Origin of the sequence: Streptococcus caballi DSM 19004, assembly GCF_000379985.1 — a bacterium.
In the GTDB taxonomy this organism is placed as follows: domain Bacteria; phylum Bacillota; class Bacilli; order Lactobacillales; family Streptococcaceae; genus Streptococcus; species Streptococcus caballi.
Genome location: NZ_KB904062.1, coordinates 57,672 through 100,699, shown reverse-complemented (window position 1 = coordinate 100,699; position 43,028 = coordinate 57,672). Strand labels below are relative to the sequence as shown.

General features: G+C 41.9%; 37 protein-coding genes and 2 pseudogenes (1 of these 39 only partly in view). 33 read left to right on the top strand and 6 right to left on the bottom strand.

Annotated features, from left to right (window positions below; genetic code table 11):
• The first annotated feature begins 274 nt into the window (after positions 1-274).
• The 9 genes and pseudogenes from A3GS_RS13155 (at position 275) to A3GS_RS0100415 (ending at position 14,415) form a co-directional block, all read left to right on the top strand.
• Entirely contained in the window at positions 275-409 is a 135-nt protein-coding gene (locus tag A3GS_RS13155; RefSeq protein WP_018363464.1) for a hypothetical protein, read from the top strand.
• A 288-nt stretch (positions 410-697) separates the two neighbouring features.
• Positions 698-2,617, top strand: coding sequence for an ABC-F family ATP-binding cassette domain-containing protein (locus tag A3GS_RS0100450; RefSeq protein ID WP_018363463.1), 1,920 nt, complete (start codon positions 698-700; stop codon positions 2,615-2,617).
• A complete protein-coding gene (locus A3GS_RS0100445) occupies positions 2,617-3,471 on the top strand; it encodes an Rgg family transcriptional regulator (RefSeq protein WP_156808851.1) in 855 nt (284 codons plus the stop codon). Before A3GS_RS0100450 ends, A3GS_RS0100445 begins: the two co-directional genes overlap by 1 nt.
• Before the next feature lie 93 nt (positions 3,472-3,564).
• Positions 3,565-4,764, top strand: coding sequence for an MFS transporter (locus A3GS_RS0100440; RefSeq protein WP_018363461.1), 1,200 nt, complete (start codon positions 3,565-3,567; stop codon positions 4,762-4,764).
• A gap of 146 nt (positions 4,765-4,910) precedes the next feature.
• Positions 4,911-8,177, top strand: a complete 3,267-nt coding sequence (gene rexB / locus A3GS_RS0100435) for an ATP-dependent nuclease subunit B (protein ID WP_018363460.1) — start codon at positions 4,911-4,913, stop codon at positions 8,175-8,177.
• Entirely contained in the window at positions 8,167-11,814 is a 3,648-nt protein-coding gene (gene addA, locus A3GS_RS0100430; RefSeq protein WP_018363459.1) for a helicase-exonuclease AddAB subunit AddA, read from the top strand. Before rexB ends, addA begins: the two co-directional genes overlap by 11 nt.
• Before the next feature lie 390 nt (positions 11,815-12,204).
• Positions 12,205-12,939 (top strand): PHP domain-containing protein, encoded by a 735-nt coding sequence (locus A3GS_RS0100425; RefSeq protein ID WP_018363458.1) that lies wholly within the window; start codon positions 12,205-12,207, stop codon positions 12,937-12,939.
• Positions 12,940-13,165: 226 nt separating this feature from the next.
• Positions 13,166-13,420, top strand: a pseudogene (locus A3GS_RS0100420) (glutamate dehydrogenase); the annotation flags it as partial.
• Positions 13,421-13,491: 71 nt separating this feature from the next.
• Entirely contained in the window at positions 13,492-14,415 is a 924-nt protein-coding gene (locus tag A3GS_RS0100415; RefSeq protein ID WP_018363456.1) for a TDT family transporter, read from the top strand.
• A gap of 41 nt (positions 14,416-14,456) precedes the next feature.
• On the opposite strand, the gene A3GS_RS12110 is transcribed toward A3GS_RS0100415, so the two are convergent.
• Positions 14,457-14,633, bottom strand: coding sequence for a DUF3042 family protein (locus tag A3GS_RS12110; protein ID WP_018363455.1), 177 nt, complete (start codon positions 14,631-14,633; stop codon positions 14,457-14,459).
• Between the two features lie 160 nt (positions 14,634-14,793).
• Between A3GS_RS12110 and miaA the strand changes: the two genes are divergently transcribed.
• The 15 genes from miaA (at position 14,794) to rfbB (ending at position 29,528) form a co-directional block, all read left to right on the top strand.
• Entirely contained in the window at positions 14,794-15,684 is an 891-nt protein-coding gene (gene miaA, locus A3GS_RS0100405; protein WP_018363454.1) for a tRNA (adenosine(37)-N6)-dimethylallyltransferase MiaA, read from the top strand.
• A 285-nt stretch (positions 15,685-15,969) separates the two neighbouring features.
• Positions 15,970-17,208: a GTPase HflX gene (gene hflX, locus A3GS_RS0100400; protein ID WP_026216203.1), complete on the top strand. Its 1,239-nt coding sequence runs from the start codon at positions 15,970-15,972 to the stop codon at positions 17,206-17,208.
• Positions 17,201-17,836 carry a hypothetical protein gene (locus A3GS_RS0100395; protein WP_018363452.1) on the top strand — a complete coding sequence of 212 codons (636 nt, stop codon included), beginning with the start codon at positions 17,201-17,203 and terminating at the stop codon, positions 17,834-17,836. The genes hflX and A3GS_RS0100395 overlap by 8 nt, the downstream gene beginning before the upstream one ends.
• Before the next feature lie 34 nt (positions 17,837-17,870).
• Positions 17,871-18,800 (top strand): ribonuclease Z, encoded by a 930-nt coding sequence (gene rnz, locus A3GS_RS0100390; RefSeq protein WP_018363451.1) that lies wholly within the window; start codon positions 17,871-17,873, stop codon positions 18,798-18,800.
• Complete coding sequence (locus A3GS_RS0100385) at positions 18,797-19,555, top strand: SDR family NAD(P)-dependent oxidoreductase (protein WP_018363450.1); 759 nt, start codon at positions 18,797-18,799, stop codon at positions 19,553-19,555. Before rnz ends, A3GS_RS0100385 begins: the two co-directional genes overlap by 4 nt.
• Complete coding sequence (recJ, locus tag A3GS_RS0100380) at positions 19,552-21,780, top strand: single-stranded-DNA-specific exonuclease RecJ (protein WP_026216202.1); 2,229 nt, start codon at positions 19,552-19,554, stop codon at positions 21,778-21,780. Before A3GS_RS0100385 ends, recJ begins: the two co-directional genes overlap by 4 nt.
• A 523-nt stretch (positions 21,781-22,303) precedes the next feature.
• Positions 22,304-22,642: a hypothetical protein gene (locus A3GS_RS11955; RefSeq protein WP_018363448.1), complete on the top strand. Its 339-nt coding sequence runs from the start codon at positions 22,304-22,306 to the stop codon at positions 22,640-22,642.
• 124 nt (positions 22,643-22,766) lie between these two features.
• Positions 22,767-23,285 (top strand): adenine phosphoribosyltransferase, encoded by a 519-nt coding sequence (locus A3GS_RS0100370; RefSeq protein WP_018363447.1) that lies wholly within the window; start codon positions 22,767-22,769, stop codon positions 23,283-23,285.
• 106 nt (positions 23,286-23,391) lie between these two features.
• Positions 23,392-24,336 carry a homoserine O-acetyltransferase MetA gene (gene metA, locus A3GS_RS0100365; RefSeq protein ID WP_018363446.1) on the top strand — a complete coding sequence of 315 codons (945 nt, stop codon included), beginning with the start codon at positions 23,392-23,394 and terminating at the stop codon, positions 24,334-24,336.
• 9 nt (positions 24,337-24,345) lie between these two features.
• Positions 24,346-25,023, top strand: coding sequence for a DnaD domain-containing protein (locus A3GS_RS0100360; protein ID WP_018363445.1), 678 nt, complete (start codon positions 24,346-24,348; stop codon positions 25,021-25,023).
• 395 nt (positions 25,024-25,418) lie between these two features.
• Positions 25,419-26,102, top strand: coding sequence for a tRNA (adenine(22)-N(1))-methyltransferase (locus A3GS_RS0100355; RefSeq protein ID WP_018363444.1), 684 nt, complete (start codon positions 25,419-25,421; stop codon positions 26,100-26,102).
• Entirely contained in the window at positions 26,092-26,880 is a 789-nt protein-coding gene (locus tag A3GS_RS0100350; protein ID WP_018363443.1) for a Nif3-like dinuclear metal center hexameric protein, read from the top strand. The genes A3GS_RS0100355 and A3GS_RS0100350 overlap by 11 nt, the downstream gene beginning before the upstream one ends.
• A gap of 110 nt (positions 26,881-26,990) precedes the next feature.
• Positions 26,991-27,860, top strand: coding sequence for a glucose-1-phosphate thymidylyltransferase RfbA (gene rfbA, locus A3GS_RS0100345; RefSeq protein WP_018363442.1), 870 nt, complete (start codon positions 26,991-26,993; stop codon positions 27,858-27,860).
• Positions 27,860-28,453 (top strand): dTDP-4-dehydrorhamnose 3,5-epimerase family protein, encoded by a 594-nt coding sequence (locus tag A3GS_RS0100340; protein WP_018363441.1) that lies wholly within the window; start codon positions 27,860-27,862, stop codon positions 28,451-28,453. The genes rfbA and A3GS_RS0100340 overlap by 1 nt, the downstream gene beginning before the upstream one ends.
• A 28-nt stretch (positions 28,454-28,481) precedes the next feature.
• Positions 28,482-29,528: a dTDP-glucose 4,6-dehydratase gene (gene rfbB, locus A3GS_RS0100335; RefSeq protein WP_018363440.1), complete on the top strand. Its 1,047-nt coding sequence runs from the start codon at positions 28,482-28,484 to the stop codon at positions 29,526-29,528.
• A gap of 264 nt (positions 29,529-29,792) precedes the next feature.
• Here rfbB and A3GS_RS0100330 read toward each other — a convergent pair whose 3' ends face one another.
• The 3 genes from A3GS_RS0100330 to A3GS_RS0100320 are packed head-to-tail and all read right to left on the bottom strand — an operon-like array spanning position 29,793 to position 31,881.
• Positions 29,793-29,984, bottom strand: a complete 192-nt coding sequence (locus A3GS_RS0100330) for a hypothetical protein (RefSeq protein WP_018363439.1) — start codon at positions 29,982-29,984, stop codon at positions 29,793-29,795.
• Between the two features lie 48 nt (positions 29,985-30,032).
• Complete coding sequence (locus A3GS_RS0100325; protein WP_018363438.1) at positions 30,033-30,863, bottom strand: sugar phosphate isomerase/epimerase; 831 nt, start codon at positions 30,861-30,863, stop codon at positions 30,033-30,035.
• On the bottom strand, positions 30,853-31,881 hold the full coding sequence (locus tag A3GS_RS0100320) for a lactonase family protein (protein WP_018363437.1): 1,029 nt from the start codon (positions 31,879-31,881) through the stop codon (positions 30,853-30,855). The genes A3GS_RS0100325 and A3GS_RS0100320 overlap by 11 nt, the downstream gene beginning before the upstream one ends.
• Before the next feature lie 89 nt (positions 31,882-31,970).
• Between A3GS_RS0100320 and A3GS_RS0100315 the strand changes: the two genes are divergently transcribed.
• From A3GS_RS0100315 to A3GS_RS12595, 8 genes and pseudogenes are all read left to right on the top strand, one after another.
• Positions 31,971-32,453, top strand: a complete 483-nt coding sequence (locus A3GS_RS0100315; RefSeq protein ID WP_018363436.1) for an NUDIX hydrolase — start codon at positions 31,971-31,973, stop codon at positions 32,451-32,453.
• Between the two features lie 483 nt (positions 32,454-32,936).
• Positions 32,937-34,130 carry an AI-2E family transporter gene (locus tag A3GS_RS0100305; protein WP_018363434.1) on the top strand — a complete coding sequence of 398 codons (1,194 nt, stop codon included), beginning with the start codon at positions 32,937-32,939 and terminating at the stop codon, positions 34,128-34,130.
• The gene (locus A3GS_RS0100300) at positions 34,120-35,349 is read left to right on the top strand and encodes a tetratricopeptide repeat protein (protein ID WP_018363433.1); all 1,230 of its coding nucleotides are present in this window, start codon (positions 34,120-34,122) and stop codon (positions 35,347-35,349) included. The genes A3GS_RS0100305 and A3GS_RS0100300 overlap by 11 nt, the downstream gene beginning before the upstream one ends.
• On the top strand, positions 35,339-35,524 hold the full coding sequence (locus tag A3GS_RS0100295; RefSeq protein WP_018363432.1) for a hypothetical protein: 186 nt from the start codon (positions 35,339-35,341) through the stop codon (positions 35,522-35,524). The genes A3GS_RS0100300 and A3GS_RS0100295 overlap by 11 nt, the downstream gene beginning before the upstream one ends.
• Before the next feature lie 117 nt (positions 35,525-35,641).
• Positions 35,642-37,315 (top strand): acetolactate synthase AlsS, encoded by a 1,674-nt coding sequence (gene alsS / locus A3GS_RS0100290; protein WP_018363431.1) that lies wholly within the window; start codon positions 35,642-35,644, stop codon positions 37,313-37,315.
• A 12-nt stretch (positions 37,316-37,327) separates the two neighbouring features.
• On the top strand, positions 37,328-38,047 hold the full coding sequence (budA, locus tag A3GS_RS0100285) for an acetolactate decarboxylase (protein WP_018363430.1): 720 nt from the start codon (positions 37,328-37,330) through the stop codon (positions 38,045-38,047).
• Between the two features lie 225 nt (positions 38,048-38,272).
• A pseudogene (locus tag A3GS_RS11210) lies at positions 38,273-39,136 on the top strand (helix-turn-helix domain-containing protein).
• A gap of 444 nt (positions 39,137-39,580) precedes the next feature.
• Positions 39,581-39,778: a hypothetical protein gene (locus A3GS_RS12595; RefSeq protein ID WP_156808847.1), complete on the top strand. Its 198-nt coding sequence runs from the start codon at positions 39,581-39,583 to the stop codon at positions 39,776-39,778.
• Between the two features lie 231 nt (positions 39,779-40,009).
• Here the strand turns inward: A3GS_RS12595 and A3GS_RS0100270 are convergent, their stop codons facing one another.
• A complete protein-coding gene (locus tag A3GS_RS0100270) occupies positions 40,010-41,290 on the bottom strand; it encodes a bifunctional folylpolyglutamate synthase/dihydrofolate synthase (RefSeq protein WP_026216201.1) in 1,281 nt (426 codons plus the stop codon).
• Between the two features lie 89 nt (positions 41,291-41,379).
• A complete protein-coding gene (locus A3GS_RS0100265) occupies positions 41,380-41,829 on the bottom strand; it encodes a DUF6556 family protein (RefSeq protein WP_018363425.1) in 450 nt (149 codons plus the stop codon).
• Positions 41,830-41,977: 148 nt separating this feature from the next.
• Between A3GS_RS0100265 and A3GS_RS0100260 the strand changes: the two genes are divergently transcribed.
• A protein-coding gene (locus A3GS_RS0100260) for a cysteine desulfurase family protein (protein ID WP_018363424.1) crosses the window boundary here: on the top strand, positions 41,978-43,028 show its 5' portion. The gene runs 95 nt beyond the window's last position; only the first 1,051 of its 1,146 coding nucleotides appear in the window; its start codon is at positions 41,978-41,980; the stop codon falls past the right edge of the window.

The following is a 43,028-nucleotide window of genomic DNA, read 5'->3' as shown; positions in this document are numbered from 1 at the left end:
GCGTGGTTTTAGAGCTGTGCTGTTTCGAATGGTTCCAAAACTTTCGTTGCGATAGGGTGCGTTGTTGAAATGTTTTAGAGCTGTGCTGTTTCGCATGGTTCCAAAACAGAATGATGTAACATAACGAACACGTTGTAAGGAGCTACCAAAATGATTGAAGCTATAGTATATTTTCTAGCAGTGCTTTTCTTTGTTATCTATCCTATATTTACTATAATAATGCTCATTGTGTTGCCTGTGCTTATCATTATCAAAATAGTAAAAGGAGAATAAAATGAACAAAAAAGAAGAATTAATAACCCAGCTTTTAAGTTTTAGAGCTGTGCTGCTTCAAATGGTTCCAAAATTTATTGTTGTTATCAACGGTAATCTTGAGACAAAACGGGTCATTGTCAACTATAGTGTGTGACTATGACTAAGTGCGAGAGTATCAGCTGATATCTCTTTTCTACCATTTGTCAAGCCTATCAAAGCTGTGGAATAAAAATATTGGTAGAGTAAAATAAGTTGTGTAAATACAAAAGGAATGAATTTATAGTAGTAACTGATTAAAACTAGAATAGTTACAGAAAGATTCATTCTTACGTCTTAACTGTTTCATTTTATATGGGGTGGGACTGGTATTGTCTCATACTCTTTCTTTTGTTTATTAAGAATTCTTCTAGTGAAAAAGCCAAGCTTTTGATACAATAGTAGCATGATTATACTTAGCGGAAATAAAATTGAGCGCTCATTTTCTGGTGATGTGCTCTTTGATAACATTAATATTCAGGTGGGGGAGCGCGACCGCATTGCTTTGGTTGGCCGAAATGGTGCAGGCAAGTCGACTCTTCTCAAGATTTTGGTTGGTGAAGAAGCGCCGACGACTGGTGAAGTTAATACCAAGCGCGATCTGGTCCTGTCTTACCTAGCTCAAGATGGCCGTTTTGAGTCTGATAATACCATCTTTGACGAAATGCTACATGTTTTTGATGACCTGCGAGCTACTGAAAAGCGCCTACGTGACATGGAGCTACAGATGGCAGAGCTATCAGGTAGTGATTTTGACAAACTCATGGCTGACTACGATCGTCTGTCGGAGGAGTTTCGTTCCCAAGGTGGTTTTACCTACGAATCTGATATTAAAGCTATTCTCAACGGTTTTAAATTTGATAAATCCATGTGGGACATGAAAATAGCAGAGCTGTCAGGTGGGCAAAATACCCGCCTGGCCTTAGCCAAGATGTTACTAGAAAAGCCTGAACTGCTGGTTCTGGATGAGCCTACCAATCACTTGGATATTGAAACTATTGCTTGGCTGGAAAATTATCTGATTAATTATCAAGGCGCTCTCATCATTGTCAGTCACGACCGTTATTTCCTAGATAAAGTGGCAACAGTCACATTAGATTTAACAAGGCATTCCTTAGACCGCTACGTGGGCAATTATTCTAAATTTATTGATCTCAAAGCAGAAAGATTAGCAACTGAAGAAAAGAATTTTGATAAGCAGCAGAAGGAGATTGCTAAACTAGAAGACTTTGTCAATCGCAATCTTGTCCGTGCATCAACAACCAAGCGTGCCCAAGCTCGCCGTAAACAGTTGGAGAAAATGGAACGTTTGGATAAACCGCAGGCGGCGCAGAAATCAGCCAATATGACCTTCCACGCCGACAAAGTCTCAGGCAATGTGGTTTTAACTGTGCTGGATGCAGCCATTGGCTACGATGGTGAGATTCTAGCGCAGCCTATTAGCCTGGATGTCAAAAAATTTGATGCTATTGCTATTGTGGGGCCAAATGGGATTGGGAAGACAACTTTTATCAAGTCTGTCGTGGGACTCATCCCCTTTATCAAGGGGAGTTCGGCCTACGGTGCCAATGTTGAGGTTGGCTACTATGACCAAACACAGACTAATCTGACCCGAACCAATACTGTCTTGGACGAACTCTGGAATGACTTTCCAACCACTCCTGAAGTTGAGATTCGCAACCGATTAGGGGCCTTTCTCTTCTCGGGTGACGATGTCAAGAAGTCTGTTGGCATGCTATCTGGTGGGGAACGCGCCCGTCTTTTGCTTGCTAAACTCTCTATGCAAAACGATAACTTCCTCATTTTAGACGAGCCCACCAACCACTTGGACATCGACAGCAAGGAAGTGCTAGAGAATGCCCTCATTGACTTTGATGGCACCTTGCTCTTTGTTAGTCATGACCGCTATTTCATCAACCGTGTGGCCACTAAGGTGCTGGAAATCTCCGAGAAAGGCTCAACCCTTTATCTGGGTGATTACGATTATTACTTGGAGAAAAAAGCAGAGCTGGAAGAGCTGGCTCGCCTGCAGGCTGAAGAGGTAGACAGCAGTAACCAAGCCCCTGTTGACACAACTAGCGCTAGCGATTATCAGGCACAAAAAGCCAATCAAAAAGAAATCCGCAAAATTACCCGCCGAATCCAGCAAATCGAAGCGGAGTTGGAAACCATTGAAGCGCGTGAAGCAGAAATCCAAGACCTCATGCTAGCCACCAACGATGCTAGCCAACTCATCGATCTCCAAACGGAGCTAGACGATATCACTGCCCAGCAAGAAAGCCTTATGGACGAGTGGAGCGACCTCGGCGAGCAAGTGGAGGGGTGATTATGTCTTACGGGGCTATTTTCAAGGAGTGTCGGCTGAATCGTGGCTTTTCTCTCAAGCAGGTAGCTAATCAGGATTTATCAGTTTCTCAGCTTTCACGCTTTGAGCGAGGAGAGTCGGATTTATCTTTAGAGAAATTTATGTCTGCGCTTGAGGCCATTGGGTTAACCATTAGTGAGTTTATGGACAAAGTCAATCACTTTCAGAGAGATGATCAGAGACAATTGATGTCTCAAATGGCTCGTCTTCATTATGCCAAGGATGTGGCTGGTTTAGAAGAGCTATTAAAGACAGAAGAAGCTAAGTTGGCAGCAGATGCTACTGATATACGTGCTAAGTTGAATGTTATTCTCTTTAGAGGTATGATTTGCCAATGTGATGAAGGTCGTCAAATGGTTCAGGAAGACTTAGATTTCCTGTCTGATTATCTTTTTCAGAAAGAAGTATGGGAGATTGCGGACATCATTCTGATTGGTAATTTTTATACTTTCTATTCAGTTGATTTTATGGCGCGAGCAGCGAAAGAAATCCTAAAGAATATGGTTGTTTATGGTGAGCACTCTACTTATAGAAATCTCGTTGAAGTGCTGATGCTCAATATGATGGAAATTTGTACTGAGCGTGGTGCTTTAGTGAAAGCAGATTTTTTCCAAGCGGAGGCTGAGAAATTGTTGAGGAATGAACGTCATATGTATCACCGCATTATTTTTCTCTTTGAAAAGGGGTTTCTACGATACGCCAAAGGAGACCAAGCTGGTATCAAGGATATGGAAAATGCCATTTTTTGCTTTGAAGTAACGGGTTCTCATCATCATGCTCAGCATTATCGCGATTATATGAAAAAACATTGTTGAAAATTCCCAAATACGGGAATTTTTTTCGTTTTTCTCAAAACTTCCTTATACTAAAGTAAAAGGTTTATTTTCAAAGAGTATTAGGAGATTTTTATGTTATCAAATGGTGTTAAACTGATGGCTAGTCGAGCTATTAATAAACTTGGGGATGTTCTTTATGATTATGGCAACAGTAGCTGGATTGCGTCCATGGGGATTTTGGGGCAGCGTATGCTGGGTGTTTATCAGATAGCGGAATTACTGGTCTCTATCTGTCTTAATCCCTTTGGCGGGGTGCTTGCAGATCGTTTTAAACGTCGAAAGATTCTCCTTTGGACAGATGGTCTTTGTGCTTTGCTTTGTTTTAGTTTATCTTTTATCACAGATAAAAAGCTGATGCTATACGGATTGATTCTAGCCAATATGTTGCTGGCTATTTCTAACGCCTTTTCTAGTCCAGCTTATCGTGCTTACACACCTGAGGTTTTGGATAAGAAGGAATTGGTCTCTTACAATGCCAATCTGGAGTCCATTGTTCAGGTTATCAAGGTTAGTTCTCCCATACTTGGTCTAGTGATTTATCAGCAGCTGGGTATTAGACCAACTCTCTTTATCGATGGATTGACCTTCCTGTTATCCTTTTTCTTTCTCTATCAGATTAAACATGAGGATTATGCGGGAGTTGATCGAGAGCATAAGCCGCTAAATACCAAGAGCATCCTAAAAGATATCTGGGAAGGACTACGTTACATTATGGCGGAGAAAGAGATCTTTTTCTTATTGTTAATGGCAGCGCTGGTTAATATTTTTCTAGCCATGCTGACTTACCTTTTGCCATTTGCACCGAGATTATTTGGACAGGCTGGCGCTTATGCCACCATTTTGAGTTTGTCAGCCTTGGGCGCTATTTTAGGTGCAAGTCTAGCAAAGAAAGTCCCCAATACCATGATAGCTTTGCTATGGATGCTGGGTTTGAGCGGCTTAGGAATTATTGTGATGGCTCTCTCTCCTTTGCTTCATCTACCAGTTTACGCTAGCTATAGCGGTGCTCTTCTATACAGTTTATTTGAAACCATTTTTAATATTCATTTTTTCAGTCAGGTGCAGCAGCGCGTGGCAAATGAATACATGGGACGTGTCTTTTCAACCATTTACACTATTGCCATTCTTCTTATGCCACTTGGAACTCTCAGTATGACTATCATAAAAGAAAGTGTTTCAGCCTACAGTTTTATTTTCGTTGGCTTTGCAGTTTTTATTTTGGCCATGGTAGGACTCGTCTATGTCAAATTAACTTTTAAACACTCGAAATGAGAAACTAGATTCCTAGTTTTTTATCTCAGTTTTAGCTTAATTCTAACCAAAGTCTATCTATTCTCCGAAGCTCTGTTTTGGAACTGAATTTGTTATAATAGAGAGAGTTAATCGTTTGTAAGGTAAAGAGGAGTATAACAAGTCTTATGAAATTACTCTATACAGATATTCAGTTTGATATGACGGAGATTCTTGTCAAAGAGGCTGCGCAGGCGGCTAAGCTTGGCAGACGTGTTTTTTATATTGCGCCTAACTCGCTATCTTTTGAAAAGGAGCGGGCAGTGCTGGAGGCCTTGCCAGAGCAGGCTTCGTTTGATATTACTGTTACTCGTTTTGCTCAGATGGCGCGCTATTTTGTGCTCAATGGTCCTAGGCAGCAAGAAAGTATTGATGATAATGGCTTAGCCATGATTTTTTACCGCGCTTTGTCTAGCTTTTCAGACAAGGAGCTCAAGGTTTTTGGTCGTCTTCGTCAGGATGCCAATTTCATTAGCCAGCTGGTTGACCTATACAAGGAACTTCAAACTGCTAACATGACCGTTTTAGATTTGACCAATCTTGATTCACCGCAGAAGCAGGATGATTTACTGCTGATTTTTGCCAAGCTTGAGGATATTCTGAGACGAGGTGGCTATGACAATCAGAGCAAGCTCGCCTTTTTTGCTCAGCAGGTTGAAGCAGGACATTTGGACAAGGAATTGACTAATCTGACCCTTGTCATTGACGGGTTTACCCGTTTTTCGGCTGAAGAAGAAGCTTTGGTGACCCTCTTGCACAAGCATGGTGTGGAGCTGATTATCGGTACTTACATCAGTCAAAAGGCTTACCGCGCTAGCTTTGCCATGGGCAATGTCTATCAAGCTAGTCTAGATTTTATGATAGGTTTGGCAGGGACATTTGGCAGCAAACCCCTTTATGTGGAATCTAGTCAAGCTAGTCTACCTGCTTTCTCTCACCTGTCCAGGCTTTTTGAAGGACGACATGATTTTATGGGGAGCGACTTACTTTTATCAGCTGAGGACAAGCAACATATCAGTATTTGGCAGTCCATCAATCAGAAAGAGGAAGTGGAGCATGTGGCTAAGGCCATTCGTCAGAAGCTTTATGATGGCTACCGCTACAAGGATATGCTGGTGCTGTTGGGAGATGTAGATGCCTATCACTTGCAGATTGGTAAGATTTTTGATAAATACGAGATTCCTTATGATTTTGCTAAGTCTGAAACCATGAGTGCTCACCCGCTGGTTCATTTTGTGGATTCCTTGGAGCGGGTCAAGCGTTATAATTTCCGGACTGAGGATGTCATGAATTTGCTCAAGTCAGGTCTTTATGGCAGGCTGTCGCAGGATCAGCTGGATAAGTTTGAACTCTATGCCATCTATGCCGACATCAAGGGACAATCCAAGTTTTTCAAGGATTTCACCATCAGTAAGGCTGGGAAATTTCATCTGCCTAGCCTTAATACATGGCGAGAAGAGCTGATGGCACCTCTACAAGAACTTTTCAAGGCTAGAAAGCAAAAGGGGGACAGTCTGCTTAAAAAATTCAATACCTTTTTAGAGGCTATTTATCTGCCAAGTAACTTTGCGACTTTAGCTGAGAGTGTTTCTGAGAGGGAAGCTGAAAAGCATGAGCAGGTTTGGAAGACTTTTACTCATATTTTAGAGCAATTCCACGAGATTTTTGGTCAGGAAAGCCTAACTTTGGATGAATTTTTATCGCTTCTGAGAAGCGGGATGCTGGCTGCCCAGTATCGGACAGTTCCAGCTAGTTTGGATGTGGTGGCTGTCAAGTCCTACGACTTGGTGGAACCGCACAGCAATCAATTTGTCTTTGCTCTGGGCATGACCCAGTCTCATTTTCCAAAATTAGTACAAAATCGCAGTCTGATTTCTGATGATGAACGAGCACGTATCAATGAAAGCAGTCCTGAGCATAGTCGCTTTGACATTGTCAGCAAGGAAAATCTCAAGAAAAATCATTTTGCTGCCCTGTCTCTGTTTAATTCAGCTAAGGAGGAATTGGTCTTAAGTCTCCCTCAGATTTTGAATGAGACTGAGGACAATACTTCTTCTTATTTGCTGGAGTTGATTGAGATGGGAGTTCCAGTCATCGAAAAAGGTCGTAATGCCGGCTCAAACAAGCCAGAAGATATTGGCAACTACAAGGCTCTCTTGTCTCAAGTTATCGAATTGAACCGCTCTGCTATTGACCAGGAAGAGAAGCTGAGTAAGGAAGAGCAGACTTTCTGGTCGGTGGCTGTGCGCTATCTGCGTAAGAAATTAGCTAGTCATGCTATCAGTATTCCCGAGGTGAATGACGGTATGGAGACAAAAACTGTCGCTCGCTCTGTCATGGCTGCTCGTTTTCCAGACGATGAACCTCTTCGTCTATCGTCATCAGCCCTGACCACTTTTTACAACAATCAGTACCTCTATTTCTTGCAATATGTGCTGGGCTTGCAGGAGGTCGAGACGATTCATCCTGATGCCAGAAATCATGGAACCTATTTGCATCGCGTTTTTGAGCTAGTCATGAAGGATCAATCTCAGCAATCTTTCGACCAAAAGCTGGAGCAGGCTATTTCGGCAACTAATCAAGAGGATAGTTTTAAAATGGTCTACGAAGAAGACCAAGAGAGTCGCTATGCGCTGGAGGTCTTGGAAGATATTGCTAGAAGCACGGCAACCATTTTAAAAAATGATGCTCAGATTCAGGTAGCTGGTGAAGAGGAACCTTTTGAGCTCATGCTAGGCAATGCCGTCGCTATCCGCGGGATTATTGATCGCATTGATCGTCTGCCAGATGGCAGTCTAGGCATCGTGGACTATAAGTCCAGCAAGAATACCTTTGACATAGGCCGTTTTTACAATGGTCTCAGTCCTCAGTTGGTGACCTATGTGCAGGCTTTGTCGGCTACTAAGCAGCTGACAGACATCCAAAAAATTTTTGGTGCCATGTATTTGCATATGCAGGAGCCTAAAATTGACCTAGCTAACAGCAGATCCTTAGACAAGATTCCAGAGGCATTACACAAGGAATTGACCTATAAAGGACTTTTCCTAGATGAAGAGAAAGCTTATCTGGCTAATGGCAACTACCATCTCAACGATTCGGTTTACAACCAAGAAGAGGTTGATCTTTTGTTGAATTACAACAGACAACTCTATCTGGATGCGGCCAAGCAAATTCGTCAGGGGCATTTTCTGATCAATCCTTACACGGATGATAGCAAGTCTGTTCAAGGAGAGCAGCTCAAGGCTATCACCCACTTTGAGGCGGACCGTCACATGCCCTACGCCCGTAAGCTCTACCATTTACCGCGCAAAGAAAAACGCCAAGGTTTCTTGACCTTGATGCAGTCCAAGATTGAGAAAAAAGACAGTGAGGAGGATGATGATAATGACCTTTAAGCCTTTTTTGACGGCTGAGGAGATAGCAGAGCTGCAAGTAGCAGAAGCTCAGTCTGACAAGGCACAGAAACGCACACCCGAGCAGATCGAAGCCATCTACAGCCAAGGTAATAATATTTTGGTCTCTGCCTCTGCTGGTTCGGGAAAAACCTTTGTCATGGTTGAGCGTATCTTAGATATGGTGATGCGTGGTGTCAGTCTCGACCGCCTGTTCATCTCCACTTTTACGGTCAAGGCGGCTGGTGAGCTGAAAGAACGTTTGGAAAAGCAAATTAGCCATGCTCAGCAGGAAGCCAGCAGCAAGGAGGTCAAGCAATTTTTGACCGAGCAATTAGTGGCAATCCCCCTAGCCGATATCGGTACCATGGATGCCTTCACGCAGAAACTGGTCAATCAATATGGCTATACGCTAGGTATCTCACCAAGTTTTCGGATTATGCAGGACAAGAGTGAGCAGGATATTCTAAAAAACGATGTCTTTGCGGACTTGTTTGCTGATTACATGATTGGACCTAGCTCTGCCATTTTTACAAAACTAGTCAAGAACTTCGCGGGCAATCGCAAGGATAGCAGCAATTTCCGCAGTTTGGTTTATAAGATTTATGATTTTAGTCAGGCGACAGACAGCCCTAAACGCTGGCTGCAAGAGACTTTTTTGCGTGGCGCTCAGACCTACACGGATTTTTCAGCCATTCCTGACCAAGAAGTGTCAGACTTTCTGACCTGTCTGCACGACACAGCTGATGCCTTGCAAGACGTGACGGATTTAGAGGATTACAAGCAGGTCACGGCCAAAGGGACACCGACTGCTGCTTATAAAAAGCACCTCAACATGATTGATAAACTGCACGATTGGGCATTGCATTTTGACAGCCTTTATGGGCGCCAAGGCTTGGGGCGTTTGGCAGGAGAAGTAGCAGACTTAATACCTTCTGGTAATGATGTGACGGTGGCAGGTGTCAGATACCCTGTTTTCCGCAGCTTGCATGGACGTCTAGCAGGACTCAGGCATCTGGAAACCATTTTCAACTATCAGGGGCAAAGTTTGCCGCTTTTGGAAACCTTGCAAGCTTTCATGTTAGATTTCTCGGCGCAATATTTGCAGGCCAAGATGCAGGAAAATGCCTTTGAATTTTCAGATATCGCCCACTTTGCCATTGAGATTTTGGAGGAAAACCCTGACATCAGGCAGCTTTACCAAGACAAGTACTATGAGGTCATGGTGGATGAGTATCAGGATAATAACCATACTCAGGAGCGCATGCTGGAGCTGCTCTCCAACGGTCATAATCGCTTTATGGTGGGGGATATTAAGCAGTCTATTTACCGTTTTCGTCAGGCAGATCCGCAGATTTTTAATGCTAAATTCAAGGATTTCCAAGAACACCCTGACCATGGCAAGCTTATCTTGCTCAAGGAAAATTTCCGTAGTCAGTCAGAAGTGCTGGACAGCACCAATAGTGTTTTCAGTCATCTGATGGATGAAGCTGTCGGAGAAATTCTCTACGATGACACCCATCGTTTGGTAGCTGGTAGCCCTAAGCAAAAAGAAGCCCATCCTGAAAATGAGACCCAACTCCTCATTTACGACAGCCAAGATAATCAGGGCGATTCGGATTTCAATCTAGAAGACGGAGCTGAACCCATCAGTCTGGGGGAGGTCAAGCTGGTTGCTAAGGAAATCATCCGCCTTCACAATGAAGAAGGCGTTAAGTTTGAAGATATCACGCTCTTGGTCTCCTCTCGCACCCGCAATGATGGCATTTTGCAGACCTTTGACCTCTATGGCATTCCGCTGGTGACAGACGGTGGTGAGCAGAACTACCTCAAGTCGGTTGAGGTCATGGTCATGCTGGACACCCTGCGAGCTATTGACAATCCTCTCAATGACTACGCCTTGGTGGCTCTCCTGCGTTCGCCTATGTTTGCCTTTGATGAGGATGACCTAGCTCGGCTGGCTCTGCAAAGCCGTCCTGACCGCCATCAGCAGAATCTCTATGAAAAAATGCAGAATGCTAGGTCTGGCAAGGGGCAGCAGGCAGACTTGATGACGCCAACCTTGACCGCCAAACTTGAGGCTTTCTTTGATACCTTCCTGTCTTGGCGCGATTTTGCAAAATGGCATGCGCTTTATGATCTGATTTGGAAGATTTACAATGACAAGTTCTACTATGATTATGTGGGTGGATTGCCCAAGGCTGAACAAAGGCAAGCCAATCTCTATGCCCTAGCCCTGCGTGCCAATAATTTTGAAAAGACTGGGTTCAAAGGTTTAGCACGCTTTATCCGTATGATTGACAAGATTTTGGAAAATCAAAATGACTTAGCTGACGTGGAAGTTGCCCTGCCAAAGAATGCCGTCAATCTCATGACCATTCATAAGTCCAAGGGGCTAGAATTTAAGTATGTTTTCATTCTCAATATTGACAAGAAATTCAGTATCCAAGACATGACCTCACCCCTCATTTTGTCGCGGCAAAATGGGGTGGGAATCAAGTATCTAGCTGACATGAAAGAAGAACTTGGCGAGCAGCTTCTGCCGACAGTTAAGGTGAGCATGAACACCCTGCCTTATCAGCTCAATAAACGAGAGTTGCGCTTGGCTACCTTGTCTGAGCAGATGCGTCTGCTCTATGTTGCCATGACACGGGCAGAAAAGAAACTCTATCTGGTGGGTAAGGGCAGCAAGGACAAGTTGCTTGATGCTTATGATGGCAGGCGCGAGCAGCAGCACCTGCCTGTGGCTGACCGCGAGCGTTACCTGTCCTTCCAAGACTGGTTCTTGGCTATTGAGCAGGCCTTCGGTCGAGAAACTCTGTCTATCAAGACGACCTTTGTGACGGATGGGGACTTGACTGAGGATAAGATTGGCCAACTAAAAAAGGCTAAGGCTTTACATCCTGATGATCTCAAGGATAATCGTCAGTCTGCTGATATTGTGCGTGCGCTGGACATGCTGGAAGCTGTCGATAAACTCAATCACAAGTATCGCGCAGCTATTAACCTGCCGACTGTACGGACACCTAGTCAAATCAAGAAGCTTTATGAACCTGTCATGGATGTAGAGGGCGTGGAAATCATGGAGAAGGGCCATCAGACCAAGACAAGTTTTGCACTGCCAGACTTTTCAAAGAAAAAGAAAGTGGCGTCTACCGAGCTGGGCTCTGCTGTCCACGAACTCATGCAGCGTCTGGACCTCAGCCAGCCTGTCAGCTTGGCGGCTATCGTGGCTGCATTGGATCAGCTTCCTGTTGAAGAGGAGGTCAAGAAGGCTATTAGGTTGGAGAAGATTATGGCTTTTTTCCAAGGCAGCCAACTAGGTCAATTGATTCAAGAGCAGGCTAACAAGGTTCACCGTGAAGCACCCTTTGCCATGCTCAAGGAAGACCCCGAAAGTGGGGAGCAGTTCGTCGTACGTGGGATTATTGACGGCTATCTGTTGCTAGAAGACCGCATTATCCTCTTTGACTATAAGACCGACAAATTCACCAATGCTCAGGATATTAAACAACGCTACCAAGGGCAAATGGCTCTTTATGCGGAGGCTCTCCAAAAATCCTATGCAATTTCCCAAGTGGATAAATATCTGATTCTGCTAGGTGGCGAGCAATTGGAAGTTGTTGAAGTGACAGATTGACTTAGTGGTCATTTTGACAGCAAGCTAGACCAATAGCTCCGCAGTCAAGTCTAAAATTTGAGAAACTTCAAGAATCTCCCTAGTTTTAGATAATACTAGGGAGATTTTTGATGAGGGGCATCTTTTTCTAACAGTTCTAGATAATTGTCAATACATTTGATGAATTGGAGAAAGGTGTTTGTGCCTGCTCAGTCATTTTTTAGCTCCCTCACTGCCAGTCAAAGGCTAATTAACCGAATTTTTAGTCAGCCGCCAGCCATTGGGAAGCTGGAAACTGAGTTTTCAGGGGCTTAACTGATTTATCTAAACCAAATGACAGCTTTTCCTAGGTCGTTCCACACCAGAGCAGAGCATTTATGGTAAAATGAAAGAAAAACTTTGGAGGACTATATGCGCGACAACCATCTACACACTCATTTTTCCTATGACTCTGACGCCGACTTTGTGTCTTACTTGCAGGCTTGCGACGGCGACATTGTGACCACCGAGCACTACGATCTTTCAAACCCCTACACCAAGCAGGACGACGTGCCCGATTATGTGGCTTATTCGCGGGAAATAGCAAAGCTCAATGCCGAGTATGACAATCGCATCAAGAAGGGAATTGAAATTGGCTACTATGAGCCCTGTGAGGCTGATATTCTCAACTTCCTATCCGATAAGGATTATGACTTGAAACTGCTCTCAGTCCACCATAACGGCGTCAATGATTATCTTGATGATGAGGTCGCAGACATGGACAAGCACGCCATCATCCAAGAATATCTGGACAAGCTGGAATACGCTATCGGGCGCGTGGAAGCTGACGTACTAGCGCATTTCGACTATGGTTTTCGTTTGTTTGATGTGACGGTTGATGAATTAAAGACCTACGAATCCCAGCTTATCCGCATCTTCCAAAAAATGATTGACCACGACCTAGCCTTTGAACTCAACAGCAAATCCATGTATCTCTATGGCCACGAGCATCTCTACCGCTATGCCCTTGACCTCGTCCAGTCCTTAGGCTGCCACAAATACTCCATCGGCTCCGACGGCCACAAACTCGAACACTTCCGCTTAGCCTTCGATAAAATCCAAGAAATCTTGGATGAATATGGAATTGGAGAAGGTGAGATAATTTAAAAGTGATGTGAGATTGCTATAGTGTTTCGCTTATAAACAGTGCTTTATAGCCAGTCTGCCTTATGTGGTTTGGCACGCCGGCAAACCTACACTTTTGTGGCGTTTTAAAAGCCGAAAATCTATCAAAAACCTTGTACCTTTAGGATTTCTAACTGAACTTGAACCACTTTGATAATTGGTTTTTAGGGGGAAATTATAATTTTACAGATTGATGAAAGAGATATTTATGAGTCGGATTAATAAAATAGAGAGTGCTATCAAAGAGTTAGAAGGAGGAAGATTTCAGAATTTAGGAGATGCCTGTCTTAGAAAAAAATATCATTTTGAAAAATTAGTTTCGTCAGGTTCTCAAGAAGGGACAGATAAAACAACTAGAGGCATTCCTGATTCATACGCAGAAGAAAATGGGAAATATATTTATATCATGTATGGCACCCAAAAATCTGTGATACCTAAGTTAGAAGAAGATATTCAATCAGTAACGTTATGGTCGTAATCTGCTCGGTCCGCAGGTGACTGAGACTTTCACTAACTAAAAGAAAAGGATTAACAATGGAAACACATTTAAAAAATCCGCCACTGGTGATGGCGGGTCTCGTTCTAGGGCTATTTGCTCTGGGAAATTTATTGGAGGCCTACTCGCCTCTTTTACGCTATGTTTTGGGAGCCGTTGGCATGCTCCTCTGGGGACTCTTGATAAAGGGGATGATCAGCCATCCCGAATCTTTCAGGTCTCAACTGACGCAACCTCTTATTGCCTCGGTTTTCACCACCTTTTTCATGACGGGGATGATTTTTAGCAGCTATGTGATGCTGTTTGCATCATTTGGGACTTGGGTGACCATCTTAGCAAAGACCATTTGGTGGCTATCTTTTGTGGGAATTGTCCTCTTCATGATCAATTTTTGCCGCAAGTATCTGCTGCATTTTAGTATGGATAATGTCTTTCCATCGTGGACCGTGCTTTATGTGGGAATTGGCGTTGCTTCTCTGACAGCAGCGATTAGCCATCAGTTTTTACTTGGTCAAATCGTTTTTTGGTATGGGCTAGTCGCGACACTTCTTGTTTTACCTATCGTTTGTTACAAGGGATACAAAATTGGTTTGGACGAGGCAACCAAGCCCAATCTGACGACCATTTGTGCCCCCATGTCCCTCATCACAGCGGGTTATGCTAGTACGTTTGAAACGCCAAACAAGACTCTCTTAGTGTTACTTATTATTTTGTCTCAGCTGCTTTATTTTTTCATTCTAGCTCAATTACCCAAACTCATGGGTCGCAAGTTTAGCCCAGGCTTTTCAGCCTTTACTTTTCCGCTAGTTATCTCAGCAACATCGCTGAAATTATCAGTGCAAGTGCTGGGTCTGACAGGCTTCTGGCTAACTCTGATTAATGTTGAGTGTCTGATTGCGGCTATCGTGGTCTTCATGGTTTTAAGTGGCTATCTTAATTATCTCAAGCAAGCAGATAAGTAAAAAAATCGCTCAGCATAAGCTGGGCAATTTTCTCTGTGTGATTAGTGTGATACGCGTTTGCGTGCGGCTTTTTTACGATTTTCTTGAATGAAAGCTGCTTTTTCTTCTTCTGGGTCAATGATTGTTTTTTTTACAGCATAAACAGCGCCAGCAACTGCAGCAGCAGTACCAACAACACCAGTAGCGAGTCCTTTAACAAATGCGAATTTTTTAGCCATAATATTTCTCCTTCTGGATGAAGTAAAATTCGACCAATGAGAGGTCTCTTCATCTTATGTTATAATAATGGTAACGAAAAAAAGGCTAAATAGCAAGTGAAAATATCGTTTACAGGAAAAATCAGACCTAGGACTGAGAAAGATTCAGGAAAGAGGGAAAATGACAAAGAAAATCAAACTTTTAGCTGTGGTTGGTCCGACAGCAGTGGGTAAGACTGCTCTGGGCATCGAACTGGCTCAGCATTTTAACGGCGAAATCATCAGTGGTGACAGCCAGCAGGTTTATCGTAAACTAGACATTGGGACAGCCAAGGCTAGTCCAGCAGAGCAGGCGGCTGCGGTGCATCATCTCATTGATGTACGTGATGTTTGTCAAACTTATTCGGCTTACGATTTTGTGCAGGAGGCGCAAGCAGCCATCCTTGACATTACCAGTCGTGGCAAGCTGCCCATCATTGTTGGCGGTACTGGACTTTACTTGCAAAGCCTGCTGGAAGGCTATCATTTGGGTGGTGAGGTTGACCAAGAGCAGGTGTTGGCCTATCGTAAGGAGCTGGATGATTTGTCTGATGATGACTTATTTGGAAAAATAGCCGAGCTGGGACTTGATATCCCTCAACTGAACCGCCGCCGCGCCATGCGGGCACTAGAATTGTACCGTTTTGCCGATAAACTCGAAAATGTGGAGACTGATTATGATGCACTGCTCATTGGCCTAAACGATGAACGATCAGTGCTTTATGATCGCATCAACCGACGAGTGGACGTCATGCTAGAGGAGGGATTGTTGGCTGAAGCCCAGTGGCTTTATGAGCATTATCCTCAGGCACAGGCTGCGCGAGGCATTGGTTACAAGGAATTGTTTCCATATTTCGCTGGGCAGCAGACCATTGAAGAGGTTGTAGCTAAGCTCAAGCAAAACACACGACGCTTTGCTAAACGCCAGTTGACTTGGTTTAAAAACCGCATGGCTGTTGACTTTTACATGGTTGGTCAGCCAGATTTTAAAGAAAAAATTGAAGAGGTAGTGACCACATTTTTGGAAGAATAATTGCTAACTTATCTTTTCAATTTTCTAGTGAATTTATGCTATAATGAACATAACAAAATGGTCCGCTGGGCTATTTTTTCATGACCATATTCTTTGAAAATCAAGAGAGACATCGTGATAACTGAATAGGCCTACTATGCTGTGGCAAAAGATAAGCTTTCCTATTTTCCTTTGCATCGCTTGATGGCTCTGTATTTTTTATCAGTTTACATATGCCAGTGTGGCCTGCGCTTTGTCGCCTTGTTTAGATTGATTTTCATTGTAGCAGAAGAAAGAGGTGAGACGGTGATTGAGACTAAAATAGCGCAGGAGCGCGTGATTTTACTGGGTGTAGAGCTACAGGATACGGAAAATTTCGATATGTCTATGGAAGAGCTAGCGAGTCTTGCTCAGACCGCGGGGGCTGAGGTGGTAGCCACTTACAGTCAGAAGCGTGACAAATATGACAGCAAATCTTTTATTGGCTCTGGGAAATTAGCAGAGCTCAAAGCCTTGGTAGAGGCTGATGAGATTGATACAGTCATTGTCAATAATCGTCTGACTCCCAGGCAAAATTCTAACTTAGAGGCTGAACTAGGAGTCAAAGTCATTGACCGCATGCAGTTAATTTTGGATATTTTTGCCATGCGGGCGCGCAGCCACGAAGGTAAGCTGCAAGTTCATCTAGCCCAACTCAAATACATGCTGCCTCGCTTGGTTGGTCAGGGAGTCATGCTCAGCCGTCAAGCTGGAGGAATTGGCTCACGCGGACCAGGTGAAAGCCAGCTAGAACTCAATCGCCGTTCCATCCGCAATCAGATCGCCGATATTGAGCGCCAGCTCAAGATTGTTGAAAAAAATCGCCAGACTATCCGTGAAAAACGTGTGGACTCAGATACTTTTAAGATTGGTCTGATTGGCTATACCAATGCTGGTAAGTCAACCATCATGAATATACTGACGGATAATCGCCAATACGAGGCCAATGAGCTTTTTGCCACGCTGGACGCAACGACCAAGCAAATTTATCTGCAACATCAGTTTCAGGTGACTCTGACTGATACGGTTGGCTTTATTCAAGATTTGCCAACGGAGCTGGTAGCTGCTTTTAAATCAACCTTGGAGGAGAGTCGTCATGTAGATCTTCTCTTGCATGTCATTGATGCTTCCGACCCTAACCACACAGAGCATGAGAAGGTGGTTCTGGACATTCTCAAAGACTTGAACATGTTGGATATTCCACGTTTAGCGGTTTATAACAAGATGGATTTGACAGATAATTTGACTGCGACAGCTTTTCCAAATGTCCGTATCTCAGCCAAGGATAGGGCAAGCAGGAATCTTCTGCGTCAACTACTTATCGATGAAATCCGTGATATTTTTGTGCCTTTCTCTATTAAGGTAAACCAGAACCAAGCCTATAAACTCTATGAACTTAATAAAATAGCGCTTTTGGATAACTATACCTTTGATCAAGAAGTGGAAACTATCACGGGCTACATCGCTGATAAAAATAAATGGAAACTTGAGGAATTTTATGACTGATTACCTAGCTTTAGGCTTGAAATACGGTGGTTTTACTAGTCTTGACAGAGTTTATTTGGAAAATAAGCTGGCACAGCTAGACAATAAGGATAAATTAGCCTTTATTACGCCACCGCCTAGCGTCATCAATGCTTATTTTGCGGAGATTTACCAAAAGCAGTCGCCAGAGGCTGCAACGGATTATTATTTTGATTTGAGCAGGGCGCTGAACTTGTTCAACCAACAGCCGAGTTTTGCTGAAGAAAAACCTTTTATCCGACTGAACTTGTCTGGTAAGTCTTACGGCTTTACTTATGAAAATGAGCAGGAAGTAGCTGTCGTCTTTGCGGAAGAAGCAGAGCCAGTGACAGACAGTCTTTTATTTGAAATAGCACAAGTCTTCCCCCACTACAAGATTTACATGGAAGGCGCAGCTATCAAGATGAGAAAATTGGACTTTGATGAGGAGGTCTTGGAAGATCTCACTCCTCAAACTGCCCTGCTCAGCCATGTTTCAAAATTAAAAGGAAATATGTTTAAAATTACTAGCTTTAATCAGGATGAGCTGCTAGAGTTGGCGCAGGCCTTTTCAGGACAGAAATATTATGGTTTTGTGGGACGCGAGGCTATCCTCTATATCAAAGCTTAAAAGAAATCGAAAAGAAAGAGAAAGAACAGAAAGTATGGAATTACAATTTTTGGGAACGGGAGCGGGGCAACCATCCAAGGTGCGGAATGTGTCGAGTTTGGTGCTTAAGCTTCTGGATGAAATAAATGAAGTTTGGATGTTTGACTGTGGCGAAGGTACCCAGCGTCAGATTTTAGAAACCACTATCAAGCCTCGAAAGGTGAGACGTATTTTTATCACACATTTACACGGAGATCATATATTTGGGCTGCCAGGTTTTCTGTCAAGTCGTGCTTTTCAGGCCAATGAAGAGCAGACAGATCTTGAAATGTATGGACCAGTGGGTATCCGCAATTATGTCATGACTAGTCTACGCAATTCGGGTTCGCGTTTGCCTTACCGTATTCATTTTCATGAATTTGACCAAGACCATCTAGGGAAGATTATGGAAACAGACAAGTTTGTGGTTTATGCGGAAAAATTGGACCACACCATTTTCTGTGTTGGCTATCGTGTCATGCAAAAAGATTTAGAAGGCACTCTGGATGCGGAAGGACTTAAAGCTGCTGGTGTTCCATTTGGTCCACTCTTCGGTCAAATCAAAAAGGGACGAGATGTGGTACTGGAAGATGGTACCAAGATTATTGCGAGCGACTATGTTTCAGAGCCTAAAAAAGGCAAGGTTGTGACCATCTTAGGAGATACCCGCAAGACAGATGCCAGTGTGCGTTTGGGTCTGGGGGCCGATGTGCTTGTACATGAGTCAACTTACGGCAATGGTGATGAAAAAATTGCCAAATCTCACGGCCATTCGACTAATATGCAGGCGGCTAAGGTTGCCAAGGAAGCTTCAGCCAAGCGCCTTCTGCTTAATCATATTAGTGCTCGTTTCCTAGGACGCGATTGCAAAAAGCTGGAGGCAGATGCGCAGACGATTTTTGAAAATACCCAGTTAGTCTGGGATTTGGACGAGGTCAGCCTATGAGAATTATTGTGATAACAGGTGCGACTGGCGGCATCGCTCAAGAAATGGTTAACTTATTGCCAGCGGATGACCAGCTGATTCTACTAGGACGTAGCAATGAAAAACTGCAAGCACTTTATGGCAAGCGGAACAAGACTGTTTGTTTGGAACTCAATTTGTGGGACGATGTAGCCATTAGCCAAACAGTAGAGACTATTTACCGAGACTTTGGACACATTGATATTTTCATCAACAACGCTGGTTATGGCGATTTCAGTCCTTACGATGCCTACACTCCCGAGCAGATGCGTGCCATGTTTGATGTTAATACATTTGCTGTTATGACTTTTTCTCGCCTAGTCGGAAAGAAAATGGCAGAGCGTGGGCAAGGTCATATCGTCACTATTGCTAGCATGGCGGGTTTGATTGCTTCCAGCAAATCTAGCCTTTATTCAGCCAGCAAGTTTGCGGTTATCGGTTTCTCCAACGCCCTGCGCTTAGAATTGGCAGAGAAAAATGTCTATGTGACCACCGTCAATCCAGGCCCCATCGCTACCAAGTTCTTTGATACAGCAGATCCATCAGGAAACTATCTGGACAGTGTGAAAAACTTCACCCTACAACCAGATGTTGTTGCCAAAAGAATCGTAGTCATACTAGGAAAGAATAAACGTGAGCTCAATATGCCTTTTGCCCTCGCAGCAGCACACAAACTCTACACCCTCTTTCCCAGACTGTCAGATTTTTTTGCCAGAAAGGTATTTAACTACAAATGATACGGTCCAAATACACTTGGAAAATGAATGAAAAAGAGCCTGATGATGGCTTTTTTGCCCTTACAAAAAAAGAAAATATCAGCCCAATTGCTGCCAAAATTCTATACAATCGAGGGATTAATTCGGCAGAAAAGTTGGAGAACTTTCTCAAGGCTGATTTATCTCATCTACATGACCCTTATGATTTGCACGATATGGACAAGACTGTCAAACGCATCCGACAGGCTATTGAGAACTATGAGCAGATTCTCATTTACGGCGATTATGATGCTGATGGCATGACCAGCGCTAGCATTGTCAAAGAAGCTCTTGAAATGCTAGGAGCGGAGGTTCAAGTTTATCTGCCTAATCGTTTTACGGACGGCTACGGCCCTAATCAGTCCGTCTACAAGTATTTCATTGAGCAGCAAGATATTTCACTGATTATTACCGTGGATAATGGCGTAGCAGGGCATAAAGCTATCGCTTATGCACAGGAAATGGGCGTTGATGTCATTGTGACTGACCACCACAGCATGCCAGCAGAGCTGCCTTCCGCTTTTGCTATTGTGCATCCTGAACATCCTCAGGCAGATTATCCTTTCAAGCACCTGGCAGGTTGCGGCGTAGCTTTCAAACTAGCCTGTGCCCTTCTTGAATCCATCCCAACAGAGCTGTTGGATTTGGTGGCTATCGGCACCATCGCCGATATGGTTTCATTGACTGATGAAAATCGAATCATGGTCAAGGTAGGTTTGGAAATTCTCAAAAATACAGAGCGTGTCGGTTTGCAAGAATTGATGAGAATCTCAGATGTGGATGTAGACAGTATCAACGAAGAAACGGTTGGCTTCAAGTTAGCTCCGCAGCTTAATGCCCTGGGGCGTTTGGATGATCCTAATCCAGCCATTGAACTTTTAACAGGCTTTGATGAGGAAGAAGCACAAGCCGTTGCCACTATGATCAATACCAAAAATGAAGAGCGCAAGACTATTGTGCAGACTATCTTTGACGAAGCTATTGGCATGGTGGATCGCAGTAAGCCTGTACAGGTGCTGGCTAAAGAAGGCTGGCATCCTGGAGTGCTGGGCATCGTGGCCGGGCGCATTTTAGAGCAAATTGGGCAGCCTGTTATTGTTCTTAACATCGAAGACGGTCTGGCCAAGGGTTCAGCACGAAGTGTTGAGGCACTGGATATTTTTAAGGCACTTGATGGTCATCGCGACCTTTTTGAGGCTTTTGGTGGACATAGCGGAGCTGCTGGCATGACCTTGTCAGTTGACAAGCTAGACCAACTGTCTCAAGTTATCTGTCAGTTTGTTGAAGATAATCAGTTAGACTTAAGTCAGAAAAATAGTCTAGTTTTGGATGGTCAATTAGACTTATCTGAGTTTAACTTAGACTTGATTAAGAGCCTAGATAAGTTAGCGCCTTTTGGAATGGACAATAAAAAGCCTGTCTTCTTGCTTAAGGACGTAGCAGTCAAGCAGGCAAGGACAATGGGACAAAATGGTGCTCACCTCAAGCTCAAGTTGTCTCAGGATTCTGACAACCTTGACTTGGTCGCTTTTAATCAAGGACAATTAGCTCAGGATTTTCAGCAGGCACAAGATTTAGAACTAGCTGTTACCCTGTCTGTTAATAAGTGGAATGGTCAGACAACCCTTCAACTCATGTTAGAAGATGCTCGAGTAGAAGGTGTTCAGCTGCTGGATATTCGAGCTAAGAATAGTAGCTTGCCAGCGGATGTACCTATTTTATCAGCAGACAGCAATATAAAGGATAGTAAAGCAGTGGTGATTTTGGATGTTCCAGACAAAGCTGAGGAGCTGAGAACTCTCTTTTCAGGGCATGACTTTGAGGCCGTTTATTTCAAGAATATCATTAAGCAGCAGTTTTACTTGACGGGTTATGGCACGCGTGAGCAATTTGCCAAACTCTACAAAACTATCTACCAATTTCCAGAGTTTGATATTCGTTATAAACTGAAAGAACTTAGCCAATTTCTGAAAATCCCTGATATCCTTCTGGTCAAGATGATTCAGATTTTTGATGAGTTAAACTTTGTCAAAATTACTGACGGTATCATGACAGTTAATAAAGATGCCCAGAAACGAGAGATTGCTGAAAGCCAGATTTATCAAGAATTGAAAAAACAAGTCAAATTCCAAGAACTTATGGCATTGGGAACACCACAGGAAATCTATGATTTTTTGACAAGGAATGAGGAAGAAAGAGCAGAATGAAAAAATTGCACTCTTATCAGATATTTATGGCAATGTAGCAACACTTAAGCGGTCTTGACTGAATGCTAAGGCCGAGAGAGTTAGGAGCTATTAGCTTTTGGGTGACACTTTCTTGCCAGGTTCAGCAGATAATAAATCAATAGGCTTTTACAGAAGTTTCTGCATTATAGCCCATATTCGAGGTAATTGGGATGACAGCGTGTTTGAGGTTGTTTAAGGAACCTTTGATGAACATTTACCCAGAGATGTTTACTTTGCTAGATTGGCACAATATCTGTTGGAGAGGAGTAAGGAGTCTGTTTTTGACTTTTTAAAAGCTCTACCATGTCCCAAGTCAAAATCATCAAGAGATTGCTGTTTAGTTTGCCCCATAATTTGCCTGATAAAAATCATGGGATTGATCTAATAATGCCGACTACTAGTCAGTAAAATATCGACCGTCTATTTGGGCAGAATCCTTGTGGCCTTGCTATCTACGAGCACACATATTTCAGCTCATGCGCTACAGCAGTAAAGGACAGTTTTGCTCAATCTGAGCTCTATTGATCAACCTTATTTTCGCTGGGATGGTCTGCAAAACGATTTGCGTACTCAATATGACATCCTTGAAATTGACAAGACTGGGGTTTGTGCCACTTATCTTAAGAAGATTACTTTTGAGCTTGCAGCTGAAATGGTTTTAGCCAAAAAGCCTCATCTTCCATATCTTGATCTACACAGAGAATTACTGGAAACGGGCGTTCTACATACCCACGATGATACTTTGTTGGCTCTCATCAATGATAAATTGGGTTACCAACGAGATGTCAAGCAATATTTAGAAAATATGTACCGAAAGCTAATCTTTTTACTTTTCTTTTAAAAGAATTCATGAGGTGAACAGTTGTGATTGTCAGAGATATAAGTGAAAATTTCTAAAAACACTTAATTTATGGTATAATGGGACGTAAAAATATTTTTTGGCACAAGCCGATAGGAAGAAACAAATGAAACTAGAAAATTACATCGCTTCAATTGAAAACTACCCTAAAGTGGGCATTACTTTTCGCGACATTAGCCCTTTGATGGCTGATGGCAATGCTTATAGCTATGCCGTTCGTGAAATTGTGCAATATGCGACCGACAAAAAGATTGACATGATTGTTGGTCCAGAAGCACGTGGTTTTATCGTTGGTTGTCCAGTTGCCTTTGAGCTTGGTATTGGTTTTGCACCAGTTCGTAAGCCTGGTAAATTGCCTCGTGAAGTGATCTCGGCTGACTATGAAAAGGAATATGGCATTGATACTCTTTGTATGCATGCTGACGCTATCAAGCCAGGTCAACGTGTGCTTATCGTTGATGATCTTTTGGCAACAGGCGGTACGGTTAAAGCAACTATCGAAATGATTGAACGTCTTGGTGGTGTGGTTGCAGGTTGCGCCTTCTTGATTGAACTTGATGGATTGAATGGTCGCAAAGCTATTGAAGGCTATGATACTAAGGTATTGATGAACTTCCCTGGTTAAGTTATAACTAAAAACTATAACTAACTAAAGAAAATACATAATTGAAAACTATATCTCCATGTTTTATAATATTGTAGTAAGGTATTATAGAAATGGAGATGTTTTCATGCCTATTAAACTTGATCGAAAATTACCGGCACTAGATATTCTGCGCTCAGAGAATGTCTTCATTATGGATGACAAAAGGGCTAACCATCAAGATATTAGACCTATGGAGGTCTTGATCCTCAATCTGATGCCGACTAAAGAAGCTACAGAGACGCAACTATTACGCTTGCTTGCCAATACACCCTTGCAGATTAATGTCGATTTTCTTTATATGACCAGCCATGAATCTAAAAATACGACAGCTCAGCACTTGGAGACTTTTTACAAAACTTTTGACGACATCAAGCATAAATTTTACGATGGCTTAATTATCACAGGTGCACCCGTTGAGACTTTAGCTTTTGAAGAGGTCGATTATTGGGATGAGCTTTGTCAGGTTTTTGAATGGTCTAAAAAGCATGTTTACTCAACTTTGCATCTGTGTTGGGGTGCTCAAGCTGGGTTGTATTATAAATATGGCATTGATAAGGTACAAATGGTTCGTAAGCTGTCGGGAATTTATTCTCAGACTGTTGAGAAGCCTTTTAGTTTACTTGTTCGTGGTTTTGATGACAAGTTTGTATCACCACATTCTCGCTACACTGAGGTTTTGCGCAAAGATGTTGAAGCAATTCCTGATTTGGAGGTCATCGTATCAGGAGAAGAAGTTGGCTTGTCCATTGTAGCTAGTAAGGACATGCGTGAGATATACAGTTTTGGTCATCTGGAATATGATCGCGACACACTAAGTAAGGAATATCATCGTGATGTTAAGGCAAATAAGAATCCTGATTTGCCTGAGCATTATTATCCTGATGACAATCCAGACTTAGAACCTCCGATGACTTGGAATTTGGCAGCCACGACTTTCTTTAGTAATTGGGTCAATTATGCAGTTTATCAAGAAACACCTTATCGCTTAGAAGAGCTAGAAGATGATTTTTCATTTTATGGATACCTTTAAAGGGGAAATATGAGTTTTTTAGAACATTATAAGTCAGGCAACTTGGTTCTTCCAAGTGCTTTGCTTTTTCATTTTAAAGCTATTTTTAAAAGTGCGGACGATTTTTTGGTTTGGCAATTTTTCTATGCCCAAAATACGACCAAACTTGATGATTTAGCACCTAGCCAGATTGCTACGGCTCTTGGAAAGACAGTTACAGAGGTCAATCGGACAATTTCTGATTTGACGGCTCAAGGGCTTCTGGATATGAAAACTATAGAATTATCTGGTGAGATTGAAGTTATTTTTGATGCTAGTCCTGTTTTAGCTAAGCTAGATGAACTCTTGAATCAAGAACAGCCTGTTGAAAGGTCAAGCCAATCACCGAATAAGCTCAAGTCACTAGTTGATGATTTTGAGCGCGAACTTGGTCGTATGCTTAGTCCCTTTGAATTAGAAGATTTGCAGAAAACGATCCAAGAAGATAAAACAGATCCTGATTTGGTCCGCGCAGCACTTCGCGAGGCTGTCTTTAACGGCAAGACGAATTGGAATTATATCAATGCTATCCTGCGTAATTGGCGTCATGATGGCGTAACAACACTTCGTCAGGTAGAGGAACGCCGTCGAGAACGCGAGCAAACAAATCCATCCAACATTACAATTTCTGATGACTTTTTAGCTGCAATGGATTTGTGGAGTGATTAATGAGATTGGGGAGAACACCTAAAGAAATTCCTATCCATTATCAGAGATACGTTTCCTAATGCGCAATTGACTTGAGAGGCGGAGTGTGACTGACTACTGCTAATTTGGCTTGTTTTACTCTGACTTGATGATGAAATTTTTGAAATTGTTGTTGAGCGGTCGGTTATTTTAGGTGTTTTTGGCTGGTAGGCAGCTAATCGGCAATGCAGAATAAGCTTGACATAATCATTGTTATTTTCTTCATCATAAGTAGCGCATCCTTTCATCTCTACTGTAATCTTCTCAGGTCAGGGATTTTTTGAAGAAAAAGTTGGTTTTTCTAGATAAAAGCTAACTGGAACAGAAGTGTATAAGATGGTATACTAGAGTAGCGAAAACTTTGAAAAGGAAATATTATGGAAACTCGATTATCTCAACGTTTGACTGCTGTAGCTGCTTATGTTCCGCAAAATGCTCGCTTACTTGATATAGGCAGCGATCACGCCTACCTTCCTATTTACTTGGTGGAGCAAAATCGGATACATTTTGCCATCGCAGGAGAAGTGGTCAAGGGACCATACCAGTCCGCTCTTTCAAATGTTAGCAGCTCCGCACTGTCAGATAAGATTGATGTTCGACTTGCTAACGGATTAGCTGCTTTTGAAGCAGAGGACATGATTGATACGATTACGATTTGCGGTATGGGTGGTCGATTGATTGCTGAGATTTTAGAAAATGGCAGAGCAAAGCTACATTCGGTTCAGCGCTTGATTTTGCAGCCCAACAATCGTGAAGATGACCTCCGGCTCTGGTTGGCACAAAATGACTTTAAAATCGTGGATGAGGAAATCATGACTGAAAATGATAAATATTATGAAATCATTATTGCAGAGCATGGCAAAAAGACTTTGAGCGTAGCGGATTTGCGCTTTGGCCCTTTGCTTAAGCAAGAAAAGTCAAATGTTTTTGTGTCACGCTGGAGAAATGAGCTAGTTAAGCTAGAAACCGCTTTCACTAAAATTCCAGAAGTTAATACTAGCGACCGCTCCGCTATTTCTCAAAAAATTCAAGCTATCAAGGAGGTTCTCAATGAAAACTAGTCGAATAATCGACAGATACGAGGCATACTGCCCGCAAGAACTGTCTATGGAGGGTGATATTTCGGGGCTACAAATAGGCAGTCTAAACAAGGATGTTCGTCGCGTCATGGTGGCCTTGGACATTCGTGAAACAACAGTGACAGAAGCTATTGAAAAAAAGGTAGACTTGATTATCGTCAAACATGCGCCTATTTTTAGACCTCTAAAAGATTTGGTGGCAACAGAGCAAAATCAGATTTATATCAACTTAATTAAGCATGATATCACTGTTTATGTCAGCCATACCAACATTGACATTGTTTCAGATGGTCTTAATGACTGGTTCTGCCGGCTTTTATCCATCGAGGATACGGAAATTTTGTCAGAGACTAGGGATGGAAACGGCATTGGACGAATTGGAAACATTGCAGAGCAGACTTTCGAAGAGTTGGCTGTAAAGGTAAAATCGGTCTTCAAACTAGACAGCGTGCGCTTAGTTAGCTATGGAAATCAAGAACAATTGATTAAGCGAGTCGCCATCTGTGGTGGCAGCGGTCAAGGATTTTACAAAGATGCTTTAGCAAAAGGTGCGGATGTTTATATTACTGGCGATATTTACTATCATACTGCCCAAGAAATGATTACTAACGGTCTCCTAGCTATTGATCCAGGTCATCATATTGAAGTTCTCTTCGTTAAGAAAATTGCTGAGAAGCTTAGTCTTTGGAAAGAAGAATTTGGTTGGAATGTTGACATTGTAGAAAGTCAGGCACAGACCAATCCATTTTGGCATCTGTAACATTGAGCTTGTGATGTCATGCCAGTTGGACTCTAGTTCAGGGTAGTTAGTGACAGGTCTTGTGAAAAATGGTAGAATATTGATGATGAATTAAAAGAGGAGACCTAAGTATGAAAGGTATTATTCTAGCAGGTGGATCTGGGACACGTTTGTACCCTTTGACACGCGCTGCATCCAAACAGCTCATGCCGGTTTATGACAAACCTATGATTTATTACCCATTGTCAACACTAATGTTGGCAGGGATTAAAGAAATCTTGATTATTTCAACGCCGCAAGATTTGCCACGTTTTAAAGAACTCTTGCAAGATGGTTCAGAGTTTGGTATTTCCCTCTCTTATGCGGAACAACCAAGTCCAGATGGACTGGCGCAAGCCTTTATTATTGGGGAAGACTTTATCGGTGACGATAGTGTGGCGCTAATCCTTGGTGATAATATCTATCATGGCCCAGGTTTGTCTAAGATGCTACAAAAGGCTGCCAGCAAAGAATCTGGTGCCACTGTCTTTGGCTATCAAGTTAAAGACCCAGAACGTTTTGGTGTGGTAGAATTTGACGATAAGATGAATGCCATTTCCATCGAAGAAAAGCCAGAACACCCACGTTCTAACTACGCCGTAACCGGTCTATACTTCTATGACAATGATGTTGTGGAAATTGCTAAGAACATCAAACCAAGCCCTCGTGGCGAACTTGAAATCACAGACGTCAATAAGGCTTATCTTGACCGCGGTGACTTATCTGTTGAACTCATGGGACGTGGCTTTGCTTGGTTGGATACAGGAACGCATGAAAGTTTGCTAGAAGCAGCTCAATATATTGAGACGGTTCAACGTATGCAAAATGTGCAAGTGGCTAACCTGGAAGAAATTGCTTACCGCATGGGCTATATCACAGCAGACCAAGTACGTGAGTTGGCACAACCTTTGAAGAAAAATGAATATGGGCAATACTTGCTTCGTTTGATTGGAGATAAATAATGACCGAAGAATTTTTTGAAAAATCCTTAGCTTGCCGTAAAATTGATGCTATTCCAGGACTTTTGGAGTTTGACATTCCCGTTCATGGTGACAACCGTGGTTGGTTCAAGGAAAATTTCCAAAAAGAAAAAATGGTGCCGCTAGGATTCCCAGAATCTTTCTTTGCGGAAGGTAAATTGCAAAACAATGTCAGCTTTTCACGCAAAAACGTTCTCCGCGGGCTTCATGCAGAACCTTGGGATAAATATATCTCCGTTGCGGATGAAGGAAAAGTCCTCGGTTCTTGGGTTGATTTGCGCGAAAGTGACAGTTTTGGACACGTCTACCAAACCGTTATTGATGCTTCTAAAGGTATCTTTGTTCCTCGCGGTGTTGCCAATGGTTTCCAAGTCTTGTCTGACAAGGTATCTTACAGTTATCTTGTCAACGATTACTGGGCACTTGAACTCAAACCCAAATATGCCTTTGTTAATTATGCTGATCCAGCCCTTGGCATCACATGGGAAAATCTAGCAGAAGCAGAAGTCTCAGAAGCAGATAAAAATCATCCGCTACTCAAAGATGTCAAACCTTTGAGAAAAGAGGACTTGTAAGAAAGAGAAGAAACATTTTGGAGAAAAAATGACAGAATACAAAAATATTATCGTAACCGGTGGAGCTGGTTTCATCGGTTCAAACTTCGTACATTACGTTTATAATAATCACCCAGACGTTCATGTGACGGTTCTTGACAAACTCACGTATGCTGGGAACCGCGCTAATATTGAAGAAATTCTTGGTGACCGCGTTGAGCTGGTTGTTGGTGATATTGCGGATGCCGAATTGGTTGACAAATTGGCTGCCAAAGCGGATGCAATCGTTCACTATGCGGCCGAAAGCCACAATGATAATTCCCTGAAAGACCCATCGCCATTTATCTACACTAACTTTGTTGGGACATACACACTCTTGGAAGCGGCGCGGAAATACGATATTCGTTTCCACCATGTCTCAACTGACGAAGTTTATGGTGATCTTCCCCTTCGTGAAGACTTGCCAGGACATGGTGAAGGACCAGGTGAGAAATTCACGGCTGAAACCAAATACAACCCATCATCCCCTTACTCATCAACTAAGGCTGCTTCTGACCTGATTGTTAAGGCTTGGGTGCGTTCTTTCGGTGTCAAGGCGACTATTTCCAACTGTTCAAACAACTATGGACCATACCAACACATTGAAAAATTCATTCCACGCCAAATTACTAACATCTTGTCAGGCATCAAACCAAAACTCTATGGTGAAGGCAAGAACGTGCGTGACTGGATCCACACCAATGACCATTCAACTGGTGTCTGGGCTATTTTGACCAAGGGACGTATCGGTGAAACTTATTTGATCGGTGCAGATGGTGAAAAGAATAACAAGGAAGTACTTGAACTTATCCTTGAAAAAATGGGTCAACCAAAGGACGCTTACGACCATGTAACAGACCGTGCAGGTCATGATTTGCGTTATGCGATTGATTCAAGCAAACTGCGTGAGGAACTTGGTTGGGAACCACAATTCACCAACTTTGAAGAAGGGCTTCAAGAAACCATCAACTGGTATACCGAGCACCAAGACTGGTGGAAGGCTGAAAAAGAAGCTGTCGAAGCCAACTATGCTAAGACGCAAGAAGTGATTAAGTAATTAAAAAAACAGTCTATGTTATCAACTGTTTGTAGTTGAATCATAGACTGTTTTTACTTATTGTTAATTGTAGTGGGTTGACTTGTGCTAACAGGGAGAGAGAAATAATCTGAGAACCCAGCGAAAAGCCATCAAACGATGACTCTTTCAGTGGGTTCCCAATCTAGTTCTCTCTAGAATATAGCTTTTCATCACTGAATACAGTTGACAAAGTGTCGATTTATCTTAGCATGAAGGCTCTACATGTCATTTTGTTATTTCTGATTATTTTCCAAAGAGACCTTTGACTTTGTCAAGGACTCCATCAAGCCCGTTAGCGCCTTCGATGAGTTTTTGGGCTTGGTCAAAGTAGCTGCCAAGCTCATCTTTGTGATCATTAAGGAAGTCTTGAGCCGCTGAAAAGTCTTTCTTTTCGATTAATTCTTTGATTTGGTTTAGGAGTTCAGTTGGGTTCATATACGGACCTCTTTCTTTTTTCTTCTAGTTAACCATAAAATGGCGTAATTAGAAAGAATTTTGCTTAGTTTTTTCCACCTGCATTAGGTACTGGTGGCTCTGCAATTGTTCGAGGGGGTTGTTCATGTCCTTGAGGTCAATTTCGTAAATGGCAGTGGCTGCTGGATTTATGTGGTCAAGGACTCCAGACCAGTCAATTTTCCCTTGACCTAGCGGTAGGCTATCGTGGATTTCGCCCATGGAGTCCACCAGATGATAGTGAACAATATGATCTTTTAAGGTCTTCAATGACGCCATTAATTTGCTATTGCTGCCCTGCATTTTGATAAAGGAATGAGAAATATCAAAGGCTAACCGGTAGACTTTTTGGTAAATCAACTGATCGTAGGTGGGGTCGCCAAAGTAAAAGAGAGGTGAAATGGAGTTTTCAAACATGATATGATCCTGACCTAGCTTAGCAAAATGGTCCAGTCGTAGGAAGAGTTCCTGATTGGCTTTCTCCCAGTTGCCATAATAATCCATGATGGACTTGTTGCGGAGTTCATAGGAACCGTGCACCAGTACCTGACAATCATGGTCAAAGGCTAGCTGTAGGAGGTCATTGGTACTTTTTTCTAAGAAGTGAGTGATTTGAGGAAAGAGCTTCTCAGGGGTGATCATTTCCAGAAATTCTCCATCGAAAGTCATGGGATGGTGGAGCACAATTTTGTCAGTAGACTGATCCTTAACCTGAAAAATGGCCTCTTCCAAGCGCTCCAAGCCTTGACTGTTAAAGTCTGCTTGACTGGTATAGAATTCAAAGACTTCAGGGTGGTATTGTAGGCGACTTTCCAATTGTTTAGGGTCTGCACTGGCTTTTAAGCCTAATTTAGCTAGCATGTTTTTCCTTTCTAAAGGTAATACAGACAGCTTCTGGCACATAAAAATCGTGATAGAGTTCGGTCAATAAGCCAGTAGCTTGATCACGTTTAAAAACAGTGGCATTGTTTGATTCTTGATGAACAACAATGAGGTGATTGGTATCTGGTGTGAGGGAGAAGTCTCTAGGCATTTTGCCAGAAGTGGAGATGATTTGGAGGATTTCAAGTTGTCCATCCCCAATCAATTTAAAAACTGCTATTGAATCATGACCACGGTTGCTGACATAGAGGAAGCGTCCGTCTGGACTGATTCGAATGGCTGCCACTGCATTATCTCCTTGATAATCTTGGGGGAGAGTGGAGTGGGTTTCGTAGTGTTCAAATTCACCATAACCATCGTAAATCAGGACCTCCACGGTGCTATTGAGTTTACAAGCTAGATAGGCTATTTTTAAAAAAGGATGAAAGACAATATGGCGGCAACCTGCACCAGTTTGTGCCTGGTAAGTGGCTATTTCAGTCAACTTTCCGGCTTCATTAAGGTCATAGCAGGTGACCGTATCGGTACCTGAATCGCAAGTTAGTAGAAAGCGATCTGGTGTCAGGTTAGCAAAATGAATATGAGCGCTAGATTGATTCGGGTGAGGTCCAGAATCATGGTGAGCAAGCTTATTAAGCAGGGTCAAGCAACCATCTTTTTCTTCTTGATAAACCAGAACTTCTCCTATATGATAATTAGCGCTAAACACTAAGTGACGTTTAGCGTTGTAGGCCACATAACAGGGTGGCTTGCCATCTTCAAGGACTTGGTTGAGTAGCGTGAATTGCTGGTCAAAACTAGCAATTCCTCCCTTATCTCCCTGTGCAATCGCACTGTAGAGAAAGTCATCCTCAGAAAATGCCAGATAGATCGGATTTTCCGCTTTGACTACCAAACGCAGATCGGACAGCTCACCTGTTGTACTATCAAAGTCTGCAGCATAAATGCCTTGAGATTCTTTTTTTGTATAAGTTCCAAAATAAACTGTTTCTAACATATCGCCCTCCTTGACATCTAATGTCCAAATTATAGCATATTTTGTGGTAGAATAAAAAGGAAGACAGAATGATAGAGAGAAGGAAGATAATGACAAAATTAGCTACCATTTGTTATATTGATAACGGGAAAGAGCTTTTGCTCCTGCACCGCAACAAAAAGATCAATGATGTTCACGAGGGCAAGTGGATTTCTGTAGGCGGAAAACTAGAAGCAGGAGAGACACCAGACGAGTGCGCCAAGCGAGAAATTTTTGAAGAAACGCATTTTATAGTCAAAGATATGGATTTCAAAGGAATTATTACTTTTCCAGAATTTACACCAGACCATGATTGGTACACTTATGTCTTCAAGGTGACGGAGTTTGAAGGTCAGTTGATTTCAGATGAGGAATCGCGTGAAGGCACCTTGGAATGGGTGCCCTATGATCAGGTTCTGACCAAACCAACTTGGGAAGGTGACTATGAAATCTTTAAATGGATTTTGGATGACGTTCCCTTCTTTTCAGCCAAATTTACCTATGGAGAAGATGGACAGTTACTTGATAAATCAGTGACCTTTTATGACAAATAGCCTTTTTCAAACTAGCCAGCGGACTTAGCAAAAGTCTGCTTTTTTAGACCAAAAATGCTATAATAACTGTTACATTTATACTTTTACTTTATGATATTCAAATAGCAATGCTTTGATAGTCAGGAGCAAGTGGGATGTAAAAAGTGTGTCTTTTATCACTTGGCCAAAGGAGGTCGCTTGCGTCTGCACTACTAAAGGAAGTATCAAAAATATAATTGTCCTGTTGTAAAATGAGGTGCAAGAAAAAAGCCCTGTTCATCTGATATATTAAAATGGCTAAACAAATATAGAGGAAAATGAACAGGCCCACTAACCATTTTGCTAGAAAATAGGACTATCCCCACCTTACAGTCACTGACTTAGGCCAATGAACAAAAGTTGTATTTGACTTGACAATGATGAAATTATAAAATTTTTTAAAAAGTATTAATAATCATTAAAACATAATTCTTTGCATTCGTATAAAATAGTTAGGAGTTCTTCATGAATCAATCCAAAGATAAACACTTTTCAGATTCTTGGTTTTTCAAATGGTTTTTGAATAATCAGGCTGTTATTGTTCTTCTAATAACTTTCCTGGTTTTTTTGACCCTTTTTCTCTTTACCAAGATTTCGTTCCTTTTTATGCCAGTTTTATCATTTATGGGCATTGTTATGCTGCCTTTAGTCATTGCTGCGCTACTTTATTATCTTCTTAAACCATCAGTGATTTTTCTCAACAATCGTGGATTAGGGCTGAGTACGTCAATCATGCTTGTTTTTGCTATCGTGATTGGTTTACTTGTTTGGGCAGGCTCAGGATTCTTTCCTATGATTAGGGATCAGCTAGTGACCTTTGTTGAGAATTTACCTCATTACGTCAGAATTGTTAATCGCGAAAGTACTAAGTTTCTTGCCAATAATGATTGGTTGCAGAATTATCAATCAGAACTCAGTCAGATGCTATCTAATATCAGTAGTAAGGCTGTTGATTATGCCCAAAGTTTCTCAAAGAATGCCTTTGACTGGGCAGGCAATTTCGCAGGAACCATTGCGCGTGTTACTATGGCCATTATCATTTCACCTTTTATCCTCTTTTATTTCTTGCGTGATAGCGACAAGATGAAGCAAGGACTTTTACAGGTTTTACCGCCAAGAACGCGTCAGCCTATTTCCCGAATTCTAGGTGATATTAATAAGCAACTTTCAGGTTATGTACAAGGACAGGTAACGGTTGCTATTGTTGTTGGTTTCATGTTTGCTATCATGTACAGTTTTGTTGGTTTGCGCTATGCGGTGACCTTTGGGATTATTGCAGGATTCCTGAACATGGTACCTTATTTGGGAAGTTTTGTTGCTCAGATTCCCGTCTTCATCATGGCTCTGGTTCAAGGGCCACTTATGGTAGTTAAGGTGCTCATCGTCTTCTTTATTGAGCAGACCATTGAAGGACGTTTTGTCTCCCCCTTGGTTTTGGGAAATAAGCTGAGCATCCATCCTATTACCATCATGTTTATTCTTTTGACGGCTGGTTCCATGTTTGGTGTGTGGGGCGTTTTTCTGGGAATTCCAATCTATGCTTCCGTCAAAGTGGTGGTTAAGGAACTTTTTGATTGGTACAAATCCATCAGTGGTCTTTATGAAGAAGATCTAGTGAATGAAAAGGTAAAGGAAGAAAGAAAAGAAGATGTTGAATAGTGAAAAAATGATTGCTTCGCTTGATCGCCAAGATTTGCAGCGAGCAGAAAAATATTTTGAACGTGCTTTAAAAGAAGATGACAGTCAAGCTCTTTTGGATTTAGCTGAATATCTGGAGAGCATAGGATTTTTGCCTCATGCCAAGAAGATTTATCTGCGAATGCGTGAAGAATTTCCAGAAGTTAATATTAATTTAGCCCAGATTGCAGCAGAGGACGGAGATATTGAAGAAGCCTTCTTATATCTGGATGCAATCAATTCAGATAGTCCAGATTACTTATCATCGCTTTTGGTCATGGCTGACCTTTATGATATGGAAGGATTAACTGATGTCGCGCGTGAAAAACTCTTGGAAGCAAATCAATTAAGTGATGATCCATTAGTTATTTTTGGTCTGGCAGAGATTGATTTATCCTTGGAACATTACGAGGAAGCCATTCAGGCTTACGCTAAATTAGACAATCGCGATATTCTTTCATTGACAGGTGTTTCAACCTATCAACGCATTGGACGAGCCTATGCTGGTCTTGGAAAATTCGAAGCTGCCATTGAGTTTTTGGAGAAATCAGTTGAGATTGAGTATGACGAGACAGCTGTTTTTGAACTGGCAACCATTCTTTACGATCAAGAAGAATATCAAAAAGCTAACCTTTATTTTAAGCAAATAGATACCATGAATCCGGATTTTGCGGGTTATGAGTATGTTTACGCCCTTTCTCTTCATGAGGAGCACAAGATAGAAGAAGCACTGCGTCTTTTGCAACAAGGTCTAAGTAAGAATGAATTTGATGTTCATTTGTTGCTGGAAGCTTCTCAGTATTCATACGAATTGCATGATACTAAGTCGGCGGAAACCTATCTATTGCAGGCTAAGGAAGTTGCTGAGGACGACGAAGATGTTCTTCTTCGCTTAACCAATCTGTACTTGGAAGAAGAGCGCTATGATGATCTCATCAAACTAGATCATGAAGAGATTGAAAATGTTCTCACTAAGTGGAATTTAGCCAAGGCTTATCAAGCTTTGGATGAAGGCGAGAAAGCTTTCATTTATTACGAAGATTTAGCTAAGGATTTGGCTGATAATCCAGAATTTTTGCAGGATTATGCTTACATTCTGAGAGAATTTGGCTACCGCGACCGTGCTCAAGCGGCAGCTGAAAAATATCTCCAGTTGGTTCCTGATGATCTTAATATGGCAGGTTTTTTAAATGAAAACTAATCTTAAAGATATCATAGCCAGCAATCTGATTTCAGTTATCATCATCTTCCTACTTCTGTCTCTTTTTGACCATAGCGGAAGAAATCAAGAAAATACCTTTATCATTGTAATTGGATTTTTCCTCATCACAGCTTACGATCTTATCAAACTCATTCTTCAAAATCGTGATAAATAGTTTTAGAATGTGAAGTGATTGTCAAGATAAGATAAAAATTTCACAAGTGCTTTTTCACAAACTAAAGCATAAACTGTGATATAATTGGTTTACAATTGTGAATAAAGGAGAAAACCAATGAGTGATTTAAATAAAAATTATGGGGCTGACTTAATTGTGGACAGCCTCATTAATCATGATGTAAAGTATGCTTTTGGTATTCCAGGAGCTAAGATTGACCGCGTTTTTGATACTTTAGAAGACAAGGGGCCACAGCTTATTGTGGCGCGTCATGAACAAAATGCAGCTTTCATGGCTCAGGGGATTGGACGCATTACTGGTGAACCAGGTGTTGTAATTACTACAAGCGGTCCAGGCGTATCTAATTTGGCGACAGGACTTGTAACTGCGACAGATGAAGGTGACCCTGTCTTGGCCATATCAGGTCAGGTTAAGCGAGGCGATCTACACAAACGTGCCCACCAATCAATGAATAATGTGGCCATGATGGATCCTGTAACCAAATATTCTGCAGAAGTTCATGATGCTAATACCTTATCAGAAACTGTTGCTAATGCTTATCGTTTAGCTAAATCAGGTAAACCTGGAGCTAGCTTTATTTCTGTTCCTCAGGATGTGACCGACAGTCAAGTTTCTGTCAAAGCTATCAAGCCATTGACAGATCCTAAACTGGGTTCTGCCTCAGTTGCGGATATTAATTATCTCGCTCAGGCTATTCGTAACGCAGTTCTTCCTGTTCTACTTTTGGGAAATGGCGCTTCCACTAAAAGGGTGACAGATTCTATCCGTCGTTTACTTGATTCGGTTAAACTGCCAGTTGTTGAAACTTTCCAAGGGGCAGGTGTTGTCTCACGTGACTTGGAATCAACATTCTTTGGCCGTGTAGGGCTCTTTCGTAATCAACCTGGGGACATGTTGCTGAAACGTGCTGACTTGGTTATTGCCATTGGTTACGACCCAATTGAATATGAGGCACGTAACTGGAATGCTGAAATCTCAGCTCGTATCGTTGTTATTGACGTAGCTCCAGCTGAGATTGATACTTATTTCCAACCTGAACGTGAGTTAATCGGTGATATTTCTGATACCTTAGACTTGCTTTTGCCAGCCATTAATGGCTATACTTTGCCCAAAGGTTCTCGAGATTACTTGCAAGGGCTTCGTGATAACGTGGTAGAAGATGTTAAATTTGATCGCCATTCTGAATCCGGTTTGGTCCATCCACTTGATGTCATTGATGTGCTTCAGGCAAATACCAAAGATGATATGACAGTAACTGTTGATGTAGGCAGTCACTATATCTGGATGGCACGCTACTTCAAATCTTACGAAGCTCGTCACTTACTCTTCTCAAACGGGATGCAAACACTGGGAGTTGCGCTTCCTTGGGCTATATCAGCTGCGCTGGTTCGTCCTAATAGCAAAGTTATTTCTATTTCTGGTGACGGTGGTTTTCTATTCTCAGCTCAAGAATTGGAAACAGCTGTACGCTTGAAACTGCCAATCGTTCACATCATTTGGAATGATGGTAAGTACAACATGGTTGAATTCCAAGAAGAAATGAAGTATGGGCGTTCATCAGGTGTTGACTTTGGACCGGTTGACTTTGTCAAATATGCTGAAAGTTTTGGTGCCAAGGGATATCGTGTGTCAACTAAAGAGGACTTTGAGGCTATTCTGAAACAAGCTTTGACAGAAGCCACAGATGGTCCGGTACTGATTGATGTTCCAATTGATTATAAGGATAATATTAAGCTAGGTGAGACAATCTTGCCAGACGAATTTTATTAAAAAGAGGGAATTATGTCAGAAGCAATTAAACTTTTTCAATATAATACATTGAGTGCCTTGATGGCAGGGTTATATGGAGGCACCTTAACTATCGGTGAATTGTTGGAACATGGTGATCTGGGAATTGGTACGCTGGATTCGATTGATGGTGAGCTTATCGTCTTAGATGGAAAGGCCTACCAGGCCAAGGGTTCTAGCGGTAAGCCTGAAGTAGTTGAAGTTTCAGAGAATGTCAAGGTGCCTTATGCAGCAGTTGTTCCCCATCAGGCTGAAGTGATTTTCAGACAACGTTTTGAAATGACGGATAAGGAATTGGAGGACCGCATTGAATCTTACTATGATGGGGTTAACTTGTTTCGATCAATCAAAATCAGTGGTCACTTTTCTAAAATGCACGTCCGTATGATTCCAAAATCAACAGCTGATACAAAGTTTGCAGATGTGGCAACTCGTCAGCCAGAGTATACTAGGGAAAATATTTCAGGAATCATTGTAGGTATTTGGACGCCTGAGATGTTTCATGGAGTGAGCGTTGCTGGCTATCATTTGCACTTCATATCTGATGATCATACATTTGGTGGTCATGTTATGGACTTTGTCATTTCTGAAGGGCTAATTGAAGTAGGTCCGGTTGACCAGCTAGATCAGCGTTTCCCAGTTCAGGATCGCAAGTATCTTTTTGCTAAATTTAATGTTGATGAACTCAAAGAAGATATTGATAAAAGTGAATAAAGAATGATTGACATGGCATGATCCATGTCAATTTTTATATTAAATTGCTATCATCAGAAATAGAAGTGATGGTTAGTTAATCTCAGCTGCTTCCTAGTTCTACTAAACATGAGAGTTAAATTTTTGAAATTATTTTCTTTCTAATGTAAAATAATTAGTTATATAAAATGATGATCTAGATGAAATTATTTTATCAATCTTATATTTTAATAAGCAGGTGAGAATATGCAAAAGGTCGTAGGAGAGGTATTTAAAATTATTCGAGAAGCAAAAGGGCTCACTTTAAAGGAAGTTGCGGATAATATTGTCTCAACAGCCCAATTATCTCGTTTTGAAAGAGGAATTAGTGGTATCACTATTGATACTTTTTATCTTTGTTTAAAAAATATGAATGTTCCCTTAGATGAGTTTCAGTGGGTTTATCATAATTATACCCAAACCTTGGATATCCAATTTTCAACGAAACTTTCTGAAGCTTATCTTAATCAGGATGTAACTAAGATAAAATCTATTTTAAAAAATTGTCTTCAGTTTGAAGAAGAAAATCCCGACCAAAAACTTTACAGACTAAAAACAATCGTTGTTCGAGCTATCCTATTTTATTGCTTACCATCCGAAGTTGTTTCCAATGAAGATGTGCAATTTCTGATGGATTATTTATTCTCCGTTGAAGAGTGGGGTCGGTTTGAACTATGGATTTTTACGAATGCGGTTGGCTTGATGAATGTTGCCTCGCTTGAACTTTTTACAAATGAAATGGTAAAAAGGACATAGTTTTATCGAGATATTCCAGAAAATCGTAAGCGGATTTTACAGATGCTGTTAAATGTTATAGAAATCTGCATAGATCGTAAACAGTTGAAAGTTGCCTTTAGATGTTTCAACTATATTGATAGCTTTAATATACCGGAAACTGATTTATACGAAAGGATCTTGATAAAGTTTTACCGTGGTTTTTATGAATTTCAAATAGGCAAAGATGAGGCAATTAAAGAAATGGAGAAATGCGCTAATATCATGGCTTCCTTAGAATGCTTAGGAACCGCACAACACATGAAAGAAAAAATTGAAAAGCTTAGTCAAAAGTAAAAAAATAGTGCCAAACCGGAGTTTTGGCGCTATTTTTTAATAGGGTAATAAACCAATTTTAGCTTGTCACATATTTTGTTTAACCAATCAATAGTAGAGCTGCAATACTGCACTAGAATTCCCATGACTTATTTTATCACGACTTTACTCCAAGAGGTCTCCAAAAAAAGATTTTGATTTTGATGAACTCTTTAGAAAGCAGCTTGAGGCAGACGAATTGAGGTCGTTTTAGCTTATTCATGCTATAGTTTAGTTTGGAAACACCGCAGTCAATAGCCACTACTATGATCAAAGACTGGATAATAAGATTATAGTATGCTTCCTCTAAGCATCCCTCGCAATTAAAGCGGGATCTCATTCTTGACTATGGTGGGGATTGGGAAGAGTGGGGCATTAAGCTTTATTCTAAGAATCTGTATTCACAAAAAATATTTAACTAAAGATATGACTAGACAAGCGTATGAAACTGATTTAACTGATAACGAATGGGTAAGCTTGAATCCTATTTCTCAAAACACTACACCTATCAATGGTCTAAACAAGAATTTGTTAAAAAAGCGAGTGAAAGCTGGTAAAGCTATCTCTTCAACCTACGCAATCATTGATTCTCAAAGTGTGAAACCAAGGAATGCCACAGAGTAACTAGGTATTGACGGTGGTGAAATAATCAAAGGAAGTTGGCAAATCATACCCAAGCCTTGGGGTGTAGAGAGGACGTTCTCTTGGTTGAAATATTCTCGAAGATTAGCCAAGGATGTTGAAAAATCAGCCTCATCGGAGGTAGCTTTTATCAAATTATCACACATTAGTCTTATTTTAAGAGCATTATGATCTTGTGAATACATTTTTTGTTCAATGTTGATGAACAAAGAGTCAATTGATAATTTGGAGGGAGTGTTCGATTTGCGAATTATTGTTTTGAAGGTAATTTCTCACTTCGGAAATAAAATAAAGCGACCCCGTCACAACGTAGAGCTGATCAGGTTCAACTTGACTCTCTACCAACCAAGCCTTCCAATGCTTAACCTGTGGATATTGATTTGGATAATCAGACAAGGGGCGAGCTTCTGGAAAGTCAAAACTGGTGACACTGAGGTCAAACTCAGCCAGCTGGCCCAGTATCTTGTCAAGCGGCTTGCGGTTGAGGCTGGCGAATAGGATGTGAATGGCCTTGTCTGGAAAATAATCCTTTAAAACCTCAATCAACTTAGCAATGGAATCTTCATTGTGGGCGCCATCCAGAAGCAGGTTGGGTCTGACCAGCTCGCAGCGGCCTGGCCAAACTGTTTGTTCTAGTCCTACTTTGATGTTCTGGGGAGTCAGCTTGGGAAATTGCGACCTAAGAAGTAGGGAGGTCATAATAGCTAGAGCTGCATTGGATTGTTGGTGCCTGCCCAGCATAGCTAGCTCAATATCAGCCAGTCTGAAACTCTCATAGTTAAAGTCAAAAGCTCTTCCATTTTCCAAGAGGAAGAAATCCTGCCCCAGTTCATAATGAGGGGAGAAGAGTTGCTCTGTCCTGTCTAGAAAAACTTGACGAACTTGGTCTGTCATGGGGCCGAAAATCAAGGGAGTATGAGCGTCTAGAGCGCCTACTTTTTGGCGAGCAATATCAGTCAGCTGATGCCCCAAGGTTTCCTGATGATCTAAACTGATGGAGGGGCAGACAAGAGCTAAAGCCTTGAAGACATTAGTAGAATCATGTTGTCCGCCGATACCAGCCTCAATAATAGCCAGGTCCACTGGCTGAATCTGTGCGAAATAGAGGAACATGATGGCCGTGACTAGCTCAAATTCAGTTGGCTTATCAAAGTGGTCTAGAAAGTTAGTTTGAGCAATCTTATCCTGCAAGACTTGTACCGTCTTGACCAAGTCTTGGTCTGGAATTGGGTTACCATCAATGGCTATACGCTCGTTGAAGCGCGTGATGTAGGGTGAGGTGAAGGTGCCGGTCTTGTAGTCTGCCTCTGTGAAAATATGTTGCAGATAGCTGGTCGTCGAGCCCTTGCCGTTAGTCCCTACCAGATGAATGGCAGGGAAATCATCTTGAGGATTCCCTAATGTTGCCAGCAGAGCTTTCATCCGTTTCATGTCTGGTCTGCGACCTTTGGCCTTGTGGGAGTGAATCCAATTGAGTGTTTGATAATAGTTCATAGTATTTTAATGGGAAGTAAGATAGAAAAAGAGTTTAACCATTCTGACCTCTTTAGGTCAAGAGTAGTCAAACTCTTCTAGGAGATTGATCATTGAGCTGATTCAGTTGCAGAAGATGATGGTATCGTTGCATCAGTGGCAGAGTTCGCAGTGTTATCAGAAGATGAGGCAACATTGCTTTCTGAGGATGCGGCAGAGCTTGCTTCGTTGTATTGACTTGAATAGGTTTGATCAGCATTAGCAGAGGAGCTGTATGTATTGTTATCGTTATCAGTGTTGACATTGCTGCTGGTTTTGTCGCTACTTTCCTTAACTTTAATAATCGTTGTTTTGCTAGTACCACTTGAAGAATTGCTGTTGCTCTTACTTCCGCCATTCAAGGCATTATTGATAGTGATGGTGGCGACGATGATACTGAGAATACTACCGATGAGGGCAACGGTCTTTTGCAGAGCAGAAAAGCCTGTTTTGATATGTTTTGTTGGTGTGGATGATTCGGGTACTGATGTTTTACGTCGTCTTGAATATTGTTCTGACATGACTAGTCTCCTTTTTATCGTTCTATTCTATTATATGATTTTCCCTTAAAAAATGCTAAAAAAAACTTAACTTTTATTCCAAGAACAAGACTGTCATATATGGTATAATAATTTAGATTGAATTTGAAGGAAGTTACAATTATTTATTATGATTTATTTTGACAATTCGGCCACGACGCTTCCTTATCCAGAAGCGCTCAAGACTTATCAAGAAGTGGCCAGTAAAATTTACGGCAATCCCTCAAGCTTGCACAATCTCGGTAGCAAGGCGACACGCATTTTAGAAGCCAGCCGTCAGCAGATTGCAGACCTACTAGGCGTCAAAAATAGCGAAATTATCTTCACCTCAGGCGGTACAGAGAGCGATAACTGGGCGCTCAAGGGCATTGCTTTTGAAAAAGAACGCTATGGTAAGCACATCATTGTTTCTGATATTGAGCATCCAGCGGTTAAGGAGTCGGCAAAATGGCTGAGCCAGCATGGTTTTGAGGTTTCTTACGCCCCTGTAACGGCGGATGGTTTTGTTGACTTAGACCAATTGGCTGCGCTTTTGCGACCAGATACCATTTTAGTATCTATCATGGCGGTCAATAATGAAATGGGTTCTATCCAGCCTATCAAATCTATTTCGCGTCTGTTAGCGGACAAGCCTAGTATTTCTTTCCATGTTGATGCAGTGCAGGCTATCGGGAAGATCCCAACCGAAACTTACCTGACTGAGCGTGTGGATTTTGCCAGCTTTTCAGGTCATAAATTCCATGGCGTGCGCGGCGTCGGTTTTCTTTATAAAAAAGAAGGCAAGAAATTACAACCTCTTTTAACCGGAGGCGGTCAGGAAAGGGACTTCCGTTCAACCACTGAAAATGTAGCGGGAATTGCGGCAACTGCTAAAGCCCTTCGCTTGGTCATAGCCAAGGAATCTCAGGCTCTGCCAAGAATTGCTCAGATGAAAACAGTCATCTATGATGAACTGGTTAAACATGATGATATCATGATTTTCTCTGGTGATGATGAGCGCTTCGCGCCTAACATTTTGACCTTCGGTATCAAGGGTGTTCGTGGCGAAGTAGTTGTCCATGCTTTTGAAGAACACGAAATCTATATTTCGACGACATCCGCTTGTTCATCTAAGGCTGGCAAACCAGCAGGGACTCTCATTGCTATGGGAGTGCCAACCAAACAAGCTCAGTCAGCCGTTC

Excerpts from the sequence above, each read along its gene's own strand:
- A3GS_RS0100440 (WP_018363461.1), top strand. The coding sequence starts at position 3,565 with ATGTTATCAAATGGTGTTAAACTGATGGCTAGTCGAGCTATTAATAAA.
- A3GS_RS0100425 (WP_018363458.1), top strand. The coding sequence starts at position 12,205 with ATGCGCGACAACCATCTACACACTCATTTTTCCTATGACTCTGACGCC.
- miaA (WP_018363454.1), top strand. The coding sequence starts at position 14,794 with ATGACAAAGAAAATCAAACTTTTAGCTGTGGTTGGTCCGACAGCAGTG.
- A3GS_RS0100320 (WP_018363437.1), bottom strand. The coding sequence starts at position 31,881 with ATGTTAGAAACAGTTTATTTTGGAACTTATACAAAAAAAGAATCTCAA.
- rnz (WP_018363451.1), top strand. The coding sequence starts at position 17,871 with ATGGAATTACAATTTTTGGGAACGGGAGCGGGGCAACCATCCAAGGTG.
- A3GS_RS0100395 (WP_018363452.1), top strand. The coding sequence starts at position 17,201 with ATGACTGATTACCTAGCTTTAGGCTTGAAATACGGTGGTTTTACTAGT.
- A3GS_RS0100305 (WP_018363434.1), top strand. The coding sequence starts at position 32,937 with ATGAATCAATCCAAAGATAAACACTTTTCAGATTCTTGGTTTTTCAAA.
- A3GS_RS0100355 (WP_018363444.1), top strand. The coding sequence starts at position 25,419 with ATGGAAACTCGATTATCTCAACGTTTGACTGCTGTAGCTGCTTATGTT.
- A3GS_RS0100350 (WP_018363443.1), top strand. The coding sequence starts at position 26,092 with ATGAAAACTAGTCGAATAATCGACAGATACGAGGCATACTGCCCGCAA.
- alsS (WP_018363431.1), top strand. The coding sequence starts at position 35,642 with ATGAGTGATTTAAATAAAAATTATGGGGCTGACTTAATTGTGGACAGC.
- addA (WP_018363459.1), top strand. The coding sequence starts at position 8,167 with ATGACCTTTAAGCCTTTTTTGACGGCTGAGGAGATAGCAGAGCTGCAA.
- A3GS_RS0100295 (WP_018363432.1), top strand. The coding sequence starts at position 35,339 with ATGAAAACTAATCTTAAAGATATCATAGCCAGCAATCTGATTTCAGTT.
- A3GS_RS0100370 (WP_018363447.1), top strand. The coding sequence starts at position 22,767 with ATGAAACTAGAAAATTACATCGCTTCAATTGAAAACTACCCTAAAGTG.
- rfbB (WP_018363440.1), top strand. The coding sequence starts at position 28,482 with ATGACAGAATACAAAAATATTATCGTAACCGGTGGAGCTGGTTTCATC.
- A3GS_RS0100270 (WP_026216201.1), bottom strand. The coding sequence starts at position 41,290 with ATGAACTATTATCAAACACTCAATTGGATTCACTCCCACAAGGCCAAA.
- A3GS_RS12595 (WP_156808847.1), top strand. The coding sequence starts at position 39,581 with ATGACTAGACAAGCGTATGAAACTGATTTAACTGATAACGAATGGGTA.
- A3GS_RS0100265 (WP_018363425.1), bottom strand. The coding sequence starts at position 41,829 with ATGTCAGAACAATATTCAAGACGACGTAAAACATCAGTACCCGAATCA.
- A3GS_RS0100340 (WP_018363441.1), top strand. The coding sequence starts at position 27,860 with ATGACCGAAGAATTTTTTGAAAAATCCTTAGCTTGCCGTAAAATTGAT.
- A3GS_RS0100325 (WP_018363438.1), bottom strand. The coding sequence starts at position 30,863 with ATGCTAGCTAAATTAGGCTTAAAAGCCAGTGCAGACCCTAAACAATTG.
- A3GS_RS0100450 (WP_018363463.1), top strand. The coding sequence starts at position 698 with ATGATTATACTTAGCGGAAATAAAATTGAGCGCTCATTTTCTGGTGAT.
- A3GS_RS13155 (WP_018363464.1), top strand. The coding sequence starts at position 275 with ATGAACAAAAAAGAAGAATTAATAACCCAGCTTTTAAGTTTTAGAGCT.
- rfbA (WP_018363442.1), top strand. The coding sequence starts at position 26,991 with ATGAAAGGTATTATTCTAGCAGGTGGATCTGGGACACGTTTGTACCCT.
- rexB (WP_018363460.1), top strand. The coding sequence starts at position 4,911 with ATGAAATTACTCTATACAGATATTCAGTTTGATATGACGGAGATTCTT.
- A3GS_RS0100415 (WP_018363456.1), top strand. The coding sequence starts at position 13,492 with ATGGAAACACATTTAAAAAATCCGCCACTGGTGATGGCGGGTCTCGTT.
- recJ (WP_026216202.1), top strand. The coding sequence starts at position 19,552 with ATGATACGGTCCAAATACACTTGGAAAATGAATGAAAAAGAGCCTGAT.
- metA (WP_018363446.1), top strand. The coding sequence starts at position 23,392 with ATGCCTATTAAACTTGATCGAAAATTACCGGCACTAGATATTCTGCGC.
- A3GS_RS0100360 (WP_018363445.1), top strand. The coding sequence starts at position 24,346 with ATGAGTTTTTTAGAACATTATAAGTCAGGCAACTTGGTTCTTCCAAGT.
- A3GS_RS0100315 (WP_018363436.1), top strand. The coding sequence starts at position 31,971 with ATGACAAAATTAGCTACCATTTGTTATATTGATAACGGGAAAGAGCTT.
- A3GS_RS0100300 (WP_018363433.1), top strand. The coding sequence starts at position 34,120 with ATGTTGAATAGTGAAAAAATGATTGCTTCGCTTGATCGCCAAGATTTG.
- A3GS_RS0100385 (WP_018363450.1), top strand. The coding sequence starts at position 18,797 with ATGAGAATTATTGTGATAACAGGTGCGACTGGCGGCATCGCTCAAGAA.
- A3GS_RS0100330 (WP_018363439.1), bottom strand. The coding sequence starts at position 29,984 with ATGAACCCAACTGAACTCCTAAACCAAATCAAAGAATTAATCGAAAAG.
- A3GS_RS12110 (WP_018363455.1), bottom strand. The coding sequence starts at position 14,633 with ATGGCTAAAAAATTCGCATTTGTTAAAGGACTCGCTACTGGTGTTGTT.
- budA (WP_018363430.1), top strand. The coding sequence starts at position 37,328 with ATGTCAGAAGCAATTAAACTTTTTCAATATAATACATTGAGTGCCTTG.